This is a genomic window from Amycolatopsis sp. NPDC003865 (assembly GCF_053605345.1).
Genome location: NZ_JBSGJA010000002.1, coordinates 396232 through 451182, shown reverse-complemented (window position 1 = coordinate 451182; position 54951 = coordinate 396232). Strand labels below are relative to the sequence as shown.

General features: G+C 69.8%; 56 protein-coding genes (1 of these 56 only partly in view). 28 read left to right on the top strand and 28 right to left on the bottom strand.

The features are described from left to right. Both ACWEVP_RS07035 and ACWEVP_RS07030 read right to left on the bottom strand, forming a co-directional pair. Positions 1 to 91, bottom strand: the beginning of a protein-coding gene (locus tag ACWEVP_RS07035) for a YciI family protein (RefSeq protein WP_452061690.1). 260 nt of this gene lie to the left of the window's left edge; only the first 91 of its 351 coding nucleotides appear in the window; it begins with the start codon at positions 89 to 91; its stop codon lies off the left edge, out of view. Positions 92 to 189: 98 nt separating this feature from the next. Next, a complete protein-coding gene (locus ACWEVP_RS07030; protein ID WP_452061689.1) occupies positions 190 to 840 on the bottom strand; it encodes a hypothetical protein in 651 nt (216 codons plus the stop codon). 86 nt (positions 841 to 926) lie between these two features. Between ACWEVP_RS07030 and ACWEVP_RS07025 the strand changes: the two genes are divergently transcribed. Further along, complete coding sequence (locus tag ACWEVP_RS07025) at positions 927 to 1304, top strand: nitroreductase family deazaflavin-dependent oxidoreductase (RefSeq protein ID WP_452061688.1); 378 nt, start codon at positions 927 to 929, stop codon at positions 1302 to 1304. A gap of 8 nt (positions 1305 to 1312) precedes the next feature. Continuing rightward, positions 1313 to 1849, top strand: coding sequence for a GNAT family N-acetyltransferase (locus ACWEVP_RS07020; protein ID WP_452061687.1), 537 nt, complete (start codon positions 1313 to 1315; stop codon positions 1847 to 1849). On the opposite strand, the gene ACWEVP_RS07015 is transcribed toward ACWEVP_RS07020, so the two are convergent. The 4 genes from ACWEVP_RS07015 to ACWEVP_RS07000 form a co-directional block, all read right to left on the bottom strand. Then, positions 1839 to 2165, bottom strand: coding sequence for an MmcQ/YjbR family DNA-binding protein (locus ACWEVP_RS07015; RefSeq protein WP_452061686.1), 327 nt, complete (start codon positions 2163 to 2165; stop codon positions 1839 to 1841). The genes ACWEVP_RS07020 and ACWEVP_RS07015 overlap by 11 nt on opposite strands. 38 nt (positions 2166 to 2203) lie before the next feature. Next, positions 2204 to 3895: a bifunctional metallophosphatase/5'-nucleotidase gene (locus tag ACWEVP_RS07010; protein WP_452061685.1), complete on the bottom strand. Its 1692-nt coding sequence runs from the start codon at positions 3893 to 3895 to the stop codon at positions 2204 to 2206. A 113-nt stretch (positions 3896 to 4008) separates the two neighbouring features. After that, entirely contained in the window at positions 4009 to 4788 is a 780-nt protein-coding gene (locus tag ACWEVP_RS07005) for an alpha/beta fold hydrolase (RefSeq protein WP_452061684.1), read from the bottom strand. A gap of 16 nt (positions 4789 to 4804) precedes the next feature. Beyond that, complete coding sequence (locus tag ACWEVP_RS07000; protein ID WP_452061683.1) at positions 4805 to 5884, bottom strand: Gfo/Idh/MocA family protein; 1080 nt, start codon at positions 5882 to 5884, stop codon at positions 4805 to 4807. Between the two features lie 371 nt (positions 5885 to 6255). On the opposite strand from ACWEVP_RS07000, the gene ACWEVP_RS06995 reads away from it, so the two are divergent. Next, positions 6256 to 6882 (top strand): VanZ family protein, encoded by a 627-nt coding sequence (locus ACWEVP_RS06995; RefSeq protein ID WP_452061682.1) that lies wholly within the window; start codon positions 6256 to 6258, stop codon positions 6880 to 6882. Here ACWEVP_RS06995 and ACWEVP_RS06990 read toward each other — a convergent pair. Both ACWEVP_RS06990 and ACWEVP_RS06985 read right to left on the bottom strand, forming a co-directional pair. Then, positions 6823 to 6999 (bottom strand): hypothetical protein, encoded by a 177-nt coding sequence (locus tag ACWEVP_RS06990; RefSeq protein WP_452061681.1) that lies wholly within the window; start codon positions 6997 to 6999, stop codon positions 6823 to 6825. The two genes, ACWEVP_RS06995 and ACWEVP_RS06990, sit on opposite strands and share 60 nt — an antisense overlap. Positions 7000 to 7065: 66 nt before the next feature. Then, positions 7066 to 7680, bottom strand: coding sequence for a class I SAM-dependent methyltransferase (locus tag ACWEVP_RS06985; RefSeq protein ID WP_452061680.1), 615 nt, complete (start codon positions 7678 to 7680; stop codon positions 7066 to 7068). A 27-nt stretch (positions 7681 to 7707) separates the two neighbouring features. On the opposite strand from ACWEVP_RS06985, the gene mug reads away from it, so the two are divergent. From mug to ACWEVP_RS06960, 5 genes are all read left to right on the top strand, one after another. Then, positions 7708 to 8268 carry a G/U mismatch-specific DNA glycosylase gene (gene mug / locus ACWEVP_RS06980; RefSeq protein ID WP_452061679.1) on the top strand — a complete coding sequence of 187 codons (561 nt, stop codon included), beginning with the start codon at positions 7708 to 7710 and terminating at the stop codon, positions 8266 to 8268. 267 nt (positions 8269 to 8535) lie between these two features. Further along, complete coding sequence (locus ACWEVP_RS06975) at positions 8536 to 9321, top strand: response regulator transcription factor (protein WP_452061678.1); 786 nt, start codon at positions 8536 to 8538, stop codon at positions 9319 to 9321. Between the two features lie 139 nt (positions 9322 to 9460). Continuing rightward, positions 9461 to 11296, top strand: coding sequence for an acyl-CoA dehydrogenase (locus tag ACWEVP_RS06970; protein ID WP_452061677.1), 1836 nt, complete (start codon positions 9461 to 9463; stop codon positions 11294 to 11296). Between the two features lie 135 nt (positions 11297 to 11431). Beyond that, positions 11432 to 11707, top strand: coding sequence for a GlsB/YeaQ/YmgE family stress response membrane protein (locus ACWEVP_RS06965; protein ID WP_452061676.1), 276 nt, complete (start codon positions 11432 to 11434; stop codon positions 11705 to 11707). A 154-nt stretch (positions 11708 to 11861) separates the two neighbouring features. Further along, complete coding sequence (locus tag ACWEVP_RS06960) at positions 11862 to 12155, top strand: GlsB/YeaQ/YmgE family stress response membrane protein (RefSeq protein WP_452061675.1); 294 nt, start codon at positions 11862 to 11864, stop codon at positions 12153 to 12155. Here the strand turns inward: ACWEVP_RS06960 and ACWEVP_RS06955 are convergent. Beyond that, positions 12145 to 13524, bottom strand: coding sequence for an MFS transporter (locus tag ACWEVP_RS06955; RefSeq protein ID WP_452061674.1), 1380 nt, complete (start codon positions 13522 to 13524; stop codon positions 12145 to 12147). The genes ACWEVP_RS06960 and ACWEVP_RS06955 overlap by 11 nt on opposite strands. A 110-nt stretch (positions 13525 to 13634) precedes the next feature. Here ACWEVP_RS06955 and ACWEVP_RS06950 point away from each other — a divergent pair, with 110 nt between their 5' ends. After that, a complete protein-coding gene (locus tag ACWEVP_RS06950) occupies positions 13635 to 14474 on the top strand; it encodes a helix-turn-helix transcriptional regulator (protein ID WP_452061673.1) in 840 nt (279 codons plus the stop codon). After that, complete coding sequence (locus tag ACWEVP_RS06945) at positions 14471 to 15178, top strand: leucine-rich repeat domain-containing protein (protein WP_452061672.1); 708 nt, start codon at positions 14471 to 14473, stop codon at positions 15176 to 15178. Before ACWEVP_RS06950 ends, ACWEVP_RS06945 begins: the two co-directional genes overlap by 4 nt. Positions 15179 to 15182: 4 nt before the next feature. Here ACWEVP_RS06945 and ACWEVP_RS06940 read toward each other — a convergent pair whose 3' ends face one another. The 3 genes from ACWEVP_RS06940 to ACWEVP_RS06930 all read right to left on the bottom strand — a co-directional run bounded on the left by ACWEVP_RS06940 (position 15183) and on the right by ACWEVP_RS06930 (position 19692). Further along, a complete protein-coding gene (locus ACWEVP_RS06940) occupies positions 15183 to 17210 on the bottom strand; it encodes a VanW family protein (protein WP_452061949.1) in 2028 nt (675 codons plus the stop codon). A gap of 336 nt (positions 17211 to 17546) precedes the next feature. Further along, the gene (locus ACWEVP_RS06935) at positions 17547 to 17879 is read right to left on the bottom strand and encodes a GroES family chaperonin (protein WP_452061671.1); all 333 of its coding nucleotides are present in this window, start codon (positions 17877 to 17879) and stop codon (positions 17547 to 17549) included. Position 17880: 1 nt separating this feature from the next. Then, positions 17881 to 19692, bottom strand: coding sequence for an NHL domain-containing thioredoxin family protein (locus ACWEVP_RS06930; protein ID WP_452061948.1), 1812 nt, complete (start codon positions 19690 to 19692; stop codon positions 17881 to 17883). 165 nt (positions 19693 to 19857) lie between these two features. Between ACWEVP_RS06930 and ACWEVP_RS06925 the strand changes: the two genes are divergently transcribed. Then, positions 19858 to 20433, top strand: coding sequence for a hypothetical protein (locus ACWEVP_RS06925; RefSeq protein WP_452061670.1), 576 nt, complete (start codon positions 19858 to 19860; stop codon positions 20431 to 20433). Positions 20434 to 20475: 42 nt separating this feature from the next. Here the strand turns inward: ACWEVP_RS06925 and ACWEVP_RS06920 are convergent, their stop codons facing one another. The 4 genes from ACWEVP_RS06920 to ACWEVP_RS06905 all read right to left on the bottom strand — a co-directional run bounded on the left by ACWEVP_RS06920 (position 20476) and on the right by ACWEVP_RS06905 (position 25326). Continuing rightward, positions 20476 to 22788 (bottom strand): oxidoreductase, encoded by a 2313-nt coding sequence (locus tag ACWEVP_RS06920; RefSeq protein WP_452061669.1) that lies wholly within the window; start codon positions 22786 to 22788, stop codon positions 20476 to 20478. A 61-nt stretch (positions 22789 to 22849) separates the two neighbouring features. Beyond that, the gene (locus ACWEVP_RS06915; protein WP_452061668.1) at positions 22850 to 23608 is read right to left on the bottom strand and encodes an amino acid ABC transporter ATP-binding protein; all 759 of its coding nucleotides are present in this window, start codon (positions 23606 to 23608) and stop codon (positions 22850 to 22852) included. Further along, complete coding sequence (locus ACWEVP_RS06910; protein ID WP_452061667.1) at positions 23605 to 24408, bottom strand: amino acid ABC transporter permease; 804 nt, start codon at positions 24406 to 24408, stop codon at positions 23605 to 23607. The genes ACWEVP_RS06915 and ACWEVP_RS06910 overlap by 4 nt, the downstream gene beginning before the upstream one ends. A 93-nt stretch (positions 24409 to 24501) precedes the next feature. Next, positions 24502 to 25326 carry a transporter substrate-binding domain-containing protein gene (locus ACWEVP_RS06905; RefSeq protein ID WP_452061666.1) on the bottom strand — a complete coding sequence of 275 codons (825 nt, stop codon included), beginning with the start codon at positions 25324 to 25326 and terminating at the stop codon, positions 24502 to 24504. A 148-nt stretch (positions 25327 to 25474) separates the two neighbouring features. On the opposite strand from ACWEVP_RS06905, the gene ACWEVP_RS06900 reads away from it, so the two are divergent. Genes ACWEVP_RS06900 through ACWEVP_RS06890 form a run of 3 tightly spaced genes read left to right on the top strand, consistent with a single transcriptional unit; the run spans position 25475 to position 28927 of the window. Continuing rightward, positions 25475 to 27130: a circularly permuted type 2 ATP-grasp protein gene (locus ACWEVP_RS06900; RefSeq protein WP_452061665.1), complete on the top strand. Its 1656-nt coding sequence runs from the start codon at positions 25475 to 25477 to the stop codon at positions 27128 to 27130. A 10-nt stretch (positions 27131 to 27140) separates the two neighbouring features. Beyond that, positions 27141 to 28088 carry an alpha-E domain-containing protein gene (locus ACWEVP_RS06895; protein ID WP_372667424.1) on the top strand — a complete coding sequence of 316 codons (948 nt, stop codon included), beginning with the start codon at positions 27141 to 27143 and terminating at the stop codon, positions 28086 to 28088. After that, a complete protein-coding gene (locus tag ACWEVP_RS06890; protein ID WP_452061664.1) occupies positions 28085 to 28927 on the top strand; it encodes a transglutaminase family protein in 843 nt (280 codons plus the stop codon). Before ACWEVP_RS06895 ends, ACWEVP_RS06890 begins: the two co-directional genes overlap by 4 nt. On the opposite strand, the gene ACWEVP_RS06885 is transcribed toward ACWEVP_RS06890, so the two are convergent. Next, positions 28924 to 29925 carry a hypothetical protein gene (locus ACWEVP_RS06885; RefSeq protein ID WP_452061663.1) on the bottom strand — a complete coding sequence of 334 codons (1002 nt, stop codon included), beginning with the start codon at positions 29923 to 29925 and terminating at the stop codon, positions 28924 to 28926. The two genes, ACWEVP_RS06890 and ACWEVP_RS06885, sit on opposite strands and share 4 nt — an antisense overlap. 85 nt (positions 29926 to 30010) lie before the next feature. Between ACWEVP_RS06885 and ACWEVP_RS06880 the strand changes: the two genes are divergently transcribed. Further along, positions 30011 to 30571 carry a helix-turn-helix domain-containing protein gene (locus tag ACWEVP_RS06880; protein ID WP_452061662.1) on the top strand — a complete coding sequence of 187 codons (561 nt, stop codon included), beginning with the start codon at positions 30011 to 30013 and terminating at the stop codon, positions 30569 to 30571. On the opposite strand, the gene ACWEVP_RS06875 is transcribed toward ACWEVP_RS06880, so the two are convergent. After that, positions 30568 to 31989 carry a M20/M25/M40 family metallo-hydrolase gene (locus tag ACWEVP_RS06875; protein ID WP_452061661.1) on the bottom strand — a complete coding sequence of 474 codons (1422 nt, stop codon included), beginning with the start codon at positions 31987 to 31989 and terminating at the stop codon, positions 30568 to 30570. The two genes, ACWEVP_RS06880 and ACWEVP_RS06875, sit on opposite strands and share 4 nt — an antisense overlap. Before the next feature lie 370 nt (positions 31990 to 32359). Between ACWEVP_RS06875 and pdhA the strand changes: the two genes are divergently transcribed. From pdhA to ACWEVP_RS06850, 5 genes are all read left to right on the top strand, one after another. Then, entirely contained in the window at positions 32360 to 33565 is a 1206-nt protein-coding gene (pdhA, locus tag ACWEVP_RS06870) for a pyruvate dehydrogenase (acetyl-transferring) E1 component subunit alpha (protein WP_452061660.1), read from the top strand. Continuing rightward, the gene (locus ACWEVP_RS06865) at positions 33565 to 34557 is read left to right on the top strand and encodes an alpha-ketoacid dehydrogenase subunit beta (protein WP_452061659.1); all 993 of its coding nucleotides are present in this window, start codon (positions 33565 to 33567) and stop codon (positions 34555 to 34557) included. The genes pdhA and ACWEVP_RS06865 overlap by 1 nt, the downstream gene beginning before the upstream one ends. 16 nt (positions 34558 to 34573) lie before the next feature. Then, positions 34574 to 35905, top strand: coding sequence for a dihydrolipoamide acetyltransferase family protein (locus ACWEVP_RS06860; protein ID WP_452061658.1), 1332 nt, complete (start codon positions 34574 to 34576; stop codon positions 35903 to 35905). A 123-nt stretch (positions 35906 to 36028) separates the two neighbouring features. Further along, positions 36029 to 36613 (top strand): TetR/AcrR family transcriptional regulator, encoded by a 585-nt coding sequence (locus tag ACWEVP_RS06855; protein WP_452061947.1) that lies wholly within the window; start codon positions 36029 to 36031, stop codon positions 36611 to 36613. Positions 36614 to 36633: 20 nt separating this feature from the next. Continuing rightward, positions 36634 to 38580 carry an ABC transporter ATP-binding protein gene (locus ACWEVP_RS06850; protein WP_452061946.1) on the top strand — a complete coding sequence of 649 codons (1947 nt, stop codon included), beginning with the start codon at positions 36634 to 36636 and terminating at the stop codon, positions 38578 to 38580. Here ACWEVP_RS06850 and ACWEVP_RS06845 read toward each other — a convergent pair. Further along, complete coding sequence (locus ACWEVP_RS06845) at positions 38537 to 39892, bottom strand: hypothetical protein (RefSeq protein WP_452061657.1); 1356 nt, start codon at positions 39890 to 39892, stop codon at positions 38537 to 38539. The genes ACWEVP_RS06850 and ACWEVP_RS06845 overlap by 44 nt on opposite strands. A 68-nt stretch (positions 39893 to 39960) precedes the next feature. Between ACWEVP_RS06845 and ACWEVP_RS06840 the strand changes: the two genes are divergently transcribed. Continuing rightward, on the top strand, positions 39961 to 40434 hold the full coding sequence (locus tag ACWEVP_RS06840; RefSeq protein WP_452061656.1) for an FxsA family protein: 474 nt from the start codon (positions 39961 to 39963) through the stop codon (positions 40432 to 40434). On the opposite strand, the gene ACWEVP_RS06835 is transcribed toward ACWEVP_RS06840, so the two are convergent. The 3 genes from ACWEVP_RS06835 to ACWEVP_RS06825 are packed head-to-tail and all read right to left on the bottom strand — an operon-like array spanning position 40435 to position 42950. Further along, positions 40435 to 41613 (bottom strand): YDG/SRA domain-containing protein, encoded by a 1179-nt coding sequence (locus ACWEVP_RS06835; protein ID WP_452061655.1) that lies wholly within the window; start codon positions 41611 to 41613, stop codon positions 40435 to 40437. Between the two features lie 53 nt (positions 41614 to 41666). Further along, a complete protein-coding gene (locus tag ACWEVP_RS06830) occupies positions 41667 to 42278 on the bottom strand; it encodes an SCP2 sterol-binding domain-containing protein (protein ID WP_452061654.1) in 612 nt (203 codons plus the stop codon). A gap of 9 nt (positions 42279 to 42287) precedes the next feature. Next, positions 42288 to 42950 carry an SCP2 sterol-binding domain-containing protein gene (locus ACWEVP_RS06825; RefSeq protein WP_452061653.1) on the bottom strand — a complete coding sequence of 221 codons (663 nt, stop codon included), beginning with the start codon at positions 42948 to 42950 and terminating at the stop codon, positions 42288 to 42290. A gap of 126 nt (positions 42951 to 43076) precedes the next feature. On the opposite strand from ACWEVP_RS06825, the gene ACWEVP_RS06820 reads away from it, so the two are divergent. Beyond that, complete coding sequence (locus ACWEVP_RS06820) at positions 43077 to 43733, top strand: TetR/AcrR family transcriptional regulator (protein WP_086670992.1); 657 nt, start codon at positions 43077 to 43079, stop codon at positions 43731 to 43733. Here ACWEVP_RS06820 and ACWEVP_RS06815 read toward each other — a convergent pair. Continuing rightward, complete coding sequence (locus ACWEVP_RS06815) at positions 43725 to 44555, bottom strand: MaoC family dehydratase (protein ID WP_452061652.1); 831 nt, start codon at positions 44553 to 44555, stop codon at positions 43725 to 43727. The genes ACWEVP_RS06820 and ACWEVP_RS06815 overlap by 9 nt on opposite strands. A 1-nt stretch (position 44556) precedes the next feature. Continuing rightward, positions 44557 to 45891, bottom strand: a complete 1335-nt coding sequence (locus ACWEVP_RS06810; protein ID WP_452061651.1) for a 3-oxoacyl-ACP reductase — start codon at positions 45889 to 45891, stop codon at positions 44557 to 44559. A gap of 92 nt (positions 45892 to 45983) precedes the next feature. On the opposite strand from ACWEVP_RS06810, the gene ACWEVP_RS06805 reads away from it, so the two are divergent. Continuing rightward, positions 45984 to 47273, top strand: coding sequence for an acetyl-CoA C-acetyltransferase (locus ACWEVP_RS06805; protein WP_452061650.1), 1290 nt, complete (start codon positions 45984 to 45986; stop codon positions 47271 to 47273). Between the two features lie 50 nt (positions 47274 to 47323). Here ACWEVP_RS06805 and ACWEVP_RS06800 read toward each other — a convergent pair whose 3' ends face one another. Continuing rightward, positions 47324 to 47863, bottom strand: coding sequence for a DoxX family membrane protein (locus ACWEVP_RS06800; protein WP_452061649.1), 540 nt, complete (start codon positions 47861 to 47863; stop codon positions 47324 to 47326). Between the two features lie 178 nt (positions 47864 to 48041). On the opposite strand from ACWEVP_RS06800, the gene ACWEVP_RS06795 reads away from it, so the two are divergent. The 4 genes from ACWEVP_RS06795 (at position 48042) to ACWEVP_RS06780 (ending at position 51660) form a co-directional block, all read left to right on the top strand. Next, positions 48042 to 48776 carry a MerR family transcriptional regulator gene (locus ACWEVP_RS06795; protein ID WP_452061648.1) on the top strand — a complete coding sequence of 245 codons (735 nt, stop codon included), beginning with the start codon at positions 48042 to 48044 and terminating at the stop codon, positions 48774 to 48776. 154 nt (positions 48777 to 48930) lie between these two features. Then, complete coding sequence (locus tag ACWEVP_RS06790) at positions 48931 to 50121, top strand: AAA family ATPase (RefSeq protein ID WP_452061647.1); 1191 nt, start codon at positions 48931 to 48933, stop codon at positions 50119 to 50121. A gap of 236 nt (positions 50122 to 50357) precedes the next feature. Next, a complete protein-coding gene (locus tag ACWEVP_RS06785; protein ID WP_167379635.1) occupies positions 50358 to 50507 on the top strand; it encodes a hypothetical protein in 150 nt (49 codons plus the stop codon). A gap of 226 nt (positions 50508 to 50733) precedes the next feature. Beyond that, entirely contained in the window at positions 50734 to 51660 is a 927-nt protein-coding gene (locus ACWEVP_RS06780) for a bifunctional helix-turn-helix transcriptional regulator/GNAT family N-acetyltransferase (RefSeq protein WP_452061646.1), read from the top strand. Here the strand turns inward: ACWEVP_RS06780 and ACWEVP_RS06775 are convergent. Further along, positions 51657 to 52229, bottom strand: a complete 573-nt coding sequence (locus ACWEVP_RS06775) for a peroxidase-related enzyme (protein WP_452061645.1) — start codon at positions 52227 to 52229, stop codon at positions 51657 to 51659. The genes ACWEVP_RS06780 and ACWEVP_RS06775 overlap by 4 nt on opposite strands. Positions 52230 to 52261: 32 nt before the next feature. Between ACWEVP_RS06775 and ACWEVP_RS06770 the strand changes: the two genes are divergently transcribed. Continuing rightward, on the top strand, positions 52262 to 52864 hold the full coding sequence (locus ACWEVP_RS06770) for a hypothetical protein (protein WP_452061644.1): 603 nt from the start codon (positions 52262 to 52264) through the stop codon (positions 52862 to 52864). Here ACWEVP_RS06770 and mctP read toward each other — a convergent pair. Further along, positions 52861 to 54516 carry a monocarboxylate uptake permease MctP gene (gene mctP / locus ACWEVP_RS06765; protein ID WP_452061643.1) on the bottom strand — a complete coding sequence of 552 codons (1656 nt, stop codon included), beginning with the start codon at positions 54514 to 54516 and terminating at the stop codon, positions 52861 to 52863. The two genes, ACWEVP_RS06770 and mctP, sit on opposite strands and share 4 nt — an antisense overlap. Then, on the bottom strand, positions 54513 to 54791 hold the full coding sequence (locus ACWEVP_RS06760) for a DUF3311 domain-containing protein (RefSeq protein WP_452061642.1): 279 nt from the start codon (positions 54789 to 54791) through the stop codon (positions 54513 to 54515). The genes mctP and ACWEVP_RS06760 overlap by 4 nt, the downstream gene beginning before the upstream one ends. Between the last annotated feature and the right edge of the window lie 160 nt (positions 54792 to 54951).

Here is a 54951-nt window from a genome sequence, read left to right as displayed (position 1 = left end):
CGAACTCGTCGTAGTCCTTCAGCATGTCCGCGGCCTCGGGCGTGGTCGGGTCGATGTCGGTGGCGTAGATGATCGCGGCGTACTTCGGCATGGCTGCTCCTCACAGGCTCCCGGCCGGCGTCGGTCGCCGGCTCTCACTGTAAGGACGAACGGCGCGGGCGTCCCCGGGACAACCGCGGCGGAAAAACTTCAGCCCTCGACGAGCTCCCACTCGGAGTCCGGGGTCGCGCGGTCGTACACCTGGCCGGGCGCGGCCTTCAGCACCGTGCGAACGTCCGGGTACAGGCCCGCGACGTGCTCCAGCTCCAGCCCCTCGACCTCGAAGTCCTCCGCCTCGGGGACCTCGAAACCGACGAACAGCCACGTGCCGTCCTGCTCGCGGACCACCTGGCGGACCGCGCGGACCGGCTGCTGCGGGCCCGTCGGGATCTCCGTCAGGCCCGTGCTGATCTGGGCCTCGTCGTCCGGCGAACCTTCGAACTCCCACGCCGCGCGGCGCTGGGTCAGCAGGCGGATGTCCTCGTCCTCGTCGTCGGAACCCGTCACCGACGACAGCAGCCACGTGCGGCGCTCGGGGTCCCAGTCGGCGGCCATGCCCGTGGGCAGACCGGCGAGAGCGGTCAGCTGCGGCAGCAGCTCGACGGCTTCGCGCAGCGACATCTTCCGGAAGCTTTCGCGGTTGACCAGCACGTCATCGGACAGCTCGGTGCCGTCGCTGATGAACCAGTCGTCCTCGTCGTCCAATACGACGAAGCCCAGCGCGTCCGGGTCGTTCACCAGGGCCAGCGCGATGATGACCGGCCCTTCCGGGTCCTGGCGCAGCGGCCATTCGGTCGACATGCGCCATATCCCACCATCGGGCGATCCGGCCGCCTGAGCCGGGGTCACCGCTCGATTAATTCATCAAGCGTTGATATTATCGGGTCATGGTGCTGCCCAAGGGACTCGCCCGCTTCAACCGCGTGGTGACCAACCGGATCAACAAGTACTTCGTCAACTGGGCGCCGGGCTTCGGCCTGCTCGTCCACAAAGGACGGAAGTCCGGCAAGGAGTACCGCACGCCGCTGAACGTCTTCCGCAGCGCCGACGGCTTCGTCGTCGCCCTCACCTACGGTCCCGACACCGACTGGGTGAAGAACGTGCTGGCCGCGGAGAGTTGCACCCTCATCACCCAGCGGAAAAATTACCGCGTGCATTCGCCGGAACTTGTGCATGATGAGTCGCGCCAGGCGATGCCGGTGCCCGTGCGCCAGTTCCTCGGCCTGCTGAACGTCCACGACTTCCTGCTGCTGAAGCGGGACTAGGGGGAGAAATGCTGCTCGAGGGGGAGCTCGTCCGGCTGCGCGCGCTCGAACCGGAGGACGCCGAGCGGATCCACGGGTTCGTGACCGACCCGGAGGTCGGCCGCTGGATGGAAAACGGCCACCCGCTCTCGCTCGCCCAGGTGCGCAAGCGCTGTGAAGAGCGCGCGGTCAACACGTACGACAAGGTCGTCCTCGGCATCGAGGCCAAGGCCGAGCGGAAGCTCATCGGCGTCATCGACCTGCGCGACGCCGAGCCCGAGGTCGGCGAGGCCTACCTGGACGTCTACATCGGCGACGCCGAGTACCGCCGGGGCGGCGGCTACGGCACCGAGGCGCTGCGCCTGATGTGCCGCTACGGCTTCAACAACATGCGCCTGCACCAGATCACGCTCTGGGTCGTCGCCGAGAACGAGGTCGCCCGGCACGTCTACCGGAAGGTCGGGTTCGTCGAAGAGGGCCGCCACCGCGAGTCGTTCGTCGGCCTCGACGGGCAGCGCCACGACATGATCCTGATGAGCATGCTCAAGGGCGAACTCACCTGGTGAGCCGGGCCGGCGCCCTCCGCCGCCACGCCTCTTCGAGCAGCTCGCGCAGCTGATCGACGTCCACGCGCTCGAGGTCGACGATGATCGAGCCGTGGCCGTCGTAGTGCGGCGTCGTGAAGAAGGCCGCGTCGCCGGACTCCAGCAACGCGGCCTTCTCGTCGAGCCCGCACAGCACGACCAGGCCGCCCTCGGCCTCGGTGCGCAGCCGCGCGAACCCCTTGCCCGCGACCTTCAGCGCGGGCGTGCGGTACCAGGTCGACGCCTCGACCTCGGGCAGATCCGAGGCCAGGCGTACGACGTCTTCCCAGGTCGTCATGGGTTCATTGTCGACCCGGTGTCTTGCAAAAACGGGAACTACGGCAGCCGGGTGATCCGGTCCGCCGCGGGCGGGGCCAGGTTCGGGTGCGCACCCAGGTACGCGACCAGCGCGTCCAGGTCCACCGGTCCGCCGGCCAGGTTCGTGCCCTTGGTGAACTCGGTGAAGCCGTCCCCGCCGGCGGCGAGGAAGTTGTTCACCGACACGCGGAACGTCGCCGCCGGGTCGACCGGCGTGCCGTTCACCGTGATGTCCGAGACCCGCGAGCCGATCGGCGCGCCCGCCGAGTACGAGTAGTGCAGCGAACTCGAGATCTGCAGGATCTTCGTGCCGCTCGCGGTCCACTGCTGTTCCAGCACGTTCTTCAGGTTCGCGCCGGTCAGCGTGATCGTCTGCATGATGTTCGAGAACGGCTGGACGGTGAACGCCTCGCCGTAGGTCACCACGCCGTCGCCCTCGTTGCTCGCGGACGACTTGTACGTCAGGTCGGCGCGGATGCCGCCCGGGTTGGTGATCGCGACGACCGCGTTGTTCGACTGCGTGCCCGCGAGCTGCGCGTCGGCGATGACGTCGCCGAGCGGCGACTCGCCGGCCGCGTTGCCCGCCGCCGGCAGGTCCGCGGTGATGGTGCCGACCTGCTTGTTCGCGATCGGGCCGGACTTCGCCTTGGCGTCGGCGACCAGCGCCGCGACGGCCGGGTCCGGCGTGACGGTCCGCGTGACGATCTCGTTGAACGCCTTGGTCTGCGACCGGACGACGTCCCGCGTCTTCAGGCTGATCTTCAGGTCCACCACCGAAAGCAGGCGGCCGAACGACGAGCCCTGGATGACCGGCCGCGGCTGGCCGGCCGGGTCGTTGATCACGCAGTTGTACTGCTGGTGGCTGTGGCCGGTGAAGAACGCGTCGACCTTCGGGGTCACCGCGGCCGCGATCGCGGCGGCAGGACCGGGCCGCAGCTTGCAGTCGTTCGGGCCCTCGACCTCGGTGCCGTCACCCTGGTGCATCAGCACGACCTGGGCCTTGACGCCGAAGTAGTCGAGCAGGTTCGCCGTGCGGTTGATCGCCTCGACCTCGTCGCCGAACTTCAGGCCCTTGATCGCCTCCGGGGTGACGACGGAGGGCAGGTCCTTCAGCGTGGCGCCGATGACGCCGACCGGCACGCCGCCCTCGAACTTGACGGTGAACGGCAACAGCGCGGGCAGGCCGTTGGTGAAGTACACATTGGACCCGAGGAACGGGAACTTCGCACCGTCGAAGGTCGGCTGGAACTGGCAGCCGTCCGTGGGGTGGCAGCCGCCGAACTGCATGCGCTGCAGTTCCTTGTAGCCCTCGTCGAACTCGTGGTTGCCGACGACGGACGCGTTGACACCCAGCATGTTCAGGAAGTCGATGGTCGGCTCGTCGTGGAACAGCGCCGAGGTCAGCGGTGACGCACCGATGTTGTCACCGGCGGACACGACGAACGAGTTGCGCACCTGCGAGCGCAGCTGCTTCACGTGCGTGGCCAGGTAAGCGGCACCGCCGGCGTCCACTGTGGTCCCGTCCGACTGCACGACGCGCCCGCTGGAGCCGGACGGCGGCTCGAGGTTGCCGTGCAGGTCGTTGAACCCGATGATCCGGACGTCGGTGGTGGGGTCCGGGCGCTGGCCCGCGGACGCGGGCGCGGTGGTCACCGCGGTCGTCGCCAGCGCGGCCGCGGCGAGCACCACGAGCCGGGTTGAAAGCCTCATGCGTGTTTCCTCCGATTCGCGCCCAAGGTCCCCAACGGGCGCACGGCGGAGGATTCTGCCTCGCGAAGCAGTCAGCTACCAGGGTCAAAAGACGGACGTAAAGCGAATGTCACCTAACGGCTTCCTTGGAGCAGCACGTGCGCGACGAGCGCCGGGTCGTCGTTCATCGGCACGTGCCCGCACCCCGGCAGCAGGCGGAACGTCCCGTCCGGAGCGATCTTCCGCAGGTCGGCGCCGCGCGGCCGGGCGAGGATCCGGTCGCGTTCGGCCCACGCGATGGTGACCGGGACGCCGGTGACCGGGCCGGTGAAGCGGAAGTCCCCGCGCGACTGGGCGGCGGTGGGTTCGAAGCCGGGCGCGGTCGCGAGCGCGCGGGCGTCTTCGACGACGTCGTCCGGGGTCAGCAGCGCCGGCTTCCCGACGATCATCCCGGTCAGCGCCTTGCGCCCGGCGGCGGTCGCGGCGATGCGGCGCACGACGTGTGGTGGCGTGCGCCGGGCCAGCGCACGGTGGGCCTTGAGCGTCGCGATCGCGTACATCTTCTGAGTGCGGTTCCAGAGCCCGGCCGGCGACAGCGCCGTGACGCTGCGGACGAGACCGGCCTGGCCGAGCGCGAGCGAAAGCAGGCCGCCGAGCGAGTTGCCCGCGACGTGCGGCCGGTCGAGGCCCAGGTCGGTGAACAGCTCCTTGAACATCACCAGCGCCGGCTCGATGCCGTACCCGCCGGCCGGTTCGGGTGACTCGCCGAAGCCCGGCAGGTCCACGGCGATGACGTCGCGATGCGGCGTGAGCAGCGGGAACACCGGCGCCCAGGCCTGGCGGCGGTGCCCGATGCCGTGGATGAGCACCAGCGGCTCGCCCCGGCCCGCGCGGTCGTAGACGACGTCGTCCATTACCCGAGAGTAACAGTTACTCCCCGTCCGGAGAAACCCGCTTTCCGGCGTCGGCCGACCGCTGGACCGCGTCGAGCACGCGGTGCACGCGCAGAGCGTGCGCGAAGTCCGGCAGGTCACCTTTGAGGTGCCGCGCGTAGGCGTGCGCGACGTTGTACGACGGCTCGGCACTGCGCCCGGCCAGCTGCGGGAGCTCGTACCTGGCCGGCACGGTGAGCTTCTCGAGCGTGCCGGTCCGGCTGCCCCGCAGCGTCAGCTTCGCGATCCAGAACAGCGGGTCCGCGGCCGTGACGACCAGCGTGCCTTCGGTGCCGTTGATCTCCCAGTGGAAGTCCGTGGCGGGCGACGACCCGCCGCGCAGGTGCAGCGACGCGACCGCGCCGCCGGTGAGCACGCCGGTCACGGCGATCTGGTCCGGTGCGGTCATCGGGACGGACTCGCCGGTGACCTCGTCGCGCACCCGCGGCCGGACGGTCGCCATCGTCGCCGACAGCTCGGCGAACCGGCCGAGCACCATGTCGAAGGCGTCGACGGTGTGCGCGAACGGGATCGTCAGCATGGTCGCCCCGCCTTCGGGGTGCAGCTGGTAGTCCCGGCCGGCCCGGACGCTCGGCCCCCAGTTGCCGCCCGAGCCGATCAACGACGTCGAGAGCACGCGGCCGACGTAGCCGTCCTTGATGAGGTCGCGCAGGTAGCGCAACGCGGGTGCGGACCGCCCCTGCAGGCCGACCGCGGTCTGCTTGTCCCGCGCGGCCTCGACCAGCGCCTCGGTTTCGGCGAGGCTCGCGCCGAGCGGCCACTCGCTGAGCACCTGCTTGCCCGCGGCCAGCGCGGGCTCGATCAGCGCCCGGTGCTCGGACACCTTCACCGCGACGACGACCAGGTCGACCTCCGGGTGCCGCGCCAGCTCACCGGCGTCGCCGAAGGTCAGCGGCACGCCGTACTTCTCTCCGGCCACCCGCGCCGACTCGGCGCTGCTCCCGCTGAGCGCGCGGAGCTCGTAGCCGTCCACCGCGGCCAGCGCGGGCACGTGCGCGGTGGCGGCCCAGCCGCCGTTCGCGCTGAGCCCGACGATGCCGACCCGGACCGGTGCCATGAGCGTTCCTTTCGTTGCCCCTGCACAAGACTTCGACGTGCCGAGCGTCGTGGTCATTCCCCGGTCCGCGCAAGCAGCATCCGGTTATGTGTCGGCATGACATCGATCACCGGTAACGACCGCCCGGCCAGGGACGATGAGCCGGACACTACGGCGTGTGGGGGACAAGTGGGCATCGAAGTCGTACTCGTGGTGCTGGCCGTCGTCGCACTCCTGATCGGCGGCACCGTGTTCAGCGCGTGGCGCTCCGAGCGATCCGAGGAACGCGAAGACGACTGACCGATCGGCCCGGGCGCCCTCGGCCGAGTGGCCGATGGGGTCCGGCTCTTCGACCGAAGTAGCCGCGCGGCAAGATCCATAACGTCGGTGGCATGACGAACGCACAGGTCACCGCCCTGCAGTACGGGTTCATCGGCTTCCTGGCGCTGTGGACGGTGGTCCTGGTGCCGCAGCTGATCACGCAACTCGCGCGCTACGGCGGCCTGCGCGTCCGCGGCATCGCGACGACCGCCTCGGTGCTGTTCTACGGGTGCATGACCCTCGCGGTCGTCTTCCTGCCGCTGCCCGGCCCGGGCACGCGCCGGCTGAGCCAGACCGTGCAGCTGCACCCGTTCCAGTGGATCGCCGACATCCACACGGAGATGCTCAAGCACGGGTCGCAGTGGTTCATGACGCAGACGTTCCAGCAGGCGTGCCTTAACGTGCTGCTGTTCGTCCCGCTGGGGGTGTTCGCCAGGGTGCTGTGGCGCCGCGGGCTCGTCGGGACGCTCCTGATCGGCTTCACGGCATCACTGCTGATCGAAATCACGCAACTCACGGCCAACTTCGGGACGGCGCCCTACGTCTACCGCATCTTCGACGTGGACGACCTCATGAACAACGCGTTCGGCGCCGGGGTCGGCTGGGTGTTCGGAGCGCTGCTGCTGACGGTCCTGCGTTCACCGGTCGGCGCGCAGCCGGCTCGGCGCGAGCGGGTCCACCTCGCCGAGACGCGCTAGCCGGGCCTTCCGCTGCAGGGCGGCCCGCTTGGCGGCCCGGCGGTCCTCGAGCACGACGACGAGGGCGGCAACCGCGATGACCAGCGCGACGAGACCGAGGACGAGCGGAAGCTGCACGAGATCCTCCTCGGTACGGCGCTGTGCGGGAGATCACACAGGTTACGCAGGTACGTGGTGAATTCGCTACCCCCCGCGACCGGGGAGGGCGGTGAACCAGGTCCGGTCCGCGGTGAGCCACCGCTCGAAGACCAGATCAGCCGACGTCAGGACGGTGTCGAGCGCCAGACGGCGACAGGTGAACTCTTGGTTCCACGACGCGAACCGGCCGGCCGAGCGGGCTCCGATGGCCGGCGGCGACCATTTGCACGGCCCTCCGGCCAACCGGACAGCCCCCGCCCGTCCCTGGGGGGCGTCCCCGCTTCCAGCGTATCGGCGGCCCCCGACGAAATCACCGAACAAGCGAGATGGCAGCCGAGTTGTCCACAGCCGCGGCAATCTGTGGACAAACCGCCGACCGGAGGAAGCGCAAGGCCCCGGCAAAGTCCGCCCGAGGTCCAGCTCGCCGATCCGCGCGCACACCGTCGGAGCCCGGACGTGCGCGAGCATCGCCGGCGAGTCGTCCACCGCGACCACCGGGTGCCCGAGCGCAAGCAACGGATGGGTCACCCGCCCGGCCCCGCACCCCAGCTCCAGGATCGACGCCCCCGCCGGCACCGCCGCGTGCACGATCTCCGGCTCCCCCGAAGCCGGCAACAGCAGGTAGACCTCGACCGAAGACCCGTCCGCGGTGACCGCCACCGGACCAGCGTGCCCGAAACTGGGGAAGTGACCACCCGACCCACCAAGGACCAGCTGGCCGCCGCGTACGGCACGACCATCCCGGACGTCATCGCGCCTGGTCTCGACGTCCTCTTCTGCGGCATCAACCCCGGCCTCTACTCCGGCGCCCTGAAACAGCACTTCGCCCGGCCCGGCAACCGCTTCTGGCCCGCGCTGCACCACGGCGGCTTCACCCCACGCCTGTTCGAACCCAGCGAACAGGAAGAACTCCTCGCGCTGGGCCTCGGCATCACCAACGTCGTCGCCAGGACCACCGCCCGCGCCGACGAGCTCACCGATGACGAATACCGCGAAGGCGGCAAGATCCTCCAAGCCAAGGTCGAGAAGTACCGGCCGCGGTGGCTCGCCGTCGTCGGGATCACCGCGTACCGGACCGCGTTCGGCTTCCCGAAGGCGCGCGTCGGGGCGCAGGAGCACCGGATCGGGGACACCCACGTGTGGGTGCTGCCCAACCCGAGCGGGCTCAACGCGCACTGGACGCCGGCGGGGCTCGCCGCCGAGTTCGCCGAGCTGCGGGCCGCATCCCGGATCCGTCGAAATCGTTGAACACGGGGCGAGCCACCCTCAGTAGCGCCAACCGCCCCATCGGGTCCGCTCCAGCCCGGCCGAACCGCCTCTTCAAGATCTTCTTCTACCGAAAGTTTGCTGTGACCGGCGGATTGGGCCATGAGGGGGAATTGGCGTCATGAGCTGCGCAATCGCGACTCGTACCTAACAGGAGGAGTCACTTTTGGCCGGTCCCGCAGGGGGGATCGGATGGCGCCGGAGACGTCCGGCGCCCCAAGAGCGACGGCGCAGAGACGGAGGCCCGCGATGCACGGCATCGAGCCCACCCGCAGGCCCATCGGGCCGGCCGGACCCGGCGGGCGCAGTCTCGGCGTGGCGGTCGTCGACCCGGTCCCGATCTTCCGCGACGGCCTCGCCGCGCTCGTCCACCGCAGCCAGGGGCTGCACTGGGCGGGCCAGGCGGCCAGCCACCACGCCGCGCTGCAGCTGTGCGAGCAGGTCAAGCCGGACGTCGTCGTGCTCGATTCGGCGCTGGACCCGAACTGCCACCTGACGAAGCTGCTCAACGCCGGCGACCCGGCGCTGATCCTGGTCACGCTCATCCGCGACACGAACCGCACGCAGCAGTACCTCGCGGCCGCGATCGCCGCGGGCACGCACGCGATCGTGCCGCGGTCGATCGATTCGCGACGGCTCGCCGAAGCGATCCGGCGGGCCCACACCGAGCGCCGGTACATCGACCCGGCGCTGGCCGCGCTGACGGCCCGGCCGAAGCGGACGACCGTGCCCAAGGGCGACCTCGCTCACGACAGCCCTCCCGCGCCGCGCGGCGCGATGCCGCTGTCCCGGCGCGAGTACCAGGTGCTCCAGCTGGTCGCCGAGGGTCTCGAGAACTCGGCGATCGCGAAGCTGCTGTTCCTGTCGGTCGAGACGGTCCGGACCCACGTCAAGAGCATCCTGCGCAAGCTGTCCGCGAGGGACCGCACGCACGCTGTCACCATCGCGTTCCGCGGCGGGATCCTCGTCGCCCGCGCCGAGGACGGCCACCTGCCGGTGACTGCCGACACAACGGCACTCCCCGGCCAGCGCTGACCCCTGAAACCGCCCGGATTTCCGTACCCGGAAGTGCGGATCTGCTTGCTCCAGTTACCCGCAGGTAATATCCTGAAGTTACCGGCGAGTAAGGCGAACATGTGCCCGGCCGGGGAGCCGAACACATTGGAGTGACGACATGGGCCACTACAAGAGCAACGTCCGAGACCTGGAGTTCAACCTCTTCGAGGTCCTGGGCGTGCAGGAGCGCCTGGGCAAGGGTGTGCTCGCCGAGTCCGACGAGGAGACCGCCCGCGGTGTGCTGTCCGAGCTGAACAAGCTCGCGACCGGCCCGCTCGCCGAGTCCTTCGCCGACGCCGACCGCAACCCGCCCGTGTACGACCCGAAGACTTTCAGCGTCAAGATCCCCGAGTCCTTCAAGAAGAGCTACCAGCAGCTCATCGAGGGTGAGTGGTGGCGTCTGGGCCTCACCAACGACCTCGGCGGCTTCGGCCTGCCCCCCACGGTCCAGTGGGCCGCGTCCGAGCTCATCCTCGGCGCGAACGCCCCGCTGTTCATGTACATGGCGGGCCCGAACTTCGCGATGATCGTGAACAAGAACGGCACCGAAGAGCAGAAGCACTGGGCCCAGATCATGATCGACCGGCAGTGGGGCGCCACCATGGTGCTGACCGAGCCGGACGCCGGCTCCGACGTCGGCGCGGGCCGCACCAAGGCCACCAAGCAGGAGGACGGCTCCTGGCACATCGACGGCGTGAAGCGGTTCATCACCTCGGCCGAGCACGACATGAGCGAAAACATCATGCACCTCGTGCTGGCCCGCCCCGAGGGCCCCGGCATCGAGACCAAGCCGGGCACCAAGGGCCTGTCGCTGTTCCTCGTCCCGAAGTTCCACTTCGACACCAAGACCGGTGAGCTGGGCGAGCGCAACGGCGCCTACGTCACGAACGTCGAGCACAAGATGGGCATCAAGGCCTCGACGACGTGCGAGCTGACCTTCGGCCAGCACGGCACGCCGGCCAAGGGCTGGCTGCTCGGCGAGGTGCACGACGGCATCGCGCAGATGTTCCAGGTCATCGAGTACGCCCGGATGATGGTCGGCACGAAGGCCATCGCGACGCTGTCGACCGGCTACCTCAACGCGCTCGAGTACGCCAAGGAGCGCGTCCAGGGCGCCGACCTGCCGAACATGCTGAACAAGACCGCGCCGCGCGTCACCATCACGCACCACCCGGACGTCCGCCGCTCGCTGATGCTCCAGAAGGCCTACGCCGAGGGCCTCCGTGCGGTCTACCTGTACACCGCGTCCTTCCAGGACCAGCTGTGGACCGGCGAGGGCGACCAGAAGATCGCGCACGGCGTCAACGACCTGCTGCTGCCGATCGTCAAGGGTGTCGGCTCCGAGCGCGCCACCGAGCAGCTCGTGCAGTCGCTGCAGACCCTGGGCGGGTCCGGCTTCCTGCAGGACTACCCGATCGAGCAGTACATCCGCGACGCCAAGATCGACTCGCTGTACGAGGGCACCACGGCGATCCAGTCGCTGGACTTCTTCTTCCGCAAGATCGTCCGCGACAAGGGCGCGTCCCTGGCCTTCGTCGCCGGCGAGATCACCAAGTTCATCGAGTCCGAGGCGGGCAACGGCCGGCTCAAGAACGAGCGCGCGCTGCTCAAGCAGGCCCTCGAGGACACCCAGGGCATGCTGGGCTCGCTGATCGGCTACCTCACCGCGTCGCAGGAGGACCCGCAGAGCATCAACAAGGTCGGCCAGCACACGGTCCGCCTGCTGATGTCGGTCGGCGACCTGCTCATCGGCTGGCAGCTGCTCAAGCACGCCGAGGTCGCCATCGGCAAGCTCGACGCGGGCGCGTCCGCCAAGGACGTCCCGTTCTACGAGGGCAAGATCGCCGTGGCGTCGTTCTTCGCGAAGCAGGTGCTGCCGGAGCTGACCTCCCGCCGCGCCATCGTGGACGCCGCCGACAACGCGCTGATGGAGCTCGACGAAGCCGCGTTCTGACAGGTCACGAAAAGGGCCCTTCTCGCGCGAGAAGGGCCCTTTTCGTGTTTCGGCGGTGCCAGGCGCGGGCATTCCGCTCACCGAGTCCGACGGACCCGAGTGGCCGGGTTCGCGGATCCTTGAGAGGAGAAAGTGATGACTGTCGCCGGCATCGTCAGCGCACTCATCGTCGGGCTGATCATCGGCGTTCTGGGCCGGCTGGTCGCACCCGGCAAGCAGAGCATCCCGATCTGGCTGACCATCGTGATCGGTATCATCGCCGCCTTCATCGGCACGGCCATCGCGCGTGGTCTCGGGTACGCCGACACGGACGGCATCGACTGGCTGGAAATCCTGACCCAGGTCGTCCTCGCCGCCATCGGTGTGAGCATCGCCGCCGGTGCGTACGGACGCCGCGGCGTAACCAGGTAACCGGTACTTCGGAAGACCCGGCCCGGTCCGGTCCGCTCGTCGGGGGCGGACCGGGCCGGGTCTTCTCGTGCGTCACCTCATCGGGGGTCAGCGCGCGCGAGGCGGCGGGATCGGTGCCACCGTGGCGCTTATTGCGCTATCCGAGGAGGCAGCCGTGCTCGGCGGACTTTGGGGCATCATCTCGACGATCATCGTGGGCCTGATCCTGGGCGTGCTGGGCCGGCTGTTCGCGCCGGGCGACCAGAAGATCCCGATCTGGCTGACGATCGTCGTCGGCATCGTCGCCGCGTTCATCGGCAACTGGCTGGCCGGGGTGTTCGGCGTCCGCGACACCAACGGCATCGACTGGATCCGGCACATCTTCCAGGTCGTGGCCGCCGTGGTCGGCGTCATCGCGGCCTCGGCGATCTACGCCAGGGTCAAGGGCGGCAGCCGCACTACCGCCTGAGCGAGAGGCCTGCGCCGACGAGCAGCAGCGCGGCGGCGCAGGTCATCGCCGTGGTCAGGGCGGTCGCGGACGACGTCACGGCCAAGGTCAGGAACAGGCTGCCGAACGTGGCCACGCCGACCACCTGCCCCAGCTGCAGCGTGGTGGTCAGCAGGCCGCTGACGTCCGCCGCGCGCTCGAGCGGGACGTGTGTCAGCGCGTTCACCATCAAGGAGCCGAACGCGGGTCCCATCGACAACCCGAACAGCAGCAGGGCCACGAAGAACAGGGTCCCGCCGTCGCGGCCCAGCCCGAGCAGTGCGTAGGCGACCGCGGATCCGACGTACCCGCACGGCGTCAGCCAGGCGTGGACGCGCTGGGGCAGCCGGTTCCAGAAGAACCCGCACAGGCCGAACACGACGCCACCCGGCGCCATCGCCAGCCCGGCGGCCATCGCCGTCTTGCCGAGGCCCGACTGCAGGTGCAGCGACACGCAGAAGAGGAACCCGCCGTAGGAGGCGACTCCCGCCGCGAGCGTCGCCAGCCCCGGGGTGACCCCGCGGAGCTTGAGGGCGGCGAGGTCGACGAGCGGGTCGGCCACCCGGCGTTCGACGACCACGAACAGCACGGCCAGCAGCGCGCCCACGGCGATCGAACCGAACGTCCACGCGGGCCAGCCGGTTTCGTGCCCGAGCACCAGCGGCAGCACGACGAGCACCACCGACGGCACGGCGATCGCGAGCCCGGCGAGGTCGAGCCGGCGGCCCGCCTTCGCCACGCCACCGGGCACCAGCCTGGCGGCGAGGACGGCCACGAGCACGCCGATCGGGACGTTCACCAGGAAGACCGGCCGCCAGCCCGTCCCGAACAGGTCGGCGCCGACGAGCACGCCGCCGAGCACCTGCCCGGCCACGAACGCGACCGAGATGACCGCGGTGTACGCACTGAGCGCCTTCGCCCGCGCGGCGCCGGTGAACTGCGCCTGGATGAGGCTGATGACCTGCGGCATCATCAGCGCGGCCCCGGCGCCCTGGGCGATCCGGGCGACGATGAGGACCTTGTCATCCGGCGCCAGGCCGCAGAGCGCGGAGCAGACCGTGAAGGCGATCGTGCCGGTGACGAACAGCCGGCGCCGTCCGTACAGCTCGCCGAGGCGGGCGCCGGTGATGAGCAGCATCGCGTAGCCCACGGTGTAGCCGGAAACGACGAGCTGCAGCGCGGCGCCGGACGCGTGCAGGTCGGTGCGGATGTCGGTCATGGCGACGTTCACGACGGTGACGTCGAGCAGCGCCATGAACTGGCCGAGCAGCAGGACGGCCAGCATGAACCACGGCCGCCGGTCCGGCCGGGCTTCCCGGTCCGTGGCCGGGGCAGGGGTGGTCAGAGTCATGCGTCTGACCTTGGGTCTTTTCGTTCGCCCGCGGAGAGAGCCTGGGGATGCTGGTGCTGGGAGTACCACCATCACCGAAAAATGTCGTACCCCTCCGGCACCATGTCCGCATGACCCAGACGCAGGTCCACACCAGCCGCCGAGAGGAACTCGGCCAGTTCCTCAAGGCGTGCCGGGCGCGGATCGGCCCGGAGGAGGTCGGCCTGGCGCCCGGCCCCCGCCGCCGGCTCAGCGGGTTGCGCCGCGAGGAGGTGGCGCTGCTCGCCGGCGTCGGCGTCACTTGGTACACGTGGCTGGAGCAGGGGCGGCCGATCAACGCGAGCTCGCAGGTGCTCGACGCCGTGGCGCGCACGCTGCGGATGGAACCCCCGGAGCGGGAGCACCTGTACCGGCTGGCGGAGCTGACGCCGTCGCGGCTGCCGTCGACGGTGGAAACGGTGCCGGACACGGTGCGCGAGGTGCTGCGCGCCCTCGACCCGCTGCCGGCCACGCTGGTCAACGGCCGGTTCGACATCCTCGAGTCGAACGCCGCCCAGGAGGAGCTGTTCTGGGAGTGGCACAGCCTGCCGTGCCTGCACAAGAACCTGCTGTGGTGCTGCGTGACCGAGCCGAACGCGCGGCGGTTCTTCGTGAACTACGACGAGGAGGTCCCGTACATGGTCGCGCGGATGCGCGCCGAATACGGCAGGCACGTCGGCGATCCGTCCTGGGAGGAGGACATCCGCCGGTTGTCGGCGCTGAGCCCCGAGTTCGCCGAGCTGTGGGCCCGGCACGAGGTCGCCGAACCGCAGGCCCGGCTGCGGCAGCTGAACCACCCGCAGGCCGGCCGGATGAACCTCCGGCTGACCGAGCTGGCGGTGTCCGAGGCGCCGGGGCTGCGGATCCAGGTGTCCACTCCGGACGACCCGCGCAGCTGGGCGCTGCTGCCCCGGACCAGGCGGCCGGCATGACGTCGGTGGAGCTGAGCGGCCAGGGGCTGACTTCGGTGCCTTCGCTGCCACCCGGGGTGACCCGGCTCGATCTCTACAAGAACGCGCTTTCTTCCGTGCCCGCCTCGCTGTGGAACCTGACGGGTCTGGAGGTGCTCAACCTGGCGGCGAACCGGCTTTCGTCGCTGCCACCGGGCATTTCGGCGCTGAAGTCCCTGCACACGCTGGATCTGGGGCACAACGAGTTCGACGCGCTGCCGGACGAGCTGGGCGACCTGGCCGGGCTCACCGAGTACCTGTACGTCAGCGACAACCGGCTGACGTCGTTCCCGGCGGCGTGGTGCCGGTTGGGCCGGTTGCGGTACCTGGGCTGCACGGACAACCGGTTGGGGTCGCTTCCCTCGGATCTCTCGGGCTTCACTGCGTTGCGCGAACTCCGGTTGTACCGCAACTCGCTGACCTCGCTGCCGGAGTCGATCGGTGCGCTCGGCGCGTTGCGGGAGCTGCACCTGCGGGGCAACCGGCTGACGTCGCTGCCGGCGTCGATCGGCTCGCTGAGTGAGCTGCGCCAGCTCGACCTGCGGGAGAACCTCCTGGAGACCTTACCGGCGTCGATCGCTCAGCTGTCCAAATTGGACAAGCTGGATCTGCGGTGGAACAAGCACTTACGGGAGCCGGCGTGGCTGCGCGACTTCGAGGAGGCGGGTTGCATGGTCCTTCGCTGACAACTCAACAGAGGACGGTCGGACGCGGACCGTAGGTCGCCGTGTGAGAGGTCCGGCGGATCTCGGCGCCGCTGGCGACGTCGTAGAGCACGCGCGTGTCGGTGACGCTGAAGCCGGGCGTCCCGATCGACGGCTGGCACGGGCCGGCGCCGCCGCCGAACTGGACCGGCGGGGGATCGCCGGGGGTTTGCGCGCCGGTCTGGCTCTCGACGCGGTAGTGGCGGGTGCCCCAGATCCGCACGGTGACGGAGTCGCCGGAAACCGTGGCCTGGACGGCGATCCCGGTTGGCGAGTCGTTCGTCAGCTTGAGCTCGACCGGGCTGCCGTCGGCGTTGACGGCCTTGGCGTCGCGGCCCACCGGGTAGCGGTCGAGGTAGTGGTCGTGCTCGAGGTGGCCGCCGTCGGCCAGGCCGGCGAGGTAGCCCGCGTTGTACAAAGTGGACGCCAGCTGTGAGACGCCGCCACCGACGACTTCGGCACCGGTGCCGTCTTCGTCGGCCGGGGCGGGCACGTAGCCGGCGTCGGCGGTGCGCGGGCCGGAGCGGGCGCCGAGGCTGAAGGTCTCGCCGGGCTTGACGATCGTGCCGGACACGCGGGCGGCGAGCGTCCGGTTGTTCGTCGCGGCCGGGCCGGCCAGGCCGCCGGTGGTGAACTCGCCGATGACCTCCTTGATGCCGAGCGCACTGGCGGCGTCGGTGGTCACGCTGGGGCTCGACGCGCTGTAGACGACGGGGAGGTCCCGGCCGTCGGTCTTCTTGAGCACGTCGATGAGCGGCAGGAAGGTCTTCTCCCAGTTGACCTTCCTGGCGTCCTCGGACGGCTCGACGGCGGGCTGGTCGCCGGTGAAGACGATCTGGGCGTCCTTGCCGTCGGTCTCGGTGCTCGCGAGGGGGTCCTTGAGCGCGGCCTGCAGCTTGCCCTGGTCGATGCGGACCTCGACGGCTCCGCCCTCGACGGCGGCGAACTGGAAGGACGAGGCGATGGTGGCGGGTGTGAGCGGCACGTCCTTGCCCTGCCCGCGCACGACGACGGGCTTGGCGACGGCGGGCACGACGACCTGCTGGTAGGCGGCCTGCACCCCGGCGGCGGTGGCCTTCACGGGCGTGATCGCCATGCCGAGCTTGACGCCACCGGGGTCGAGCCAGTGATCGGTGACGGTGCGCACGGCGCCGCCGAGGTCGGCCAGCTGCTGGCCCTGCCGCGGCAGGATCGGGTAGGGGGTGACGCCGCCGCCGCTGCCCGCGACCGCGACGAACCCGACCGCGCCTTCGGTGGCCGGGTGGTTCAGCCTGCCCTCGGCGAGTTCCCGCACGGCCTGGCTGATCTGGTTCGGATCGGTCCGCGTGGCGACGCCGACCTCGCGGCTGGTGAAGAAGGACATGATCCGCGTGATCGGGCTGAGTGGCTGGTGGCCGGCGAGCCCGAGGGTGTTCGGCCAGTCGAGCCCGAGCCCGGACTTCGAGGGCACGAGCTCGGCCTGGACATCCCCGGCGTGGATGACGACGGGCTTGGTCAGCCGCGGCTCGAGTTCCCTGCGCAGCTTGGTTTCGGCTTCGGCATGGGTGAGGCCCCCGACATCGATCCCGGCAACGGTGACCCCGCGCGGCACGTCACCGGCGCTGACGAGGAGGTCGATGGCGTAGAGGATGACGAAGAGCCCGAGCGCGATCCCGATGGACATCATGGTCCGGGCAACGCCCTTGCGAAGCTTGCGAGCAGGCGTTTCGGGCGCGGGCGGCGGGGCGGGTGTTTCGAGCAGCTCGCCGAGCAGGTCATCGGAGAAGAGATCAGCGGTGACGGCGGCGTCATCGGCGGCGGCGGTGGCCACGGCGGTGGCGGCGAGGGCGGTGGACTCGGCGGCTGCGCCGCTCGCGGGCGCGGGTGACTCGGCGGGCCAGGCGACGGCGGCGGGCTCAGCGGCACTTTCGGCGGCGAGCGACTCGGCGGCCTCGGGCACGGAGGGCTCCGCGGCAGCCTCGACCGCACCTTCGGGAACGAGCGGCTCGGCAACCGCTCCGGCGGCCTCGGGCACGCGCGGCTCCGCGCCAGCCTCAACCGCACCCTCGACAGCGAGCGACTCCACCGGCTCGGCAGCCGCTTCGACGGCCGCGGGCACGGAGGGCTCCGCGGCAGCCTCGACCGCACCTTCGGAAGCGAGCGGCTCGGCAACCGCTCCGGCGGCCTCGGTCGCGCCAGCCTCGATCGCACCTCCGGGAGCGAGCGACTCCGCAGGCTCGGGCGCGACCTCGGCCGGCTCCTCCGTCTCGGGCTCGGGCGCAGCCGGCTCCGGGCTCGCCGGCTCCTGCTGCTCGGCGCGCTCGCGCTTGTCGTCGTCTGCCACGCCCCCTGCCCCTCCGCGGGAGCCGGCTTACAGGTAGAGCCCCGTGCCGTGCTCGGTCCGCTCCGTCGCCACCGCGTGGATGTCGCGTTCGCGCATCACCAGGTGCCCTTCGCCCTGGATCTCGACCTCGAGCTGGTCCTCCGGGTTGAAGAGCACGCGGTCGCCGGTCTTGACGTTCCGCACACTGTTGCCGACGCCCAGTACATCACCCCACGCGAGCCGCCGCGCGACCTGCGCCGTCGCGGGGATCACGATGCCGCCGCTGCTGCGGCGCTCGCCTTCGTCCGGCGACAGCCGCACGAGCACCCGGTCGTGCAGCATCTGGATCTCGAGTTTCGGCCCGGCAGACACGGTTGGCATGCTACTCGGCCGGTGCACCGGCCATGACCAGGCTCAGCTCCCGTGCCCCGTCCGCCGAGAGGCGCACCGGCACGCCCCAGTCCTGCCGCGTGATCCGGCACGCCGGGTGTTCGCCACCGTCGTCACAGCTCGCCGCCTGGGCGACGACCTGCAGCACGCCCTCGGTCACCCCGTCGGCGAGCCGGATCGTGCGCTTGAGGTCCGTTCCGGTGCCGCCGCCGTCCGCCAGCAGCGACGGCGGGGACGCGCTGATCTCCAGCCGCGTCGACGGGCCGAAGCGGTCGTCGAGCTTCTCGCCCGGCGGTGCGCTGAAAACCACCGAAAAGTCGATCTCGCCCGGCGCGAGCACGGTCGGCGGCCGGCGGACGGCGTGCGCGTCGCCCGACAGGACCGTCGGCTCGGTCGCGGGCAGCGGGCCGATGCGGTTGCCCGCGGACTCGACGACCAGCAGCTCGCCATCGTGCAGCAGGAGCCCTTGCGGCTCCGAAAGCCCGGTGGCGATCGTGGTCACTTCGCGCGTGAAGACGTCGAAGCGGCGTACGGCGCCGTTGTAGGTGTCCGCGATCGCGATCTTGTCGCCGGGCAGCACCGCCAGGCCGAGCGGGTGCTGGAGCAGCGCCTTGTCCGCCGGGCCGTCGGTGTGGCCGAAGGAGAACAGGTCGACGCCGATCGCCGTGTGGACGGTGAACGACTCGCCGTCGGGTTCGATCCAGCGCAGCGCCGACGTCTCGGCGTCGACGAGCCACAGCTTGTCGCCGTCCACGGCGAGACCCGACGTCTGCGCGAAGAACGCTTCGCCGACGTCGCCGTCTCGCAGGCCTTCGACGGTCGTTCCCGCGAAGCGGCGGATCGTGCCCGAAACCGGGTCGAACACGCTCAGCGTGTGGTTGCCCGCCATCGCGACGACGATCCCGCCGGCCGGGCCGTACCAGGCGACGTCCCACGGGCTCGTCAGGTCGACCTCGACGCCCTTGCCCGAGTCCGGCCCGCTGCGCCACTGCGCGCCGGTGCCCGCGACCGTCGTCACCTCGCCGGTGATCAGGTCGAGACCGCGCAGCCGGTGACCGGCGGTGTCGGCGACGACGGCGTGGTAGCCGGCGCGCTCGGCGACGTCGTAGGGCAGCAGCGCGATACCTGACGGCTCGGCGAAGGTCGCGATGTCGAACGGCCCGTCCTGGCCGCCGCGCGCCCCGCTGCCGAAGCGCCGGATGACGGTCTCGCCGTCGGAGGCGAACTCGACGATCGCGTGGTGCCCGGTGTCCGCGACGAGGACGCGTCCCTCGGCCGTCGCGACGGCCTTGCTCGGGAACCGCAGCTCGCCGACCTGCTCTTCGACCGGCACGTACGGGCTGCCGCCGCGGCGAAGCGTCCCCTTCGCTTCGTGCTTCGTCACGAGGTCGGCGATGACGCGGCGAAGCGCCTCTTCGTGCCCTTCGCCCGCGGCGACGTGCACGACGTACCCCTCGGGGTCGACGACCGCCAGCGTCGGCCACGCGCGGACCGCGTACTGCGACCACAGCTCCATCTTCGGGTCGTTGACCACCGGGTGGTGCACGTCGTAGCGCCGGACCGCGGCCTCGATCGACGCGGGCTCGCCCTCGTGCAGGAACTTCGGCGAGTGGACGCCGATCGTCACGAGCACGTCCGCGAACTCGGCCTCGAGCGGACGCAGCTCGTCGAGGACGTGGAGGCAGTTGATGCAGCCGCTGGTCCAGAAGTCCAGCAGGACGATGCGGCCGCGCAGCTCGGCGAGGGTCAGCGGGCGGCCGCCGGTGTTCAGCCAGAGGTCGCCGCGCAGCTCGGGGGCGCGCACGCGGGCCTGCGGTCGGGGTGAAGTCACGGCAAGAGTGAACTACACGCATTCACGCTCTGTTCCGAAGTCCAGCCGATGAGAGAACAAACTCACCCCATGGGGGTGCCCCGTGAAAACGGCGGAAAAGGACGCGCGGCGCGGTGAGCCGCCGCTTAGGCTCGGCACATGACCCCCGTCCAGCCGGCCGGCGCCCTCACCTTCGAGGAGGCACGGCACCTGCAGGAGAACCTCCGGGAACCGGTGCGTCCCGGGCTGACCGAACCCGAGCTCGACGACGTCGAGCGCCGGTTCGGCTTTCGCTTCGCCGCGGACCACCGCACGTTCCTGTCCGCCGGCGTCCCGATCGGCGACCGCTGGCCGGACTGGCGCTGCGGCAACCCGGAACAGCTGCGCAAACGGTTGGCCTGGCCGGTCGACGGCGTCCTCTACGACGTCGAGCACAACGGCTTCTGGCTCCCCGAGTGGGGCACGCGCCCGGTCGGCCCGGAGGACGCGGTCCGCGAAGCCCGCCACCGCCTGGCCGGCGTGCCGCAGCTGGTGCCGGTCTGCGGGCACCGGTACCTGCCGGGGATGCCGGGCACGACGGGCTACCCGGTGCTGTCGGTGTACCAGACGGACATCATCGTGTACGGCTGTGACCTGCGGGATTACCTGCACCGCGAGTTCGCGACGGGCGGGATCAGCACGGCGCCGCCAGACGGGCCGAGGTACATAGATTTCTGGTCCCGCTTCATCGACTAGTCTGGCGCTTTCTAGCGTTGACGCTAGAAAGCCGAAGAGAGATCAATTCTCCCGGCGCAGCATCCGGCTGACACCGGCCGCCACCGTCGTCGCCAGGATCCAGCCCGACGCCGTGAAGCCGGCCGCCACCCAGTTGTCCGTTCCGTGCATGTACCAGCGGCTCTTGTTGCCGAAGTCGACGATCGGGACCAGCAGGTCCGCCGTGTAGATCACCGGGTTCCACTGCAGGCCCGTGTCCTGCTGGTTCACGACGCAACGAGGGCCGTTCGCGATGATCTGGTGCGTCTCGTCGGACTTCCAGGTCGTGCAGTCGTCCGTGCCGAACCCGAACCACAGGCTGCCCAGCACCAGCAGCGTCAGCAGCCAGCCCAGCGCGCGCACCGGGCGGTAGCCGTAACCCACCATCGACCGCTGCAGCCAGCTCCAGAGCCGCACGCCCGGGCCGAAGAACTTGAAGCCGCGTGCGAGCGCTTCGTACCTGAACTGCTGTTTGCGCAGCGCCACCGTCGACGCGTGCTCTTCGTTCCCCGCCGCGCGGAGCATGTGGGCCAGCTGGTCGTACGGGCCGGGCCGGTAGCCTCGCATGGCCTTGCGGAGCAGCTCGATGCGCCGGTCGAGGGCCTTGTCGTCGTCGAGCGGGATGCCGCGGCCCAGTGCGTCGTAGCGGAAGTCCTCCAGCTCGATGCCGCCGGACGCCGCCCAGAACTCGTCGTTGTCCGTGAGCGTTCCGCAGTGCGCGCGGCGCAGGACCACCCGGCCGGCCGGGGGCACGTTCGGCGTCAGCGTGAACTCGTCCGCCGCGACGTCGCCGGCGTCGAGGGCCACGCTGAACGGCGGCAGCGACCGCAGCTCCGACCCCCGCAGGTCCACGCGGCGGGCGACCTGCGCGCCGTCGAGGTTGAGGCCGCCCTCCGCGACGAACGGGCGGCTGTTGTTGTCCCGCAGTGTCAGGTCGCGGCCGATCCGGCCGGTGCGGATGTCCAGCGAGAAACTGCTGGTCGCGCGCAGGCCCGGTTCGGTCAGCCGGGTGCCGGCCAGGTTGATCGAGCCGCCGACCTCGACACCCTGCAGGCGCAGCGTGCCGTGGATCGTGGCGTCGGTGAGCTGGAAGTTGCCCGCGATCCGCGACCGGCGCGCCGAGAACACGTCCCGGCCCGGGTGGCGGAACATCGAGTTCCAGGCCAGGAAGTTGCCGCCGACCGTGACGTCGGCCAGGCGCAGCTGGCCGGTCGGGACGCGCAGGCTGGTCGCCTCGATGTCGCCGCCGATCTCGGTGCCGTCCAGGTGCAGCGCGCGGTCGTAGTACGGCTGGGACTTGCCGCGCACCACGCTGATCTCGGCGCCGGCGAGCCGCAGCGACCCGCCGATCCGGGCGTTGACCATGCGCAGCGTGCCGAGCGCCTGCAGGCCGTCGGACAGCTCGACGTTGCCGTCGACGCGCATCCGGTCGGCCACCAGCGCGGGCCGCGGGTCGAGGTACGGGTCGTTCGACTTCCACGCGTCGACGGCGATCGGGCCGTGCTGGGAGACGGTCAGCTTGGCCTCGCGCAGCACGATGTCGCTGTCCACCGTGGCGCTCGGCAGGTACATGATCCCGGTCGCGGAGAAGCGCTTGCGCTGGCTGGCCGGCCCGTAGTTGTCGACTTCGCACAGCAGGCTGCCGCCGATGTGCAGGCCGTTGCCGTTGAGCGCGAAGCCGTCCGGGTTGTTCAGCGTGGCACCGGAGAAGTTGACGTTACCGCCGGTCCGCAGGCCCGGTAGCCGGACTTCGCCGTTGGCGACCATCCGGTAGGCCAGCAGCGCGCCGGTCAGCACGAGCCGGTCGGCCTGGATCGCCTTGCCGTGCGGGTGCGAGATCACCGTGCGGGTCAGCACCATCGAGCCTTCGATGACGGCGTCGGTCAGGTTGACCGCGGCGTTCGGCATCCCGCGTTCGCGGTCGTCGCCGCGCTGGACGGTCGTCTCCTCGATCTCGCGGTCGGCGCCGTCGACCTGGACGACGCTGCGGATCAGCCGGACGTCGTTGCGGCTGCGCATGTTGCGGGCCTTGAGCCCGGGCAGCCAGCACTTGCGGAACACCAGCCCGAGCAGGTTGGCCTCGCGCACGTCGGGCGGGTGCTCGAACCGGCAGCGCTCGAACCGGAACAGGTACTTCAGGTCCGCGGCGCGCAGGTCGAGCGTGCCGGTGATGTAGGCGTCCTCGACGTAGACGATCGGGGCGTTCGTGGCCGTCCGGCGCCAGCGCAGCAACCCGCCGTTGCCGGGTTTGAGCAGGTCGGAAGCCCTTACTTCGTACCGGCGGTCGGGGATGCCAGCGAACGGGTCGAGAGGGGGCAGCGCGCTTTCGGTCGTCACGAACTGCCCCCTCCCTCACCCGCTTTCAAAGTAGCGAACGCGAACGGAATTCGCAGGCGTTTCAGTCGTCGAGGCTGTGCGTCGGGTCGAGGACCCGCTTCAGGAACGACTTCGTGCGCTCGTGCTGCGGGTCGCCGATCACCTGGCTCGGCGGGCCCTGCTCCACGACGACGCCGCCGTCCATGAACAGCACGCTGTCGGCCACCTCGCGGGCGAACTGCATCTCGTGCGTCACGACCAGCATCGTCATGCCCTCTTCGGCGAGCTGCCGCATGACGGCGAGCACGTCGCCGACCAGCTCCGGGTCCAGCGCGGACGTCGGCTCGTCGAACAGCATGACGTCCGGGTTCATCGACAGCGCCCGCGCGATCGCGACGCGCTGCTGCTGGCCGCCGGAGAGCTGGCCGGGCAGCGAGGTCTCCTTCTCGCTCAGCCCGACCTTCGCGAGGTTCTCCCGCGCGACGCGCTCGGCCTCCTCCTTGCCGCGCTTGAGGACCTTCCGCTGCGCGACGGTCAGGTTGTCCAGGACCGTCAGGTGCGCGAAGAGGTTGAAGCCCTGGAAGACCATGCCGATCTTGCGCCGGGCGCCGTCGATGTCGACGTCCTCGTCGGTGATCTCGTTGCCGTTGACGACGATCTTGCCCTTTTGCGGCTCCTCGAGGAGGTTCACGCAGCGCAGCAAGGTGGACTTGCCCGACCCGGACGGCCCGATGATGCAGACGACCTGGCCGCGTTCTACCTGCAGGTCGATGCCCTTGAGCACCTCGAGCGGGCCGAACGCCTTGTGCAGGCCGGAAATTTCGACGATCACGTCGCTCACTTGGTACCCCCGGCCACTCCGGCCCCGTATTTCTTCTCCAGCCGCTGCTGCAGGATCGACAGCGGGATGGTGATGACCAGGTAGCAGAGGCCCGCGACGACGATCGGGGTCAGGCCCTTCGCCTCCAGCAGCGCCTGACGGCTGAACTGCGCGAGCTCCTGCTGCGCCGGCGTCGTCCCGAGCAGGAACGCCAGCGACGAGTCCTTCGTCAGCATGATCAGCTCGTTGGCCAGCGGCGGCAGCACGATCCGGAACGCCTGCGGGATGACGATCGTGATCATCGACCGCGTCGGCGACATGCCGAGCGAGCGGGCGGCCTCGACCTGCCCGCGCGGCACGGCCTGGATACCGGCCCGGATCGTCTCGGCCATGTACGCCGAGGACACGATGCCGAGCGCGACCATGATGGAGATGTTGCGCGGCAGGTGCGTGTCCGGGAACGCGATCGGCACACCGACGCCGACCGCCAGGAAGATGAGCAGCGCGGGCAGGCCGCGGAAGAACTCGATGTAGCCGCGCGCGAACCACCGGTACGGCCCCACCGAGGACAGCCGCATCAGGGCGAGCACGAGGCCCAGGCCCAGGCCCAGCGCGAAGCCGAGCGCGGTGAAGATGATGGTGTTCTTCAGCGCCACCGTGATGACGTCGGGGAACTGCTTCGCCGCGACGTCGAGGTCGAAGAACGCCCGGCCGATCTGGCCCCAGTTGGCCAGCAGGGCGAGCACGACGACGATCACGAGCAACAGGACGTACTGCGCACCCCGGAACGCCGAGCGTCGCTGGCGTCGGCTCAGTGCCATTTCACTCCTCGAGCAGGCCCGGAACGGGCGGTTGAGACACCACTGGAAACGCCACTGTGGCCGGTGCCGAAGCACCGGCCACAGGCGGAGGTCTTACTGGGTCGGGTTACCGGGCAGCCAGGTCGGCGCCTTGCCGAACCACTTCTGGTAGATCTGCGCGTAGGTGCCGTCCGACACCGAGGCCTTCAACGTGTCGTTGATCGCCGTGACCAGGGCGGAGTTCCCCTGCTTGACGCCGATGCCGTAGAACTCGTTGGTCTTGAACTCGGTCGCGACGGCGGTGTCCGGGTTCGTCTTCACGAAGTCGTAGAGGACGCCGTTGTCGTTGACGCCCGCGTCGACCGTGCCGTTCTTGACGGCCTGCTCCTCGAGCGCCAGGTCGTCGAACGTGACGATCTCGGCGCCCTTCGCGTGCTCCTTGGCGTAGTCGGCGCCGGTCGTGGCCGACTGGACGCCGATCTTCTTGCCGGCGACGTTGCTGAAGTCCTTGATCGGCGAGCCCGCCTTGACCAGCAGCGCCTGCGTGGCCTCGAAGTAGGGCTGCGAGAAGTCGAACTTCTGCTTGCGCTTGTCGGTGATCGTCATGCCCGCGGCGGCCAGGTCGCACTGGCCGGAGTTCATGGCCTCGCCCGACTCGATGTTCTCGAAGGCGATGTCCACGATGTTCTGCTGGACGTTCAGCTTCTTCGCGACCAGGTCCACGAGGTCCACGTCGAAGCCGACGATCTTGTCGCCCTGCTTGACCTGGAACGGCTGGTAGGGCAGGTGCGTGCAGGTCGTGAGCTTGCCCGCGGCGATCAGCTGGACACCACCGGCGGCGGTACCGCCTTCGTCACCCCCGCACGCGGCCAGGGCACCGGCCGCCAGGGCGAGAGCCGGGATCAGGGCGAGCGCCTTGAGTTGGGGTACTCGGGCCACGTCGTCACTCCTCGTAGTTCTCAGTTCGTGAGAGCACGCATATTGCCACTCATCCATACCAAAGCACAGCACTGTCGAGTTACGGCGAAGTTTCGCCCCGAGCCCACCTGTGCGGGAGTGTCGCGCACGCAGGGGCACGTGGGTGAGGATGTCGTTCATGAACGCGACCCCGCCCCGGCTGCCCCCTTCCGGTCGACGCGCGAGGAAGGCGACGACCCGCCGGATCACCCGGCCGGGGGCCCGGTTCGACGGGTACCTCTCGCCGGAACGCCCGCACGCCGGCGCCTACGACGAGATGTTCGCGCCGGACGGCACGGTCCGTGGCCCGTACCGCGCGCTGTACGAATCGATCGCCGCGCTCGACGCGCACGACCTGAACTCGCGGTCGCAGGCGCTGGACCGGGCGATGGTCGACCAGGGCATCACGTTTTCGCTGTCCGGGCAGGAGCGGCCGTTCCCGCTGGACCTGGTGCCGCGGGTGATCCAGGCGGCCGAGTGGACGAAGCTCGAGCGCGGCGTCGCCCAGCGCGTCCGCGCGCTCGAGGCGTTCCTCGCCGACATCTACGGCGACCGGCAGATCCTGCGCGACGGCGTGCTGCCGCGGCGGCTGATCACCTCGTGCGAGCACTTCCAGCGGGAGGCGTTCGGCATCAACCCGCCGAACGGCGTGCGCATCCACGTGTCCGGGGTGGACCTGGTACGCGACGAAGAAGGCACGTTCCGGGTGCTGGAGGACAACCTCCGCAACCCGTCCGGGGTGTCGTACGTGATGGAGAACCGGCGGACGATGGCGCGGGTCTTCCCGGACCTGTTCGCCCAGCACCGGGTCCGGCCGGTCGGTGACTACGCGTCACACCTGCTGCGGGCGCTGCGCGCGGCGGCCGCGGCGAACGTGGCCGATCCGATGGTCGTCGTGCTGACCCCGGGCGTCTACAACTCGGCGTACTTCGAGCACTCGCTGCTGGCGCGGCTGATGGGCGTCGAACTGGTCGAAGGCCGGGACATGTTCTGCCGCGACAACGTCGTCTACCTGCGCACGACCGAGGGCGAGCGCCAGGTCGACGTCATCTACCGGCGCATCGACGACGAGTTCCTCGATCCCGTGCACTACCGGCCGGATTCGGTGCTCGGCGTCGCCGGCGTCCTCAACGCGGCGCGCGCGGGCAACGTCGTCGTCGCGAACGCGATCGGCAACGGTGTCGGTGACGACAAGCTCGTCTACACCTACGTGCCCGAGATGGTGAAGTACTACCTGAACGAGAAGCCGCTGCTGCCCAACGTGGACACGTTCCGGTGCTGGCTGCCCGACGAGTTCGACCACGTCATGAGCCACCTGGACGAGCTGGTCGTCAAGCCGGTCGAGGGGTCTGGCGGCTACGGGATCGTCTTCGGGCCCGAAGCGACCCCGGCGGAACTGGCGACGCTGCGGCGGAAGGTGCGCGCGAACCGGCGGGGCTGGATCGCGCAGCCGGTGGTCCAGCTCTCGACCGTGCCCGCCAAGGTGGACGACCGGCTCGCGCCGCGGCACGTCGACCTGCGGCCGTTCGCGGTCAACGACGGCAAGGACATCTTCGTCCTGCCCGGCGGCCTGACGCGGGTGGCGCTGCCGGAGGGCAGCCTGGTCGTCAACTCGTCGCAGGGCGGCGGGTCGAAAGACACGTGGGTGCTCGCGTCCCGGGCGTCGACCGTGGAGCGGGAGCTGGAGTCACCGGCCCTCGGCGCGATGTCCACAGTGGACGGCCTGGTCGCCGAGCAGGGACCCGAGCTGACCTCGTCCCAGCAACAGCAGCAACAGCAGAGCTAGGGAGGTTCCGATGCTGGCCCGCAACGCGGAGTCGCTGTACTGGATCGGCCGGTACGTCGAACGCGCCGACGACACCTCCCGGATCCTCAACGTCTCGGTCCACCAGCTGCTGGAGGACGCCACCGTCGACCCGGACCACGCGAGCCGCCAGCTGCTGGCCGTCCTGGGCATCGACACCCCCGACGGGGAGGCCCTCGACGTCTGGAAGCTGACCGAGCTGGTGGCGTACGCGAAGGACAACCCGGCCTCGATCGTCGGCTCGATCAACTCCGCGCGCGAGAACACGCGTGGCGCCCGCGAAGTCGTCTCGACCGAGCTGTGGGAATGCCTGAACGCGACGTGGAACGCGGTCCCGGACCGGCAGCGCTACGCGCGCCGGGCCGGGCCGCACGCGTTCCTGTCCTTCGTGGAGGAGCGCGCGGCGATGTTCGCCGGCCTCGCCGACTCGACGATGTCGCGCGACGACGGCTGGCTGTTCATGGTGCTCGGCCGCTCGATCGAACGCGCCGACATGGTCGTCCGGCTGCTGCTCTCGCGGGTCGCGGACCGCGCGTCGTCGCCGGGCTGGATCACGGTGCTGCGCTCGGCCGGCGCGCAGGACACGTACCTGCGGACCTACCGGGGCGCGCTCGACGCCGGCCGTGTCGTGCAGTTCCTGTTGCGGGACACGCTGTTCCCGCGCTCGGTGTTCCACGCGCTGCGCCAGGCGGAGGAATGCCTGCAACGGCTCGACCCGGGCGGCGGCGCGCGCAGCAACGAGAAGTCCGAGGCGCTGCGCGAGCTCGGCCGGGCGCGGAGCGAGCTGGAGTTCCTCCGGCCGTCGGAGCTGCTCACCGACCTGCCGCGGCGGCTGCCGGCGTTGCAGACGTCGATCAAGGAAATCGGGGAAGCCGTGTCGTTGCAGTACTTCAGCACGTCGCCGTGGGTGGCGTGGAGCGGTGCGGAGGTTTCGCTGTGACGTGGCAGCTGCGGGTGGCGCACCGCACGGGGTACCGGTACGCGACGCCGGCGACGCAGTCGTACAACGAGGCGCGGCTGACCCCGCGCTCGGACCGCCGCCAGACGACGGTCGCGACGCGCATCGAGACGACCCCGGCGACCCGCGCGTACCGGTACACCGACTACTGGGGCACGGTCGTGACGTCGTTCGACCTCCACGCGCCGCACACCGAGTTCGCGGTGCTGGCGACGTCGGTGGTCGAGACGGCGGACGAAGCCGAGCCGATCCGCACCGCGACCTGGAAGGACCTGCGGTCCGAGACGGTCGTCGACCACCGCACGGAGTACCTGACGCCGACCGACTACACCCCGCGCGACCCCGAGCTGGCGCGCGAGGCCCGCGCCCTGCGGACCGGGCTGGACCCGGCGGACGCGGTCCTCGCGGTCTGCGAGTGGGTGAACAAGCAGCTCAAGTACCAGCCGGGCACGACCGGCGTCCACTCGACGGCGACGGACGCCTGGCAGGCACGCGAAGGCGTCTGCCAGGACTTCGCGCACGTCACGCTGGTGATGCTGCGGGCGATCGGCGTCCCGGCGCGGTACGTCTCGGGGTACCTCCACACGAAGCCGGACGCCAAGCTCGGCGAGGTGGTCGAGGGCGAGTCGCACGCCTGGGTCGACGTCTGGACCGGCGGCTGGTGGGCGTACGACCCGACGAACGCGATCCCGGTCGGCCCCCGGCACGTGTGGGTGGCGATGGGCCGGGACTACGCGGACGTGGCGCCGTTGAAGGGCATCTTCACGGGTGGCGGCCAGTCCACTTTGGACGTCTCGGTCCACCTGACGCGGCTCGCTTAGAGCAGGAAGGTGCCGCCCGCGGCTTCGGCCAGGTCGGCGCCGAGCGCGGCCGCCGGTGTTCCGGCGCCGGGCTTGGCTTCGCCGCGGGCGAGCCGGGCCGCCGCTTCGGCCACGGTCGCGGCGGTGAAGTCCATGGCCTCGCCCGCGCGGAGCCAGCCTTCGCGCGTGGTGCCGTCCGGCCAGGTGACGACCGCGTGGCCCCAGGAGTGCGTGCGCGGGCGGGGCGCGGGCTTCGTGCGGACCGCGGCGAGCCGCCGGACGGCGAACCGGCGCACGGCCGGGATCGCCACCAGCCTGCTGAGCAGCGGCATCAGTGCCCGGACCACCGGGGAGACCGGCGCGAGCCCGGAGTAGACCGTGACGTCCGGGGTGCCGCTCGCGCGCTGGGCGGCGATCAGCTCGCCCGAGGGAGCACCGGCCGCCGTCATCGACTCGCCGTCCGGCAGGGCGATGGTCCTCGGGGCCGCGCCGGACCTGGCCGTGGTCAGGGCGTCGACGATGCTGGCGGCCAGCGCGACCCCCACGGCGCCTTCCTCGACGGCGACGGACGCCAGCGCGTCGACCCGCACGGAGGCCGGCGTCGGCCGCCCTTCGCACAGCTTCACCACGACCGCCTCGGTGGCCAGGACACCGAAGCCGACCCCGGTCAGGAAGGTGCTGCCGCCGGCCTGGGCCTCTTCGTGCAGGTCGAGCAGCCCCTGAACGGCGACCAGGTCCGCGGCCAGGTCGACGTAGTGACCGCCGGGCAGACACGCGCGGGCGATCACCGGGGCCGTCGCCGCGTACTCGCCGATCGTGTTGATGACGACCGCCGGCCGCTGCCGCCGGATTTCGGCCGCGATCGCATCGGCACCGTCGGCGACGACGAACTTCCCGCCGAGCGCCGCGAGCCGCTCCCGGTCGCGCCCGACCGGCACGGCCGCCAGCCCGCGTGCGGCCAGCGCTGCGGTGACGGCCCGGCCGGTGCGACCGGACGCTCCCAGAACCCAGATGTCCATGCCAGCTCCTCAGTGACGTCTCAGTGTGTCATCACTGAGGCTAGCACGTGACGACACACTGAGACGTCACTTGTAGGCTGGCACCGTGGCCAGATGGGATCCCGGCACCGCGGACCGGCTGCGGAAAGCCGCGCTGGAGCTGTACGCCGAGCACGGGTACGACGCCGTGACCGTGACGCAGATCGCCGAGCGCGCCGGGATCACCCGCCGCTCGTACTTCCGCTACTTCCCCGACAAGCGCGAAGTCCTCTTCGCCGGCGCGGAGCAGCTACCACCGGCGGTCGGCGAAGCCGTTCTCGCCGCCGAAGAGGCGGAGTCGCCGCTTCGCACGGCCCTGGGCGCGCTCGTGGAGGTCGGCACGCAGGTCACGCGGCTGGTCGACCCGTCGCCGGAACGCCGGGCCGTGATCGCTTCGAGCGCCGAACTCCGCGAACGCGAGCGCAGCAAGGCCGCGGCGATCACGGCCGCGATCCGGGACGCCCTGGAACGCCGGGGTACCGCGCCCGAGCTGGCGAAACCGGCAGCTCAGGCGGCGGCGATCATCCTCGGCGACGCCTTCGACCGCTGGATCGACGCGAACGGCGCCGAGGACTTCCCGGCGTACCTCGACGCGGCCGCCGAGGCGTTCCGGGAAGCCTGCCGTTAGCCGCGGGCGTGCGCGTCCAGGATGTGCGCGACGGCCTCGGTGACCCGCTGCGCGTAGTCCAGGTGCAGCCACTCGTCCGGCACGTGGATGTTGGAGTCGGATCCGCACGCGCCGGTGACCAGGAACTGCGCCTCCGGGTACTTCCGCGAGAGCAGGCCCATGAACGGGATCGACCCGCCCATGCCGGCCGCCCGGTGCGGCTGGCCGAAGACCTCGTCGCTGACCGTGCGCAGGGCGTTGGTCAGCCACGGCGCCTCGGTCGGCGCGTTCCAGCCGTCCTCCGCCTGCGGGTTGTGGCCGAAGGTGACCTTCGCGCCGTACGGGACGTCCGTGGTCAGGGCCTTCTTCACGACTTCGAGGCCCTTCGCGGCGTCGGCCGTCGGCGGGAGCCGGAAGCTCAAGGTCAGCGTGGTGCTCTCGCGGAGCACGTTGCCGGCGTCGGCGGGCTTCGGGAAGCCGTCGGCGCCGATCACCGACAGCGTCGGCCGCCAGGTGTTGTTGAGCGCCAGCTCCAGCGCGTCTTCGGTGATCACGCGGCCGCCTTCGACCAGCGGGAACGCCGTCTTCAGCGCCTCCGGGAAGTCCTGCGAGACGGCCTTCAGCTCGGCCAGCCGGTTCGCCGGGACGTCGACCTTCAGCTCGTCGAGCAGCAGCTCCCCGGTGGTGCTGTCCTCGAGCCGTTCGAGCAGCTTCCGCAGCACGCGGAACGAGCTGGCGACGACCCCCGACGCGACGCCGGAGTGCTGCGCCGAGCCCAGCAGCTGCACGGTGACGTCCAGGTGCAGCATCCCGCGCAGGCTCGTGACCAGCCACAACCGCTCGTAGTCGCTGCCGCCGGCGTCGAGGCAGACCACCAGCGAGACGTCGCCGATGCGGTCGGCCAGGTGCTCGACGTACGCGGGCAGGTCGGGGCTGCCGGACTCCTCGCCGGTCTCCAGCAGCACGACGATCCGGGCGTGCTCGCCGCCGGCCGCGTGGACGGCCTGGATCGCCGTCGTCGCCGCGTAGCCGGAGTAGCCGTCGTCGACGGACCCGCGGCCGTACAGCCGGCCGTCGCGGATCACCGGCGTCCACGGGCCGAGCCCCTCGGACCAGCCACCGACCGGCGGCTGCTTGTCGAGGTGGCCGTACATCAGCACGGTGCCCTTGTCCGCCGCGCCCGGGGTCGCCGGGACGTCGACGAGCAGCAGCGGTGTGCGGCCTTCGAGCTCGACGACCTCGAGGGTCGCGCCGGGCAGGTCGCGCGCGGCGATCCACTCGCGGACGTGGTCGACGGCGGCGGCCAGGTGCCCGGTGTTCGCCCAGTCGGCGTCGAAGGCCGGGGACAGGGCGGGGATGGCCACCAGCCCGGACAGGCTCGGGATGACGTCGTCGGTCCACGACGTCACGACGGATTCACGAACGGATTTCTGCTCCACGCGGCCATCGTGCCATGGGGATCCCGGCGTGCGGCACATCACAAGGTCGTCCCCGATGTGGGTGATCACGCGGCGTCCGGTGCGCGTGGTGACGCGGCCACGCCTGGTGAGCGCGCGCGTCGATTCCCTACTCTCGTAGGTCCGATGCTCGGGCTTCCTAACGTTTTCCCTGTTCAGAGCCCCTTTCTCAGCAACAAATCAGCATCCGTCACTCACCAAAGCGCGGACCTTCGTGCCAGGATGTCGGCGAGAACCGTCAACGCCGACGGTGACCGAGCGCTTCGGACCCGATGCGCTGGTCCCCGCCGGTGCAGTCGCTGTGGTCGCCACAAGCGGCCGCCAGAGGCACCGACACCGAGGAGTACTGCGCATGCCGTCCGAACAGTGGACGCACCCGGAGCCTGGAGACGGGCCGGCCGCCGTAGCGGCCCAGCCTTCCCCCGAGCAGGTGATCGCCGGATTGCGGGCAACCAGCGAAGGTGGCGCTGAGCTGACTCAGCTGCTCACCCCCGAAGGCGAACGGGTCCCCTCGCCCCAGTTCGACAAGTACGTCGAGGACGTCGACGCCGAAGCGCTGCGCGGGCTCTACCGCGACATGGTGCTGGTGCGCCGCGCCGACCGCGAAGCCAACGCCATGCAGCGCCAGGGCCAGCTCGGCATCTGGGTCCCGCTGCTCGGGCAGGAAGCCGCGCAGATCGGCTCCGGCCGGGCGCTGAAGAAGAACGACATGGCGTTCCCCAGCTACCGCGAGCACGGCGTCGCGTACGCGCGCGGGGTCGACATGAAGGACCTGCTCGGCATCTTCCGGTGCACCGACCACAGCGGCTGGGACTACCAGGGCCACGGCTTCCACCCGTACACCATCGTGATCGGCAACCAGGTGCTCAACGCCGCCGGCTACGCGATGGGCCAGAAGTTCGAGGGCAAGGTGGGCGACGACGACGGCGAAGCCACGATCTGCTACTTCGGTGACGGAGCGACTTCGCAGGGCGACGTCCACGAGGGATTCGTCTGGGCCGCCGTCTACGACGCGCCGCTGGTGTTCTTCTGTCAGAACAACCAGTGGGCGATCTCCGAGCCGACCGAGCGCCAGTCACGCCTGCCGCTGTACCAGCGCGCCCGCGGCTACGGCTTCCCCGGCATCCGCGTCGACGGCAACGACGTCCTGGCCTGCCTGGCGGTGTCCCGGTGGGCGCTCGACGAGTGCCGCCACGGCAACGGACCGGTGCTGATCGAGGCGTTCACCTACCGGATGGACGCGCACACGACGACCGACGACCCGACCCGCTACCGCCTCTCCGACGAGCTGGAGGAGTGGAAGCTCAAGGACCCGATCGAACGCGTCCGCGCGTACCTGGCCCGCGGCGGCTACGCCGACCAGGCCTTCTTCGACAGCGTCCAGGCCGAAGCCGACGCGTTCGCCGCGGACCTGCGCGAGTACACGTTCAACATGCCGGAGCCGCCCCCGGACCGGATCTTCAGCAACGTCTACGCCGAGGGCAACCCGGTGCTGGAGGCGCAGCGCGAAGAGTTCCTGTCCTACCTCGACGGCTTCGTATCGGCGGGTGAGCACTGATGTCCGACCTCCAGAAACTCACCATCGGCAAGGCGCTCAACCTCGGCCTGCGCCGCGCGATGGAAGAAGATCCCAAGGTCCTGATCATGGGCGAGGACGTCGGCAAGCTCGGCGGCGTCTTCCGGATCACCGACGGCCTGCAGAAGGACTTCGGCGAGCAGCGCGTGCTGGACACGCCGCTCGCGGAGTCCGGCATCATCGGCACCGCGGTCGGCCTGGCGGTGCGCGGCTTCCGGCCGGTCTGCGAAATCCAGTTCGAGGGCTTCATCTTCCCGGGCTTCGACCAGATCTCCTCGCAGCTGGCGAAGCTGCACTACCGGACGCAGGGCAAGGTCAAGATGCCCGTCGTGATCCGGGTGCCCTTCGGCGGCGGGATCGGCGCGGTCGAGCACCACTCGGAGTCGCCGGAGTCGCTGTTCGCGCACATCCCCGGCCTCAAGGTCGTGTCCATTTCGAACGCCGTCGACGCCTACTGGGGCATCCAGGAAGCGATCAAGTCCGACGACCCGATCCTGTTCTTCGAGCCCAAGCGGCTGTACCACTCGGGTGCGCTGCGCGCGGAGATCGACGTCGCCGGCACGCCGCAGAAGATGTTCTCCTCGCAGGTCGTGCGCGAAGGCACGACGGCGACGGTCGTCGCGTACGGCCCGTCGGTGAAGGTCGCGCTCGACGCGGCCGCCGCGGCCGAGGACGAAGGCAAGTCCCTCGAGGTCATCGACCTGCGCACGCTCTCGCCGCTGGACCTCGGCCCGGTGTTCGAGTCGGTGCGCAAGACCGGACGGCTGATCGCGCTGTCGGAGGCGCCGTCCGAGTCGTCGCTGACGTCGGAGATCGCCGCGCGTGTCCAGCAGGAGTGCTTCTACTCGCTGGAAGCGCCGGTCCTCCGGGTGACCGGGTTCGACACGCCGTACCCGCCGGCCAAGCTCGAGGAGCACTACCTCCCCGATCTCGACCGGGTGCTGCACGCCGTCGACCGCTCGCTCGCCTGGTAAGGGGGATCTCCGCGCAATGCCTACGTACAAACAGTTCCCCCTGGCCGACACGGCCGAGGGGCTGACCGAAGCCGACATCCTCAACTGGCACGTGAAGCCGGGCGACACGGTGACGGTCAACCAGATCGTGGTCGAGATCGAGACCGCCAAGGCCGCCGTCGAGCTGCCGATCCCGTGGGCCGGGGTGGTCACGGAGCTGCACGTCGAGCCGGGTCAGACGGTGGAGGTCGGCACGCCGATCCTCACCATCGACGTCGACCCGGGTGGCGCCGCGGCTCCGGCGCCCGCGGCCGCTCCCGCCGCCGCGCCGGCCGAAGAAGAAGAGATGAAGCCGCTCGTCGGCTACGGCTCCAAGACCGTGGTCACGCAACGGCGGCCTCGCAAGGGCGCGGAACCGGCTCCGGCTCCGGCTGCCGCGGTCGCCGCTCCGCCGGCGCCCGCTCCGGTCGCGCCAGCTCCGGTTGCTCCGGTCGCGCCGCGCGGTGGGTACGTCCCGCTGGCGAAGCCGCCGGTGCGGAAGCTCGCGAAGGACCTCGGGGTCGACCTGCACGCGCTGACCGGAAGCGCGGACGGCGGCGTCATCACGCGCGAAGACGTCGAGCGCGCCGCCAACGGAACGCCGGTCGTCGAGCCCGTCGTGGACAGCGGGTCCCGCGAGCGGCGCGTGCCGATCAAGGGCGTCCGCAAGGCCACCGCGGCGGCGATGGTGCAGAGCGCGTACACCGCTCCGCACGTCACGGAGTTCCTGACCATCGACGTCACGCCGATGATGGAGTTCCGCGAGAAGCTGAAGAAGTCGCGCGAGTTCGCGGGCGTGAAGGTGACGCCGTTGACGTTCGCGGCGAAGGCCGTCTGCCTGGCGGCGAAGCGCACCCCGGACGTCAACGCGGTCTGGGACGAAGCGGCGCAGGAGATCGTCTACAAGGACTACGTGCACCTCGGCATCGCGGCGGCGACCCCGCGCGGCCTGATCGTGCCCAAGGTCCGCGACGCCGACTCGATGTCGCTGAAGGAGCTGGCCCAGGCGCTGACGGCGCTGACGGACACCGCCCGCGAGGGCAAGACGTCGCCGGCGGACATGGCGAACGGCACGATCACGATCACCAACGTTGGCGTGTTCGGCGTCGACACGGGAACGCCGATCATCAACCCGGGCGAGTCCGCGATCCTGTGCCTCGGCGCGATCAAGGACCAGCCGTGGGTGGTGGACGGCGAGATCAAGGTCCGCAAGGTGCTGCAGCTGTCGCTGAGCTTCGACCACCGCGTGGTCGACGGCCAGCAGGGTTCGGAGTTCCTGGCCGACGTCGGCGCACTGCTGGCCGACCCGGCCATGGCGATGACGTACTGAGTTTCCGCAGGTGAGGGCCGTCTTCGGGCGGCCCTCACTTTTACTCATTTGACGGAGTGAGCACTCACTCCGCACACTGGTGGCATGACACCAGCACCCGAAACCCGGCGCAGAGCGCCGAGCATGAGCGCCGAAGACCGGCGCGCCATGATCGTGCACGCGGTGCTGCCGCTCCTGATGGAGCACGGCGCCAACGTGACGACCAGCCAGATCGCCCGCGCCGCCGGCATCGGCGAGGGCACCATCTTCCGCGCGTTCAAGGACAAGGACGAGCTGTTCGACGCCTGCACCGCCGAGGTGCTGCGCCCCGACCACGTCCTCGACGCGATCGCCGAAATCCCCATCGAGCAGCCCCTGGCGGACCGGCTCGTCGAGGCCGCCGAAGCGCTCGGCGCGCACTTCGAGCGGATGGGCGCGCTGATGGGCGCCCTGCACGCGTCCGGCAGGCACAAGCAGCGCGACCCCGAGCAGCGCCTGAAGAACCGCACGATGAAGGGCGGCCGCAGCGAGTCGATGACCGCCATGCGCGGCGCGATCACCGAGCTGTTCGAGCCCGACAAGGACCGGCTGCGACTGACCCCCGAGCAGCTCGCCGCGCTGTTTTTGACCCTGCTGTTCGGCGGCCGCCGGATGGCGCCGATCGACGACGTCCCCACCACGCGCCAGGTGGTCGACGTCTTCCTGCACGGCGCCGTGGAGGCCAAGTGATCCCGGGCGGTGGGGGCGGCATGGAGTTCATGCTGGCCAGGCGCGGACGGCGGCGGCACGCGACGACGGTGCCGGAGAGCGGGCTCACCGGACCCGTCGACATCCCCGAACCGAAGCCGGAAGACCAGCCGAAGGACCTGCGCTCGCGGTTGCGGCGGGCGAAGACATCGGTGGCGGGCACGGTCCGCGGCCTGCCGAAGGTCGTCAAGCTGACGTGGCAGGCCAGCCCGGTCCTGACGATCCTCCTCGCGCTGATCACGCTGTTGTCCGGCCTCCTGCCGACCGTGACCGCGTACGTGGCGAAGCTGCTGCTCGACTCGGTCGTCGCGGCGATCCAGCACAAGGGGACCACGGGCGACATCGTGAACGTCGCGCTGTTCCAGTTCGGCGTGCTCGCCGCGACCGCGATCAGCAGCGCCATGACGTCGATCGCGCAGTCCCTGCTGCAGGAACGCATGACGCTGACGATCCGCCACCAGGTGATGGCGCACGCGAGCGAGCTGCACCTCGCGTACTTCGAGGGCTCCGCATCCTACGACATGCTGCGCCAGGCCGCGCAGGAGGCGCCGACGCGGCCGTTGTCGATGATGAACTCCGCGCTGGGGCTGGTCCGGACGTTGATCACGTTCGGCAGCATGATCGCGCTGCTCGTGTCGATCAGCCCGCTGCTGGCCCTGGTCGCCCTGGTGGCGCCGATCCCGGCGTTCATCTCGCAGTCCAAGTACGGCTCGCGCGCGTTCTGGCTGACGTTCCTGATGTCGCCGATCAAGCGCCGGATGGATTATCTGTCCTCTTTGGTCACGACGGACACGTACGCCAAGGAGACGAAGCTGTTCGGGCTCGGCCCGTACTTCGTGGACCGGTTCCGCCGGCTCGGCCTGGTGTCGTACGAGCGGCAGCGGAAGCTGACGATCAACCGCAACGTCAGCTCGACGTCCTGGGGGCTGCTGAGCACGTTCGCGGGGTCGGCGATCGCGCTGTACATCGCGCTGGAGGCGGTCGGCGGTCGGCTCACGCTCGGCGACCTGGCGTTGTACACGGCTGCGGCGACGTCGGTGCAGACGTCGGTGTCCGGGCTGTTCACGGCGTTTTCGGGGATGTACGAGAACAACCTGTACCTGGACACGCTGTACCGCTTCCTGGACACGAAGCCGGAGATCACGGCGCCCGCGTCCCCGCGGGTGTTTCCGTCCGCTGTGGACGGTCACATCGAGTTCGAGTCGGTGACGTTCGCCTACCCGGGCTCGGAGGAACCGGCCCTGGACAACGTCAGCTTCGAGATCCGGCCGGGCGAAACGGTGGCGGTGGTCGGCCGCAACGGCGCGGGCAAGTCGACGCTGTTCAAGCTGCTGTGCCGGCTCTACGACCCCACGGGCGGCCGCATCCTGCTGGACGGCGTCGACATCCGCGAGTACGACCCGGTGGAGCTGCGCGCGCGGATCAGCGCGATGTTCCAGGACTACGTGACGTACCAGGGAACGGCGGCGGAGAACATCGGGCTGGGCGACCTTTCGCGCTTGGAGGACCGCCCCCACATCGAGGACTCGGCCCGCCGGGCGGGCGCGGACGAGCGCATCGAGCGCCTGCCGAGCGGTTACGACAGCCCGCTGGGGCGTTGGTTCGACCAGGGAGTTTCGCTGTCCGGCGGCGAGTGGCAGAAGATCGCGCTGGCCCGGGCGTTCCAGCGCGAGGCACCGATCCTGATCCTGGACGAACCGACGTCGGCGTTGGACGCCCAGGCGGAGCACGACCTGTTCTCGCGGTTGCGTGAGCTGTCGGAGGGCCGGACGACGTTGTACATCTCGCACCGGTTCTCGACGGTGCGCCAGGCGGAGCGGATCCTGCTGCTGGAGCACGGAAAGGTAGCGGAGTACGGCACGCACGAGGAGCTGATGGCGGCGAAGGCGGGGTACGCGGAGCTGTTCACGCTTCAGGCGCAGGCGTACCTGGACGAGGTGCCGAGCTGAGCGATCGGGGGCGCCGGATGATCCGTTCGGGGATTTCGGTGCCCCCGCGCAGTTCCACGTTCCGCAGGTTCAGCCACGGCATCGGCGCGTCGAGGTCGTCGACGACGAGGACGGTGGTGTCGAGCACGCAGTCGGTGAACCAGATCGCTCGCTCGCTCTCGGACAGGAACTTCAGGTCGAGCCGGCACCGGGTGAACCGCACGTCGTCGAAGTTCAGGCGGGCGAACGCGGCTTCAGCAGCCCAGATGCCCAGCAGGCCGAAGTCGAGTGTGGCCTCGGTGAACTTCGCCTGCTCGAACCGGACGACGGCGTTCTCGATGGACAACGCGGAGAAGTCCAGCGATTCGACCGGGAACCGACACCGGTAGAAGTCGACCGGCCCCCGGGCGTCCCAGCGGGAACAGGCCAGGTGCCGCCCGCCGAATTCCGCACCGACGAACTCGGCACCGCCGTTGAGCCACGCCGAGGTGAACGAGGTCCGCTCGGTGGTGAAGCGCGTGCCGTGGCAGCTGAGCAGCCCCTGGAAGCGCGTGTGGTCGAAGGACGTCAGCTCCCCTGTGAAGTCTGCCCGGTCGAAGATGACCCGACCGGGGAAACGCAGGCCGGAGAAGTCGGCGTTCTCGAACACGACCCCGGTGAAGTCGAAGTCGACGGGCGACCACCACTCGAAGCTCGTGAGCCGATCCCGGATCATCCGGAGGATGGCCTGCCGGACCTCGGTCTCGCCGGGCGTCATCACCTCGGTCTGGAGGCGCAGGTAACCGCAAAGGACGTCCACGCAGACCTGACGCTTGTCGACCCAGTCGTCGGCGAGGCCGGCGAGGGCGTAGACGCCGGTCAGCCGAACGGCCGGGCTCTCGTGGGCGAGCTGTTCGGCGGCGGTGCCGAGCCGCTCGTTGAAGCCTTGCACCACCTCCCGATCGGCCTTCTCGACGGCGAGGTCGTGCTCCTTTTCGGTGACCCGCTGCTTGCGGTAGTTGACGGCGAGCAGCACCACGCCGCCGAACCCTGCGACCACGGAGAGGGCGATCTTGAGTAGATCGAGCAGCTGGTCGACCCCGAACACCCCTGCGGACGGCAGCTTCGGCCAGCCGAGGAACCACAGCAGCCCGCCGGTGGTCCCACCGGCGACGACGACCGCGACGATCAGCCAAGCGAGGACGGACAGCAGGATCGAGCCCCGCCCGTCGAGATCTGGCGTTCGCAGCCAGGAAAGCCCCAGCCGGTTGAGCGGCACCCGCCGTCCGACGACCAGGCCGACCGCGGCGAACACAGCTGCGGCGATCAGGAGCCAGCGGAGCCAGTCGGACACGAGGGGTGAGACTAGCCGGTGCGTTGGGGGCGCGGGAGCAAAACGGACAGGTCGTTCGTTGACCGGGTATGGCTGTCGCGTTCCTGCTTTACGTCTTCGCCGAGATCGCCGCGATCTGGGCGGTGGGCTCGGCCGTGGGTGTGCTCGGCACGCTGGGCCTGCTCCTGGCCGGCGCGTTCCTGGGCTCGTGGCTGGCCCGCCGCGAGGGCGGCAAGGCGATGCGGGCGTTCATGTCCGCGGCCCGAGCTGGGCAACCGGCGGAGAAGGAACTGACCGACGGGATGCTGGTCGCGCTCGGCGGGGTGTTGATCCTGGTGCCGGGATTCGTTTCGGACGTCCTGGGGTTGCTGCTGATGCTGCCGCCGTCGAGGGCTTTGGTCCGGCGGTGGTGGCTGCGTCGGATGGAGAAGCGGGCGGTCCGGTTCGCCAACCAGCGGCGAGGGCCGGTGATGGTGGTGGACAGTGAGGTGGTTCCGCCTTCGGAGGCAGGACCGCGCCGCGACCAGCCGACGGTGATCGAAGGCCGGATCATCGAGGGCTGATCACGAATGCACTGATCGGTGGTAGTCGATGAACTCGTCAGCGATCACGTGATCCGCGTGCTCCCGCAGCCGCCCAGCCGGCGTGCCCTCGCGAAGCACAGTGCGATCCGATGCGATCACCACCGCACCTCGATCGAACTGCACGTGGCAATTGGGACACAGGCAAAGGACGTTCGAAGTCCAATCCGGCCCACGGTGCAAGCCGCCGAGAGCCTTGATGTGTGCGCCTTCTGAATAGCCCAGACCCTCTCCCACCGACAGCCGCGTGCCGCAGATTTGGCAGGTGTGGTCGTGGATCTTCTTGACTCTCTCGGCGACCTTGGTGGTCCGCACGATGCGTTGCGTAGTAACTGCCTTGCGTTCGGGCTGGGCGTTGCCCACGGGGTGACCCGGCTCCGATGGCAGCAGGTAGCTGTCCGAAACGAACTTTGCGTCGATCCGGTTGCTCACCTTGATCAGCCGGAACCTGCACACCAAGTAGCCGCCCTGCCCGGGCACCATGACCGCATCTTCAACACGGAACAATCCGTCGTAGCGGTAGCCCTGGTCGGGGGCGTACGGCGACTTCGCGTCTGCGCCGCGCACAACCCGAACCGGGGCGCCCGTCTTCCAGCTGGTCTGGAGGGCGGCGTTTCCCGGAGCGGAGAACGTCTGGTTGGCGATTTGGCGACCGTTGGGGTCTCGCCCGCCGTGCCCGGTGTAGAGCAACTCGTCACCACGATCGTCATCGTCCACATAGCCACCCGAGGAGACGATCGATTCAGCACCCTCCTTGCCAGTGCCCACGATGCCGGCCTGCAGCGCACGGTGAACGCCAGCGGCAGCTACCTCAGCACGACTGGCGAAAGTGACGCCCTCCGGGCATCCCGCGATCTCACCGAAGACGTGCCCGCCTTTGGCTGCCTGAGCGTCGCGGAAGTAGAACCCGAGTTCGGCCAAGTACTCAGCGATCGCGCCGGAGCCACTCGGTAGATCCGACGGACGGAAGGCCCGTCCTACGGCAAACCCGTGAGCCGAGCCGGCCAAAGCCTCTGAGTCGTACTCCTTGCCCTGGTACACAACGGCGTACCGAGTCGCCTCGTCGTTCCCGTACCTGTTCAAGAAGGCATCGCGGCCGAGGTTGTCGAACTCCTCAATGGCTTTGAGGACGTGCTCCTGTTCAACGTCGGCAAGACTCATGGATCCACCCTAACGGCGGACACCGACAGTTTGCCGTCACCGACGTGCGACAGCTAGTCCACGGACGGCTTAGGGATGTCGAAGTAGCTGGAGAACCGGACCGCCGGGGCGTACTCGCCCTTCACCTTCACCCGGCCCGTTACGAACATCGCCGCCACTGCTGCGTTGCCCGTTGCCATCCTGATGAAGTCGTCCACCGATAGCGTGATCGTTGTGTCCGGGGTTCGGGACAAGTCCGTTGAGGACACGCACACGCCGTCCTCGATCACCGTCTGGAAACGGTCGTAGCCGTCCTCTCCCGTTCCCTCGGAAAAGCGCCAGGAAACCACGAAATCCACGTGGCGGGCGCGGTGCGGGGAGAAGTGTTCCGACATTCTGCGGAAGATCTCGTCGAGGAACACCCCGCGCAGCTCCGGGTGCTCCGCGAGGGCCTTCAGCTGCTCGCGCGAGCTGCGCTTGACCACGTCCACCAGCACGTCCGTCGACAGGGAGCTCAGCTCGATCCCCGCTCCCGCGGAGCCCAGCATGTGCAGTGTTTCCAGTACCTGAATGAACTGCGCGGGCGTCAAGTTGCCGATGACGAGCTTGTCCGCGAACGCGTTGACCGCGTGGCCGGCGCGTACTCCGCGGGGCCGGGAAAGGCGCCACTTCGCTTTTCGGGGCACAGCGACAAACTACACCGGGTGGGGGAGGTCGAAGTATCCGATCAGGCCCGCCGCGAACGCCAAATCGCCCTTGACCTTGATTCTTCCCGTGACGAACAACACCGCCGGCGTCGCCTGGTGGGTGATGAGCCGGAAGAAGTCGGCCGGGGCGATGGTGATCGTCACTCGCGGAGCCGCGTGCATCTCGCGGCTCACCGTGCACGAGCCGTGGGAGATCGTTGTCTCGTAGCGGTCGTAGCCGCCCTCTCCCACGCCTCCCGACAGGCGCCAGTGGACCACCGCATGCAGGTCGCGGGCTCGATCCGACCTGATGTGCGCGCCCATGCGAGCGAAGATCTCGTCCAGGACCCGCTCGCGCAGGGGCCTCTCCGCGACGACGCTCTCCAGCTGCGCTCGCGAGGCCGACGACACCAGCGATGCGAACCTCGCCGGCTCGACCTTGCTCAGGTCGAACGCCGGGGCGCGCTCCGCCAGGCGAAGCAGCGCGCTCAGGAGTCTTCGGAAGTCGTCCTTGCCGAGGTCGCGCGGGTCGACCGCGTCGGCGAGGGTGTTGACGTCGAGGGCGTGCGCCTCGGGGCTCAGCGGGTCGAGCCGCTCCAGGGCGTCCAGCAGCGCCGCCCCACGGAGCCCCGCGACCTGATCGGCGCTGGTCATCCCGGCGTTGTCGGCCATGGTCACTCCTCTGCAGTTACTCACGCGTAAGGCTACCCGTCAGTAGGTAGGCGGGCAAGCGTGCCGAAATCACCCTGACGGGGCAGCGCCCGGTACCGTCTCCCGTCAGCAACAGGGAGGTCCAGCGTGTCAGAGGATGATCAGCGTCCGCCCGAACGGGCCAGGCGGCTGCCGCGCGCGGTGCGCGAGCGGCAGATCCTGGACGCCGCCGTCCAGGTTTTCTCGCGCCACGGCTACCACGCGGCCTCGATGGACGAGATCTCCGACGTCGCCGGCGTCTCGAAGCCGATGATCTACACCTACCTCGGGTCCAAGGAGGACCTGTTCGGTGCGTGCATCCGCCGCGAGGCGACGCGGCTGCTCGAGGCCATCCAGGCCGGCGTGCAGCCCGACCTGCCGCCGGACATGCAGCTCTGGCACGGTCTGCGGTCGTTCTACCGCTTCGTCGCGGAGTACCGCGAGTCGTGGACGGTGCTGCACCGCCAGGCGCTGACCGTCGGCGGGGCGTTCGCCGCGGAGATCACCGACATGCGGGCGCGCGCGATCCAGCTGGTCGCGGCCCTCGTCGTGTCCGCCGGTACCCGTAAGGGCGTCGGCGAGCAGGCCGAGTTCTCCGGCGAAGGCCTGTCCGCGGCCTTGGTCGGGGCGGCCGAATCACTGGCCGACTGGGCCCTCGACCACCCCGACATCTCCGACGGCGTCCTGGCGTCCTGGCTGATGAACCTCGTCTGGCTGGGCTTCAACGACCTCATCGAGGGCGAGGTCTGGAAGCCGTCAGAGTGAGGTGATCGTGCCCTCCAGGTGCGGCTTCGCCTTGCTCCACAGCTCGAACGCCCAGCCGTCGCCGTCGGCCCAGGACGTGAAGCCCGCCTTGGCCGGGAGCAGCACCGGCTGCTTGAACTTGACGTCGATCGTGAACGCCGCGGGCAGCCTGCCCTCGAACGCCGCCAGCGCGTGGGCCTTCGTCCACATCCCGTGGGCGATCGCGCGGGGGAAGCCGAACAGCTTGGCCGTCAGCGGGTGCAGGTGGATCGGGTTGCGGTCGCCCGAGACCTCCGCGTAGCGCCGGCCGATGTCGCCGGGGACGCGCCAGATCGCGTCCGGTGTCGGGGGCGCCAGCTGCTCCCGGCGCGACGAAGACGAGCCGCCTCCGCGACGCAGGTACGTGCTGACGTCGAGCCACACCAGGTCCTCCCCGGCCCAGGCCTCGCTGACGACGTCGAACTGACGGCCCTTCTCGTGCGGGCGCAGGTTCTCCGCGCGCACGCGGATCGTCAGCGCCTCGCCCAGCCGCAGCGGGCGGTGCTGCGTGATCCGGTTGGCCACGTGCACCATGCCGAGCAGCGGGAACGGGAACGCCGGCTCGGTCATCAGCGCCATCTGCAGCGGGAACGCCAGCATGTGCGGGTACGTCGCCGGCAGCTCGTCGCTCAGCCGGAAGCCGCACACCGTGTTGTACGCGGCGAGGTGCGCCGGGTCGACGACGACACCCGTGCGGACCAGCTCCGTCTCGGGCAGCGATGAGCCCGTTTTGCGAAAGCCGAGCAGCGCCTTCGGGTACAGCGTGGCCAGGCTCGGCGTGCTGTCGAGTTCGCGGATCGCCACGTCACGCCCCCAGCAGGGCCTGGCCGCAGACGCGGACCACGTTGCCGTTCACCGCGGCCGACGCCGGGTTCGCGTACCAGGCGATCGTCTCGGCGACGTCGACCGGCAGCCCGCCCTGGCCCAGGCTCGACAGCCGCCGTCCGGCCTCGCGGATGAACAGCGGGACCGCCGCCGTCATCTTCGTCTCGATGAAGCCCGGAGCCACGGCGTTGATCGTGCCGCCGTACTCCGCGAGCTGCGGCGCGCCGACGTTCACCATGCCGATGACGCCCGCCTTCGACGTCGCGTAGTTCGTCTGGCCGACGTTGCCGGCGATGCCCGCGATCGACGAGACGCCGATGATCCGGCCGTTCTCGTTCAGCACACGGTCGGCGAGCAGCTTGTCGTTCACCGCGAGCTGCGAAGCGAGGTTCACCGCGATCACCGAGTCCCACGCGCTCTCGCTCATGTTGCCCAGCGTCTTGTCGCGCGTGATGCCCGCGTTGTGGACAACGACGTCGACACCGCCGTGACGCTCCTTCAGGTACTCCGCGAGCTTCGCGGGCGCGCTCGGCGAAGTGATGTCGAGCTGCAGCGATGAGCCGCCGATCTTGTTGGCCACCTTCGACAGGTCACCACCCTGGGCGGGGATGTCGAGCGCGACGACGTGCGCGCCGTCGCGGGCCAGTACCTCGGCGATCGCCGCGCCGATGCCGCGGGACGCGCCGGTGACCAGCGCGACCTTGCCGTCGAGGGGCTTCTCCCAGTTCGCGGGCGCGGAAGCCGTCTTGCCTTCGGCGCCGATCCGGATGACCTGCGCGTCGACGAACGCGGACTTCGCCGACAGCAGGAAGCGCAGCGTCGACTCCGTTGCCTCCTCGGCGCCTTCGGCGACGTACACGAGCTGGGCGGTCGCGCCGCGCTTCAGCTCCTTACCGACCGAGCGCACGAAGCCCTCGAGGGCGCGCTGGGCGATCCGCTCGCGGCCTTCGACCTGCTCCGGCGGCGTGCCCAGGATGACGACCCGGCCGGACGGCCCGACGCTGCGGATCACCGGGTGGAAGAAGTCGTAGACCTCGCGCAGGCGCGCGGGGTCGGTGACGCCGGTGGCGTCGAAGACCAGGGCCGCGTGCCGGTCGGCCGCCGACGTGACGACCTCGATGCCCGCGTCGGCGAGCTGGTCACGAAGGGTCTTTTCGAGCCGGCCACCGGGCGCGGCACCGAGAAGTGCGGGACCCTCGAGGGCGGGTTGCCCGGGCTTGTAGCGGCGCAGCGTGGCGGGGTTGGGCAGGCCGAGCTTCGGCACCACGAACTTCCCCAGCGGGGTTTTCGTGAACTGCTGGTACCTGTCAGCCATCGGTTGCCTCCCGTGCAGTCTGCGTCACGTGGCAGTCTAACCTACTCCCGAGTAGGTTACAGTGTGAGGGACACGACCAGAGAGGTGAAGTCATGCCACCGAAGAAGACGCCAGCTGTACGCAAGGTCGCGATCATCGGGGGCAACCGGATCCCCTTCGCGCGCTCCAACGGGCCGTACGCGAAGGCGTCGAATCAGGACATGTTCACCGCCGCCCTCGACGGCCTGGTCAGCCGCTTCTCGCTGCAGGGTGAGGTGATCGGCGAGGTCGCCGCCGGCGCCGTGCTCAAGCACTCGAAGGACTTCAACCTGGCCCGCGAGAGCGTGCTGGGCAGCAAGCTCTCGCCCGCGACACCCGCGTCCGACGTCCAGATGGCGTGCGGCACCGGCCTGCAGGCCATCGTCAACGTCGCCAACAAGATCGCGCTCGGCCAGATCGACTCGGCCATCGCGGGCGGCGTCGACACCACGAGCGACGCGCCGCTGGCCGTCAATGAGGACCTCCGGCAGATCCTGATCCAGCTCAACGCCGCGAAGACGCTCGGCGACCGGCTCAAGCTCGTCGCGAAGATCCGGCCCGGCCACATCGTCCCGGCGATCCCGCGCAACGAGGAGCCCCGCACCGGCTTGTCGATGGGCGAGCACGCGGCGCTCACCGCGAAGATCTGGGAGATCACGCGCGAGGCGCAGGACGAGCTGGCCGCGAGCAGCCACCAGAAGCTCGCCGCCGCCTACGACCGCGGGTTCTTCGACGACCTCGTGACGCCGTTCCTCAAGCTCGCGCGCGACCAGAACCTGCGCCCGGACTCGACCGCCGAGAAGCTCGCCAAGCTCAAGCCGGCGTTCGGCGGCCCGGACGGCACCATGACGGCGGGCAACTCGACGCCGCTGACCGACGGCGCGTCGACGGTCCTGCTCGCCACCGACGAGTGGGCGAAGGCGCACAAGCTGCCGGTGCTGGCCTACCTGACGTTCTCGCAGACCGCGGCCGTCGACTACGTCCACGGCGAAGAGGGCCTGCTGATGGCGCCCGCGTACGCCGTGCCGCGGATGCTCGCGAAGGCCGGGCTGACGTTGCAGGACTTCGACTTCTACGAGATCCACGAGGCCTTCGCGTCGCAGGTGCTGGCCACGCTCAAGGCGTGGGAGGACCCGGCGTTCGCCAAGGAGAAGCTGGAGCTGGACGCGCCGCTGGGCGCGATCGACCGGGCGAAGCTGAACGTCAACGGCTCGTCGCTGGCGGCCGGGCACCCGTTCGCCGCGACCGGTGGCCGGATCGTCGCGACGCTGGCGAAGCTGCTGCACGAGAAGGGGTCCGGCCGCGGCCTGATCTCGATCTGCGCGGCCGGCGGCCAGGGCGTCACCGCGATCCTGGAGAAGTAAGCGCACGAAAAAGGGCCGCCCTCGCGCGCGAGGGCGGCCCTTTTCGCGTTCTAGTTGGGGAGGGCCTTCTGGGCCCGCTTCGCGAGCTTGTTCGCGCGCTTCTGGCCCTTGCGGCTCAGCTTCCCGGCCGCGGCGCTGACGTCCTTCGCCGCGTGCTTCGCGCGCCACGCCGCCGACGGCTTCCCGTGCGTGTCGCTGACCGCGATCAGCAGGCCGCCCGCCAGGCTCGCGTTCTTGAAGAACTGGATCTGCTGCTGCTGCTTCTCGCCCGGGTCCTTGATGGTCCAGAAGCTGTGCGCCGCGAGCGTCGTCGGCACGAGGCTGCCGAGCAGCAGCCCCGCCGCGAGCCGCGGCGCCTTGCCGGCCGCGAGCGCGAGGCCGGCGCCGATCTTCACGGCGGCGTCGATGCGGACCAGCGTCACCGGATCACGCGGAACCTGCTCCGGCACCTTGTCGCCGACCTTGTCGAACGCGCTGTTGAGGAAGGGTTCCACCGCCTTCGCGTGCCCTTCGGCCTGCCTCAGCGCATTGATTCCGCCCGTCACGAAGATCGTGGCGAGCAGGGGACGTGCCACTCGACGGAGTATCACGGTCGTTTGCCTTCCTCGTACGGGCCGGTGCCTGGTCGAACCTACTCGCTGAGTGCCCGCTCCACCCGTGCTCGAACCCTCATCGGGGTTTCTCCGGAAATATCGTGTCGATGCTAGACAGTGCTATAAAGCTTTAGCGGTTGACCTTGACGCTGCGTCAACTTCTATCGTCGTCGGCATGGAGTGGTCGATCCAGGACCTCGCCCGCTCGGCCGGGACCACGAGCCGGACGCTGCGCCACTACGGCGCGGTCGGCCTGCTCGAGCCCAGCCGCGTCGGCAGCAACGGCTACCGCTACTACGACGAGCAGGCGCTCGTCCGGCTGCAGCGGATCCTGCTGCTGCGCGAACTGGGTCTCGGGCTCCCGGCGATCGCGGCGGTCCTCGACGGCCAACGCGACCGCGCCGCGGCCCTCGAGACCCACCTGGAGCTGCTGGAACAGGAGCGGCAGCGGATCGGACGGCAGATCGATTCGGTCCGGACCACGCTGCGGAAACTGAAGGGAGGTGAACGACTGATGGCAGCAGAAGTCTTCGACGGCTTCGACCACACGCAGTACGAGGAGGAGGTCACGCGCCGCTGGGGCGCTGACGCGTACCGGCGTGGCGACCAGTGGTGGAGTTCGTTGCCGGACTCGCAGAAGAAGGCCCACCAGCAGGAGCAGAAGGACATCGCGGCGGCGTTCGGCGCGGCCCGGTCGTCCGGGCTCGCGGCGGGCTCGGACGACGTCCAGGCGATCACGCGGCGGCTGCACTCGTGGCTCCAGCCGGCGGTGTCGTCGGTGTCCGCGGGGTACTTCGCGGGGCTCGGGCAGCTGTACGTCGACGACCCGCGCTACGGGTTCGAGGGCCCGGACGCGGAATTCGTCCGCGACGCGATGAAGATCTACGCGGAACGGAACCTCGGCGAGTAGCGCTACGTCGTAGTGCGCGCTGGGGGTAGGGACGAGCAGGGCTGCAGACCTGTTCGTCTCTATGTACGGCCATCCGGCCGAACTCCGGCGACACGCCCTAGCCGTCTATGGCGGAATATCGGGCTTGCGCTAGATACGTCGATAGCTTGGCAGAGTGGACCCCATCCGCAACCCCTTTGCGCCGGGCGCCGGGCAACGGCCGCCCGAGCTGGCCGGGCGTGAGCGTGAGCTCAAGGCCTTCGAGGTCGTGCTCGAACGGGTTGCCCGGGGGAGACCCGAGCGCAGTCTTGTCCTCACCGGCCTGCGGGGCGTCGGGAAGACCGTCCTCCTCGGGGAGCTGCGCGCGATGGCCGTGCGGCACAAGTGGGGGGCCGGGAAGATCGAAGCCCGGCCGGACGCCGAGCTGCGGCGGCCGCTCTCCGCCGCCTTGCACCGGGCCATCCGGGACCTCGCCGTGCGGCATCGCGCTCCGGACCGCGTCGAAGAGGTGCTCGGCGTTCTGAAGGCCTTCGCGCTGCGGGCCAACAAGCCCGACGCCAAGCTGCGTGACCGGTGGCAGCCGGGCATCGACGTGCCCGCCGCGCAGGGGCGGGCGGACTCCGGGGACATCGAGATCGACCTCGTCGAGCTCTTCACCGACGTCGCCGAGCTGGCCGCGGACGTCGGAACCGGGGTCGCGCTGCTCATCGACGAAATGCAGGACCTGCAGCCGGACGACGTCTCGGCGTTGTGCGCGGCCTGCCACGAGCTGTCCCAGTCCGGGGCGCCGCTCGTCGTCGTCGGGGCCGGGCTGCCGCACCTGCCCGCCGTGCTCTCGGCGTCGAAGTCCTACTCCGAGCGGCTCTTCCGGTACTCGCGCATCGACCGGCTCGACCGCGAGGACGCCGACTACGCCGTGATGGCGCCGATCGAGCGCGAGGACGCCGGCATCGAACCCGAAGCCCTCGACGCGCTCTTCGACGCGTCCGGCGGCTACCCGTACTTCATCCAGGCCTACGGCAAGGCGGCCTGGGACGCGGCGCCGTCCGATCCGATCACCGTCAAGGACGTCCAGGTCGCCGCGCCCGAAGCGGAGTCCGAGCTGGCGGTCGGCTTCTTCGGCTCGCGCTACGACCGGGCGACGCCGGCCGAGCGCGAGTACCTCCAGGCCATGGCCGAGCTGACCCAGGGGCGCGACGAGCCCGCCGGCACCGCCGACGTCGCCGTGTTCCTCGGGCGGAAGCCCTCGTCCCTGTCGCCGGCGCGCGACAGCCTGATGAAGAAAGGCCTGGTCTACTCCGCCGAACGGGGTCAGATCGCCTTCACCGTGCCGCACTTCGGCCACTACCTGCTCGGCCGCGACTGACACCTATCCCCGTCCCAAAGGCTCTCTAGCTCACTTGCTAGAGAGCCTTATACGTCTGTATCGGGTTGCTTCGTCGTGACCGCCGACACCCTCGATCTCTCCGGCCCATACCCAAGTTTTCCGATGATTCATCGGCAAGTGCGCCACATCACCGGATATTCATTGGCTTCCTTGTGAAAAAAGGCGCATACTAGAGGCACAAGCCACCAAGACCCTCGAAGGGGATGCAGAAACCGATGAACAACATCGCCGCCAAGCTCCGTGCCCGTCGCGCCGAGGTTCGCACTCGCCGGGCGCTGAACCGGGCGATCGACACCGCCGCCACCGCGACGGTCCGTCAGGAACTCATCGCGATCGCGCAGGCTCGCTCGGGCTACATGCGCTGACCTCTGTTTCACCCGTGGCGGTCGCCCATTAGAGTGACCTATGCCACAAAGTGCTGAACGTGTAACGACACGCAAAGTGCTGTCGATACCCCCTACGACCCCGTGATGCTGGCGGACCCCCGACCTGGCAGCATCGCGGGGTTTCCCATTCCCCCGGTTAACCACTTGCCGAGGCAGACCCGTCGAGTAATCTTTGACTTCGTCAACGAACTTGTTGAGGTGGTCAATGAATGACGATCGGCTCGCCGACCGCGTGGCCGCGGTCCGTGCCTTCAACCGGCTCTACACCGGGGTCATCGGCGTACTCGACGAGGGACCGGCCGACGCCGAGTACTCGCTGCCGGAAGCCCGTGTGCTCTTCGAGCTCGCCCACCAGGACCCGCTGCCGGTGACCGAGCTGCGCAAACGCCTCGACCTGGACGCCGGCTACGCCAGCAGGCTGCTCACGCGGCTCGAAGCGCGCGGCCTGATCGTGCGCGAACGGTCCGGCGAGGACGCCCGGCGCCAGCTCGTGCGGCCGACAGCCGCGGGCCGGGACGCGTTCGCCGTGCTGAACGCCCGCTCCACCGAGCAGATCGGCGGGCTGCTGCGCCGCTTCGCCGACGAAGACCAGCAGCGGCTGCTGACCGCGATGCGCACGATCGGCGACCTGGTCGGCGACCGTCGTCGCGACCCGGCTCTCGTGCTTCGCCCGCCACGACCGGGTGACCTCGGCTGGGTGGTCGAACGGCACGGCGCGCTCTACGGCCACGAGTACGGCTTCGGCCCTCGGTTCGAGGGCTTGGTCGCCCGGATCGTCGCCGACTTCACCGAGCACGACGACCCGCGGCAGGCGTTCTGGATCGCCGAACTCGACGGCGAGCGCGTCGGCAGCATCGCGTGCACCCGAGGGGCGGACGATGACACCGCGAAGCTGCGGCTGCTGCTGCTCGAACCGTCGGCCCGGGGTCACGGCGTCGGCAAGCGGCTGGTCACCGAGTGCGTCGAATTCGCCCGCGCGCACGGTTACCGGGAGATGGAGCTGTCGACGGTCTCGATCCTGACCGCGGCCCGTTCGATCTACCGCGCGGCCGGCTTCGAGCTGGTCCAGGAGACGGACTTCGACGACTGGGGTCCGAAGCTGACCGACGAGACCTGGCGACTGGAGTTCTAACGCGGGACGCGGCCGAGCAGGTGGAACTCCGGGTTCGGGCGCAGCGCGGTCAGGTGCGCGAGGCGGTTCGACATCGCGAACAACGCCGTGATCGCGCCGACGTCCCAGATCTCGTCGTCGGTCAGCCCGGCGTTGCGCGCCGCTTCGAGGTCGCCTTCGCCGAACAGCGCCGAGTCCTGGGCGAGGGCCAACGCGAGGTCGACGATCGCGCGGCCGCGTTCGTCCAGCTCCACCTGCCACGGGTTGCTCGACACCCGGTCGGCCAGCTCGGGGTCCTTGGCGCGGATGCGCAGGATGGCCCCGTGCGCGACGACGCAGTAGGTGCAGTGGTTCGCGCCGGACGTGGCGACGACGACCAGCTCGCGCTCGGCCTTGGTGAGTCCGTCTGGGCGTTCCATGAGCGCGTCGTGGTAGTCGAGGAACGCGCGCAGCTCGGCGGGCCGGTGGCCGAGGGCGCGGAAGATGTTCGGGACGAACCCGGACTTCTCCGCGATCGCGCCGACGCGCTCGCGCAGGTCGTCGGGCAGGTCTTCGAGGTCCACCACCGGGAACCGGCTCACGTCGCTCATACCCCGCACGCTAGTCGTGGTTGGCTGTTCCCGTGACGGACTACGTCGACGGGTACTGCGAACGCGTCGCGCCCGGACTCTGGGGAGAGCCGCTCAACGACTTCAGCAACCTCGCGTTCCTGGTCGCCGCCGTGCTCGTGTGGCGGCTGGCCGCGGGGGACCGCACCGGCCGGTTGCTGGCCGGGCTGATCGGGCTGGTTTTCGCCGCCAGCACGGTGTTCCACCTGCTCGCGACGCGCTGGGCGGCCGTCGCGGACTCGACGGCCATCCTCGTGTTCGTGCTGGTGTACGCCGTGGTGTTCGTGCGGAAGTACTGGAGCGGGCGGTGGGCCTGGGTCGCCGCGCCGGGGTTTCTCGCGCTCACCGCGGTCACCGCGTTGCTGGGCGGCGGCCTCTACCTCGCGCCGCTCATCGGGCTGGGCGCCTTCGCCGCGGTGCTCGCCTTCCAGCGCGACACCGCCTGGACGCACTTCGCCGTCGCCGGCGCGGTTTTCGCCCTCTCGTTGAGCCTGCGCACGCTCGACCGGGACGTATGCGCATACGTCCCGGTCGGCACGCACTTCCTCTGGCACCTGCTCAACGGGCTGGTGCTCTACCTCGTTTCGCGGGCGGCCATCCGTCCTCAGTGGACTTAGTGGACGCCGATCGGGCGCAGGTCCTTGTCGTGCTCGTCGGCGTGGTAGTCCTCGGCGTTGGTGTCGTCGGTGCCGTTGAAGACCTTCAGCTGCCGCGCGATCACCGTGACGATCGCCGCGACCACCAGGTTGGCGATCAGCGCGACGAAGCCGACGTAGATCTGGACCTGGGAACCCGCGAACGGGTGCCAGCCGAAGATCGACATGTTGCCCAGCGCCAGCGCCGAACCGCCGAAGTGCTGCTTGCCGTTGGCCGGGTTGGGGATGCCGTACAGCATGATCAGGCCCCAGCCGATGCCGACGACCCAGCCCGCGATCAGGCCCCAGCGGTGGAACCAGCGCGTGTACAGCGCCAGCGCGACCGCCGGCAGCGTCTGCAGGATCAGCACGCCGCCGATGAGCTGGAGGTCGATCGAGAACTGCGGGTCGATCAGGATGATCACGGCCACCGCACCGAGCTTGACGACCAGCGAAGCGAGCTTGGCCTGCTTCGCTTCTTCGGCCGGTGTCGCGTTCTTCCGGATGTACTCCTTGTAGATGTTGCGGGTCCACAGGTTGGCCGCGGCGATCGACATGATCGCGGCGGGCACCAGCGCGCCGATGCCGATCGCGGCGAACGCGATGCCGGCGAACCACGACGAGAACTGGTTGTCGAACAGCACCGGGACGATCGTGTTGCCGTCCGCCTTGCCGGTTGCCGCGTTCGTCAGCGGCTTGACCCCCGCCGTGATGGCGACGTAGCCGAGCAGCGCCAGCAGGCCCAGCACCAGCGAGTACGCCGGCAGCGCGACCATGTTCCGCTTGATGACGTTGCGGCCGCGCGAAGCCAGGACGCTGGTCAGCGAGTGCGGGTACAGGAAGAGCGCGAGCGCCGAACCCAGCGCCAGGGTCGCGTACTGCAGCTGGTTGTTGGCCGTCAGCAGGATCGACCCGGCCGGCTTGCCGGTGGCCGGGCTCGGCGTGCCGAGCTTCTTGGCCGCCGCGTCGAAGATGTGCGACCAGCCGCCCAGCTTCGAGGGCAGGTAGATGATCGCCACCAGGATCACGATGTAGATCAGGATGTCCTTGACGAACGCGATCAGCGCGGGCGCCCGCAGGCCGGACTGGTAGGTGTAGAAGGCCAGGATGATGAAGGCGACCAGCAGCGGCAGGTGCCCGACGATGCCGGAGCCGTTGATGCCCATCGTCCGCAGCACGGCTTCGAGGCCGACCAGCTGCAGCGCGATGTACGGCATGGTCGCGACGATGCCGGTGATCGCCACCAGCAGCGCCAGGATCGGCGAGCCGAAGCGGCCGCGCACGAAGTCGGCCGGGGTCACGTAGCCGCGGACCCGCGAGACCGACCACATCCGCAGCGCCGGCAGGAGCACGATCGGGTAGACCACGATCGTGTAAGGCAGCGCGTACAGGCCGAGCGCGCCGGCGCTGAACACCAGCGCGGGCACCGCGACGAACGTGTACGCCGTGTAGAGGTCGCCGCCGAGCAGGAACCAGGTGATCCACGAGCCGAACTTGCGGCCGCCGAGACCCCACTCGTCCAGGTGGTCCAGCGTGCTGCCCCGCTGCCAGCGCGACGCCATGAAGCCGAGGACGGTCACCAGCGCGAACAGGATCGTGAAGATGATCAGCTCGGGCCACTGCAGGTTGCTCATCGAGCGTCCCCCTCGTCCAGGTCATCGACGCTCAGCTTGTCCGGCGCGTCAACCGTCGGCTTGTCCCGCGTCATCAGGTAGACGATCCAGGTGCTGAGCACCCCGACCGCCACCATGAGGAACTGGAACCAGTAGAAGAACGGCATCCCGAACAGCCGCGGACCGTCCATGTTGAACAGTGGCGTGACCAGGACCAGCAGCGGGACGATCAGGAGCAGGTTCCACGGGCTGAACCGCAACCCGCGCACCTTCCCGTCGTGCTTCGCAGTCGACATCGGACCTCACCTAACACTCCCGTAACCGACCGCCTGACCTTAGAACCTGGGTGACAGGGAGTCACGTCTGTCCGATATCGATTTGATCGCCACGATCCGCGATGCCGACCAACGTCGGTTGCCCCGCCTCCACCCGGCCTATATCAATAGCCGGACTCCG

Bases quoted from the DNA above. Each gene is read 5' to 3' on its own strand.
- ACWEVP_RS07030 (WP_452061689.1), bottom strand. From the start codon at position 840: ATGTCGACCGAATGGCCGCTGCGCCAGGACCCGGAAGGGCCGGTCATC.
- ACWEVP_RS07025 (WP_452061688.1), top strand. From the start codon at position 927: ATGGTGCTGCCCAAGGGACTCGCCCGCTTCAACCGCGTGGTGACCAAC.
- ACWEVP_RS07020 (WP_452061687.1), top strand. From the start codon at position 1,313: ATGCTGCTCGAGGGGGAGCTCGTCCGGCTGCGCGCGCTCGAACCGGAG.
- ACWEVP_RS07015 (WP_452061686.1), bottom strand. From the start codon at position 2,165: ATGACGACCTGGGAAGACGTCGTACGCCTGGCCTCGGATCTGCCCGAG.
- ACWEVP_RS07010 (WP_452061685.1), bottom strand. From the start codon at position 3,895: ATGAGGCTTTCAACCCGGCTCGTGGTGCTCGCCGCGGCCGCGCTGGCG.
- ACWEVP_RS07005 (WP_452061684.1), bottom strand. From the start codon at position 4,788: ATGGACGACGTCGTCTACGACCGCGCGGGCCGGGGCGAGCCGCTGGTG.
- ACWEVP_RS07000 (WP_452061683.1), bottom strand. From the start codon at position 5,884: ATGGCACCGGTCCGGGTCGGCATCGTCGGGCTCAGCGCGAACGGCGGC.
- ACWEVP_RS06995 (WP_452061682.1), top strand. From the start codon at position 6,256: ATGACGAACGCACAGGTCACCGCCCTGCAGTACGGGTTCATCGGCTTC.
- ACWEVP_RS06975 (WP_452061678.1), top strand. From the start codon at position 8,536: ATGCACGGCATCGAGCCCACCCGCAGGCCCATCGGGCCGGCCGGACCC.
- ACWEVP_RS06970 (WP_452061677.1), top strand. From the start codon at position 9,461: ATGGGCCACTACAAGAGCAACGTCCGAGACCTGGAGTTCAACCTCTTC.
- ACWEVP_RS06965 (WP_452061676.1), top strand. From the start codon at position 11,432: ATGACTGTCGCCGGCATCGTCAGCGCACTCATCGTCGGGCTGATCATC.
- ACWEVP_RS06955 (WP_452061674.1), bottom strand. From the start codon at position 13,524: ATGACTCTGACCACCCCTGCCCCGGCCACGGACCGGGAAGCCCGGCCG.
- ACWEVP_RS06950 (WP_452061673.1), top strand. From the start codon at position 13,635: ATGACCCAGACGCAGGTCCACACCAGCCGCCGAGAGGAACTCGGCCAG.
- ACWEVP_RS06945 (WP_452061672.1), top strand. From the start codon at position 14,471: ATGACGTCGGTGGAGCTGAGCGGCCAGGGGCTGACTTCGGTGCCTTCG.
- ACWEVP_RS06935 (WP_452061671.1), bottom strand. From the start codon at position 17,879: ATGCCAACCGTGTCTGCCGGGCCGAAACTCGAGATCCAGATGCTGCAC.
- ACWEVP_RS06925 (WP_452061670.1), top strand. From the start codon at position 19,858: ATGACCCCCGTCCAGCCGGCCGGCGCCCTCACCTTCGAGGAGGCACGG.
- ACWEVP_RS06910 (WP_452061667.1), bottom strand. From the start codon at position 24,408: ATGGCACTGAGCCGACGCCAGCGACGCTCGGCGTTCCGGGGTGCGCAG.
- ACWEVP_RS06900 (WP_452061665.1), top strand. From the start codon at position 25,475: ATGTCGTTCATGAACGCGACCCCGCCCCGGCTGCCCCCTTCCGGTCGA.
- ACWEVP_RS06895 (WP_372667424.1), top strand. From the start codon at position 27,141: ATGCTGGCCCGCAACGCGGAGTCGCTGTACTGGATCGGCCGGTACGTC.
- ACWEVP_RS06885 (WP_452061663.1), bottom strand. From the start codon at position 29,925: ATGGACATCTGGGTTCTGGGAGCGTCCGGTCGCACCGGCCGGGCCGTC.
- pdhA (WP_452061660.1), top strand. From the start codon at position 32,360: ATGCCGTCCGAACAGTGGACGCACCCGGAGCCTGGAGACGGGCCGGCC.
- ACWEVP_RS06865 (WP_452061659.1), top strand. From the start codon at position 33,565: ATGTCCGACCTCCAGAAACTCACCATCGGCAAGGCGCTCAACCTCGGC.
- ACWEVP_RS06860 (WP_452061658.1), top strand. From the start codon at position 34,574: ATGCCTACGTACAAACAGTTCCCCCTGGCCGACACGGCCGAGGGGCTG.
- ACWEVP_RS06855 (WP_452061947.1), top strand. From the start codon at position 36,029: ATGAGCGCCGAAGACCGGCGCGCCATGATCGTGCACGCGGTGCTGCCG.
- ACWEVP_RS06850 (WP_452061946.1), top strand. From the start codon at position 36,634: ATGGAGTTCATGCTGGCCAGGCGCGGACGGCGGCGGCACGCGACGACG.
- ACWEVP_RS06840 (WP_452061656.1), top strand. From the start codon at position 39,961: ATGGCTGTCGCGTTCCTGCTTTACGTCTTCGCCGAGATCGCCGCGATC.
- ACWEVP_RS06835 (WP_452061655.1), bottom strand. From the start codon at position 41,613: ATGAGTCTTGCCGACGTTGAACAGGAGCACGTCCTCAAAGCCATTGAG.
- ACWEVP_RS06825 (WP_452061653.1), bottom strand. From the start codon at position 42,950: ATGGCCGACAACGCCGGGATGACCAGCGCCGATCAGGTCGCGGGGCTC.
- ACWEVP_RS06810 (WP_452061651.1), bottom strand. From the start codon at position 45,891: ATGGCTGACAGGTACCAGCAGTTCACGAAAACCCCGCTGGGGAAGTTC.
- ACWEVP_RS06805 (WP_452061650.1), top strand. From the start codon at position 45,984: ATGCCACCGAAGAAGACGCCAGCTGTACGCAAGGTCGCGATCATCGGG.
- ACWEVP_RS06795 (WP_452061648.1), top strand. From the start codon at position 48,042: ATGGAGTGGTCGATCCAGGACCTCGCCCGCTCGGCCGGGACCACGAGC.
- ACWEVP_RS06785 (WP_167379635.1), top strand. From the start codon at position 50,358: ATGAACAACATCGCCGCCAAGCTCCGTGCCCGTCGCGCCGAGGTTCGC.
- ACWEVP_RS06780 (WP_452061646.1), top strand. From the start codon at position 50,734: ATGAATGACGATCGGCTCGCCGACCGCGTGGCCGCGGTCCGTGCCTTC.
- ACWEVP_RS06775 (WP_452061645.1), bottom strand. From the start codon at position 52,229: ATGAGCGACGTGAGCCGGTTCCCGGTGGTGGACCTCGAAGACCTGCCC.
- mctP (WP_452061643.1), bottom strand. From the start codon at position 54,516: ATGAGCAACCTGCAGTGGCCCGAGCTGATCATCTTCACGATCCTGTTC.
- ACWEVP_RS06760 (WP_452061642.1), bottom strand. From the start codon at position 54,791: ATGTCGACTGCGAAGCACGACGGGAAGGTGCGCGGGTTGCGGTTCAGC.